52 protein-coding genes and 6 pseudogenes are annotated in these 55011 nt (G+C 70.0%); 34 read left to right on the top strand and 24 right to left on the bottom strand.

What is annotated here, in order from left to right; genetic code table 11:
* Positions 1-3: 3 nt before the first annotated feature.
* Positions 4-108, bottom strand: a pseudogene (locus ACWDO5_RS15005) (IS5/IS1182 family transposase); the annotation flags it as partial.
* Between the two features lie 159 nt (positions 109-267).
* On the opposite strand from ACWDO5_RS15005, the gene ACWDO5_RS15000 reads away from it, so the two are divergent.
* The 3 genes and pseudogenes from ACWDO5_RS15000 to ACWDO5_RS14990 all read left to right on the top strand — a co-directional run.
* Complete coding sequence (locus ACWDO5_RS15000; protein WP_450530702.1) at positions 268-882, top strand: dihydrofolate reductase family protein; 615 nt, start codon at positions 268-270, stop codon at positions 880-882.
* A gap of 139 nt (positions 883-1021) precedes the next feature.
* Positions 1022-1255: pseudogene (locus ACWDO5_RS14995) on the top strand (GIY-YIG nuclease family protein); the annotation flags it as partial.
* Between the two features lie 70 nt (positions 1256-1325).
* Positions 1326-1785, top strand: a pseudogene (locus ACWDO5_RS14990) (IS701 family transposase); the annotation flags it as partial.
* A 205-nt stretch (positions 1786-1990) separates the two neighbouring features.
* On the opposite strand, the gene ACWDO5_RS14985 reads toward ACWDO5_RS14990, so the two are convergent.
* Positions 1991-2473: a MarR family winged helix-turn-helix transcriptional regulator gene (locus ACWDO5_RS14985; RefSeq protein WP_450530701.1), complete on the bottom strand. Its 483-nt coding sequence runs from the start codon at positions 2471-2473 to the stop codon at positions 1991-1993.
* Between the two features lie 85 nt (positions 2474-2558).
* Between ACWDO5_RS14985 and ACWDO5_RS14980 the strand changes: the two genes are divergently transcribed.
* From ACWDO5_RS14980 to ACWDO5_RS14960, 5 genes are all read left to right on the top strand, one after another.
* The gene (locus tag ACWDO5_RS14980) at positions 2559-3206 is read left to right on the top strand and encodes an FMN-dependent NADH-azoreductase (protein ID WP_450530700.1); all 648 of its coding nucleotides are present in this window, start codon (positions 2559-2561) and stop codon (positions 3204-3206) included.
* Between the two features lie 116 nt (positions 3207-3322).
* Positions 3323-4384, top strand: a complete 1062-nt coding sequence (locus ACWDO5_RS14975; RefSeq protein ID WP_450530699.1) for a phosphatase PAP2 family protein — start codon at positions 3323-3325, stop codon at positions 4382-4384.
* A gap of 3 nt (positions 4385-4387) precedes the next feature.
* Positions 4388-5050, top strand: coding sequence for a DedA family protein (locus ACWDO5_RS14970; RefSeq protein WP_450530698.1), 663 nt, complete (start codon positions 4388-4390; stop codon positions 5048-5050).
* A gap of 48 nt (positions 5051-5098) precedes the next feature.
* Positions 5099-5230: a hypothetical protein gene (locus ACWDO5_RS14965; protein WP_450530697.1), complete on the top strand. Its 132-nt coding sequence runs from the start codon at positions 5099-5101 to the stop codon at positions 5228-5230.
* Positions 5231-5446: 216 nt separating this feature from the next.
* A complete protein-coding gene (locus tag ACWDO5_RS14960) occupies positions 5447-5626 on the top strand; it encodes a hypothetical protein (protein ID WP_450530696.1) in 180 nt (59 codons plus the stop codon).
* 268 nt (positions 5627-5894) lie between these two features.
* On the opposite strand, the gene ACWDO5_RS14955 is transcribed toward ACWDO5_RS14960, so the two are convergent.
* Both ACWDO5_RS14955 and ACWDO5_RS14950 read right to left on the bottom strand, forming a co-directional pair.
* The gene (locus ACWDO5_RS14955; protein ID WP_450530695.1) at positions 5895-6476 is read right to left on the bottom strand and encodes a TetR/AcrR family transcriptional regulator; all 582 of its coding nucleotides are present in this window, start codon (positions 6474-6476) and stop codon (positions 5895-5897) included.
* Between the two features lie 4 nt (positions 6477-6480).
* Positions 6481-7920 (bottom strand): MFS transporter, encoded by a 1440-nt coding sequence (locus ACWDO5_RS14950; protein ID WP_450530694.1) that lies wholly within the window; start codon positions 7918-7920, stop codon positions 6481-6483.
* Between the two features lie 239 nt (positions 7921-8159).
* Between ACWDO5_RS14950 and ACWDO5_RS14945 the strand changes: the two genes are divergently transcribed.
* Positions 8160-8579 (top strand): hypothetical protein, encoded by a 420-nt coding sequence (locus ACWDO5_RS14945; RefSeq protein WP_450530693.1) that lies wholly within the window; start codon positions 8160-8162, stop codon positions 8577-8579.
* 51 nt (positions 8580-8630) lie between these two features.
* On the opposite strand, the gene ACWDO5_RS14940 is transcribed toward ACWDO5_RS14945, so the two are convergent.
* Positions 8631-11162: an outer membrane protein assembly factor BamB family protein gene (locus tag ACWDO5_RS14940; RefSeq protein ID WP_450530692.1), complete on the bottom strand. Its 2532-nt coding sequence runs from the start codon at positions 11160-11162 to the stop codon at positions 8631-8633.
* Between the two features lie 505 nt (positions 11163-11667).
* On the opposite strand from ACWDO5_RS14940, the gene ACWDO5_RS14935 reads away from it, so the two are divergent.
* Positions 11668-12177, top strand: a complete 510-nt coding sequence (locus ACWDO5_RS14935; RefSeq protein ID WP_450530691.1) for a hypothetical protein — start codon at positions 11668-11670, stop codon at positions 12175-12177.
* A 393-nt stretch (positions 12178-12570) separates the two neighbouring features.
* Positions 12571-13704, top strand: a complete 1134-nt coding sequence (locus ACWDO5_RS14930) for a hypothetical protein (RefSeq protein ID WP_450530690.1) — start codon at positions 12571-12573, stop codon at positions 13702-13704.
* 530 nt (positions 13705-14234) lie between these two features.
* Here the strand turns inward: ACWDO5_RS14930 and ACWDO5_RS14925 are convergent.
* On the bottom strand, positions 14235-15689 hold the full coding sequence (locus tag ACWDO5_RS14925) for an MFS transporter (RefSeq protein ID WP_450530689.1): 1455 nt from the start codon (positions 15687-15689) through the stop codon (positions 14235-14237).
* Positions 15690-16090: 401 nt separating this feature from the next.
* Positions 16091-17731, bottom strand: a complete 1641-nt coding sequence (locus tag ACWDO5_RS14920; protein WP_450530706.1) for a substrate-binding domain-containing protein — start codon at positions 17729-17731, stop codon at positions 16091-16093.
* Positions 17732-18235: 504 nt separating this feature from the next.
* On the opposite strand from ACWDO5_RS14920, the gene ACWDO5_RS14915 reads away from it, so the two are divergent.
* The 6 genes and pseudogenes from ACWDO5_RS14915 to ACWDO5_RS14890 all read left to right on the top strand — a co-directional run bounded on the left by ACWDO5_RS14915 (position 18236) and on the right by ACWDO5_RS14890 (position 22476).
* The gene (locus tag ACWDO5_RS14915; protein WP_450530688.1) at positions 18236-19849 is read left to right on the top strand and encodes a protein kinase domain-containing protein; all 1614 of its coding nucleotides are present in this window, start codon (positions 18236-18238) and stop codon (positions 19847-19849) included.
* A gap of 40 nt (positions 19850-19889) precedes the next feature.
* Positions 19890-20120 (top strand): CopG family transcriptional regulator, encoded by a 231-nt coding sequence (locus tag ACWDO5_RS14910; RefSeq protein WP_450530687.1) that lies wholly within the window; start codon positions 19890-19892, stop codon positions 20118-20120.
* Positions 20117-20530: a DNA-binding protein gene (locus tag ACWDO5_RS14905; RefSeq protein ID WP_450530686.1), complete on the top strand. Its 414-nt coding sequence runs from the start codon at positions 20117-20119 to the stop codon at positions 20528-20530. Before ACWDO5_RS14910 ends, ACWDO5_RS14905 begins: the two co-directional genes overlap by 4 nt.
* A gap of 150 nt (positions 20531-20680) precedes the next feature.
* A pseudogene (locus tag ACWDO5_RS14900) lies at positions 20681-20888 on the top strand (hypothetical protein).
* An 82-nt stretch (positions 20889-20970) separates the two neighbouring features.
* Positions 20971-21246 carry a hypothetical protein gene (locus tag ACWDO5_RS14895; RefSeq protein ID WP_450530685.1) on the top strand — a complete coding sequence of 92 codons (276 nt, stop codon included), beginning with the start codon at positions 20971-20973 and terminating at the stop codon, positions 21244-21246.
* Between the two features lie 603 nt (positions 21247-21849).
* Positions 21850-22476, top strand: a complete 627-nt coding sequence (locus ACWDO5_RS14890) for a precorrin-8X methylmutase (RefSeq protein WP_450530705.1) — start codon at positions 21850-21852, stop codon at positions 22474-22476.
* Positions 22477-22507: 31 nt separating this feature from the next.
* Here the strand turns inward: ACWDO5_RS14890 and ACWDO5_RS14885 are convergent, their stop codons facing one another.
* The 3 genes from ACWDO5_RS14885 to ku form a co-directional block, all read right to left on the bottom strand.
* Entirely contained in the window at positions 22508-23242 is a 735-nt protein-coding gene (locus ACWDO5_RS14885) for a cobalt-precorrin-6A reductase (RefSeq protein ID WP_450530684.1), read from the bottom strand.
* 10 nt (positions 23243-23252) lie between these two features.
* Positions 23253-24464, bottom strand: a complete 1212-nt coding sequence (gene cbiE / locus ACWDO5_RS14880; protein WP_450530704.1) for a precorrin-6y C5,15-methyltransferase (decarboxylating) subunit CbiE — start codon at positions 24462-24464, stop codon at positions 23253-23255.
* Positions 24465-24696: 232 nt separating this feature from the next.
* On the bottom strand, positions 24697-25761 hold the full coding sequence (ku, locus tag ACWDO5_RS14875) for a non-homologous end joining protein Ku (protein WP_450530683.1): 1065 nt from the start codon (positions 25759-25761) through the stop codon (positions 24697-24699).
* Between the two features lie 49 nt (positions 25762-25810).
* Here ku and ligD point away from each other — a divergent pair, with 49 nt between their 5' ends.
* The 4 genes and pseudogenes from ligD to ACWDO5_RS14855 all read left to right on the top strand — a co-directional run.
* Positions 25811-26716 carry a non-homologous end-joining DNA ligase gene (gene ligD / locus ACWDO5_RS14870; RefSeq protein WP_450530682.1) on the top strand — a complete coding sequence of 302 codons (906 nt, stop codon included), beginning with the start codon at positions 25811-25813 and terminating at the stop codon, positions 26714-26716.
* Positions 26713-27144, top strand: a complete 432-nt coding sequence (locus ACWDO5_RS14865) for a hypothetical protein (RefSeq protein WP_450530681.1) — start codon at positions 26713-26715, stop codon at positions 27142-27144. Before ligD ends, ACWDO5_RS14865 begins: the two co-directional genes overlap by 4 nt.
* Positions 27145-27239: 95 nt before the next feature.
* Complete coding sequence (locus ACWDO5_RS14860) at positions 27240-28142, top strand: ATP-dependent DNA ligase (RefSeq protein ID WP_450530680.1); 903 nt, start codon at positions 27240-27242, stop codon at positions 28140-28142.
* Between the two features lie 83 nt (positions 28143-28225).
* A pseudogene (locus ACWDO5_RS14855) lies at positions 28226-28318 on the top strand (SMI1/KNR4 family protein); the annotation flags it as partial.
* 248 nt (positions 28319-28566) lie between these two features.
* Here the strand turns inward: ACWDO5_RS14855 and ACWDO5_RS14850 are convergent.
* From ACWDO5_RS14850 to ACWDO5_RS14830, 5 genes and pseudogenes are all read right to left on the bottom strand, one after another.
* Positions 28567-29295: pseudogene (locus ACWDO5_RS14850) on the bottom strand (DUF6596 domain-containing protein); the annotation flags it as partial.
* A 130-nt stretch (positions 29296-29425) separates the two neighbouring features.
* Positions 29426-30217, bottom strand: coding sequence for an ABC transporter permease (locus ACWDO5_RS14845; protein ID WP_450530679.1), 792 nt, complete (start codon positions 30215-30217; stop codon positions 29426-29428).
* Positions 30214-31197, bottom strand: coding sequence for an ATP-binding cassette domain-containing protein (locus ACWDO5_RS14840; protein WP_450530678.1), 984 nt, complete (start codon positions 31195-31197; stop codon positions 30214-30216). Before ACWDO5_RS14840 ends, ACWDO5_RS14845 begins: the two co-directional genes overlap by 4 nt.
* An 82-nt stretch (positions 31198-31279) precedes the next feature.
* On the bottom strand, positions 31280-32122 hold the full coding sequence (locus ACWDO5_RS14835) for a DUF4097 family beta strand repeat-containing protein (RefSeq protein ID WP_450530677.1): 843 nt from the start codon (positions 32120-32122) through the stop codon (positions 31280-31282).
* An 83-nt stretch (positions 32123-32205) separates the two neighbouring features.
* On the bottom strand, positions 32206-32724 hold the full coding sequence (locus tag ACWDO5_RS14830) for a toxin-antitoxin system HicB family antitoxin (RefSeq protein ID WP_450530676.1): 519 nt from the start codon (positions 32722-32724) through the stop codon (positions 32206-32208).
* Between the two features lie 126 nt (positions 32725-32850).
* Between ACWDO5_RS14830 and ACWDO5_RS14825 the strand changes: the two genes are divergently transcribed.
* Positions 32851-33108 (top strand): hypothetical protein, encoded by a 258-nt coding sequence (locus tag ACWDO5_RS14825; RefSeq protein WP_450530675.1) that lies wholly within the window; start codon positions 32851-32853, stop codon positions 33106-33108.
* A gap of 10 nt (positions 33109-33118) precedes the next feature.
* On the opposite strand, the gene ACWDO5_RS14820 is transcribed toward ACWDO5_RS14825, so the two are convergent.
* On the bottom strand, positions 33119-33919 hold the full coding sequence (locus ACWDO5_RS14820) for a nuclease-related domain-containing protein (protein WP_450530674.1): 801 nt from the start codon (positions 33917-33919) through the stop codon (positions 33119-33121).
* Positions 33920-34033: 114 nt separating this feature from the next.
* On the opposite strand from ACWDO5_RS14820, the gene ACWDO5_RS14815 reads away from it, so the two are divergent.
* The 6 genes from ACWDO5_RS14815 to ACWDO5_RS14790 all read left to right on the top strand — a co-directional run bounded on the left by ACWDO5_RS14815 (position 34034) and on the right by ACWDO5_RS14790 (position 41156).
* Positions 34034-36358 (top strand): PBS lyase, encoded by a 2325-nt coding sequence (locus tag ACWDO5_RS14815; protein WP_450530673.1) that lies wholly within the window; start codon positions 34034-34036, stop codon positions 36356-36358.
* Positions 36355-36654, top strand: a complete 300-nt coding sequence (locus ACWDO5_RS14810) for a zinc-ribbon domain-containing protein (protein WP_450530672.1) — start codon at positions 36355-36357, stop codon at positions 36652-36654. The genes ACWDO5_RS14815 and ACWDO5_RS14810 overlap by 4 nt, the downstream gene beginning before the upstream one ends.
* Positions 36655-36803: 149 nt before the next feature.
* Positions 36804-38186 carry an FtsW/RodA/SpoVE family cell cycle protein gene (locus tag ACWDO5_RS14805; protein WP_450530671.1) on the top strand — a complete coding sequence of 461 codons (1383 nt, stop codon included), beginning with the start codon at positions 36804-36806 and terminating at the stop codon, positions 38184-38186.
* Entirely contained in the window at positions 38183-39643 is a 1461-nt protein-coding gene (locus ACWDO5_RS14800; protein ID WP_450530670.1) for a peptidoglycan D,D-transpeptidase FtsI family protein, read from the top strand. Before ACWDO5_RS14805 ends, ACWDO5_RS14800 begins: the two co-directional genes overlap by 4 nt.
* A 5-nt stretch (positions 39644-39648) precedes the next feature.
* On the top strand, positions 39649-40698 hold the full coding sequence (locus ACWDO5_RS14795) for an amidase family protein (RefSeq protein ID WP_450530669.1): 1050 nt from the start codon (positions 39649-39651) through the stop codon (positions 40696-40698).
* Positions 40695-41156 carry a DUF3291 domain-containing protein gene (locus ACWDO5_RS14790; RefSeq protein ID WP_450530668.1) on the top strand — a complete coding sequence of 154 codons (462 nt, stop codon included), beginning with the start codon at positions 40695-40697 and terminating at the stop codon, positions 41154-41156. The genes ACWDO5_RS14795 and ACWDO5_RS14790 overlap by 4 nt, the downstream gene beginning before the upstream one ends.
* Before the next feature lie 95 nt (positions 41157-41251).
* Here the strand turns inward: ACWDO5_RS14790 and ACWDO5_RS14785 are convergent, their stop codons facing one another.
* Entirely contained in the window at positions 41252-42388 is a 1137-nt protein-coding gene (locus ACWDO5_RS14785) for a ferritin-like domain-containing protein (protein WP_450530667.1), read from the bottom strand.
* 166 nt (positions 42389-42554) lie between these two features.
* On the opposite strand from ACWDO5_RS14785, the gene ACWDO5_RS14780 reads away from it, so the two are divergent.
* Together ACWDO5_RS14780 and ACWDO5_RS14775 are read left to right on the top strand one after the other, a co-directional pair.
* A complete protein-coding gene (locus ACWDO5_RS14780; RefSeq protein WP_450530666.1) occupies positions 42555-43490 on the top strand; it encodes an AurF N-oxygenase family protein in 936 nt (311 codons plus the stop codon).
* Positions 43491-43519: 29 nt separating this feature from the next.
* The gene (locus ACWDO5_RS14775; RefSeq protein ID WP_450530665.1) at positions 43520-44248 is read left to right on the top strand and encodes a TetR/AcrR family transcriptional regulator; all 729 of its coding nucleotides are present in this window, start codon (positions 43520-43522) and stop codon (positions 44246-44248) included.
* A gap of 186 nt (positions 44249-44434) precedes the next feature.
* Here ACWDO5_RS14775 and ACWDO5_RS14770 read toward each other — a convergent pair whose 3' ends face one another.
* Both ACWDO5_RS14770 and ACWDO5_RS14765 read right to left on the bottom strand, forming a co-directional pair.
* Complete coding sequence (locus ACWDO5_RS14770) at positions 44435-45508, bottom strand: mandelate racemase/muconate lactonizing enzyme family protein (RefSeq protein ID WP_450530664.1); 1074 nt, start codon at positions 45506-45508, stop codon at positions 44435-44437.
* Positions 45509-45550: 42 nt separating this feature from the next.
* Positions 45551-46789, bottom strand: a complete 1239-nt coding sequence (locus ACWDO5_RS14765; protein ID WP_450530663.1) for a hypothetical protein — start codon at positions 46787-46789, stop codon at positions 45551-45553.
* A gap of 124 nt (positions 46790-46913) precedes the next feature.
* Here ACWDO5_RS14765 and ACWDO5_RS14760 point away from each other — a divergent pair, with 124 nt between their 5' ends.
* Genes ACWDO5_RS14760 through ACWDO5_RS14750 form a run of 3 tightly spaced genes read left to right on the top strand, consistent with a single transcriptional unit; the run spans position 46914 to position 49587 of the window.
* Positions 46914-48077, top strand: coding sequence for a DegT/DnrJ/EryC1/StrS family aminotransferase (locus ACWDO5_RS14760; protein ID WP_450530662.1), 1164 nt, complete (start codon positions 46914-46916; stop codon positions 48075-48077).
* Positions 48078-48082: 5 nt separating this feature from the next.
* Positions 48083-48826, top strand: a complete 744-nt coding sequence (locus ACWDO5_RS14755) for an amidohydrolase family protein (RefSeq protein WP_450530661.1) — start codon at positions 48083-48085, stop codon at positions 48824-48826.
* Complete coding sequence (locus ACWDO5_RS14750) at positions 48826-49587, top strand: amidohydrolase family protein (protein ID WP_450530660.1); 762 nt, start codon at positions 48826-48828, stop codon at positions 49585-49587. Before ACWDO5_RS14755 ends, ACWDO5_RS14750 begins: the two co-directional genes overlap by 1 nt.
* 93 nt (positions 49588-49680) lie before the next feature.
* Here ACWDO5_RS14750 and ACWDO5_RS14745 read toward each other — a convergent pair whose 3' ends face one another.
* Positions 49681-50646, bottom strand: a complete 966-nt coding sequence (locus ACWDO5_RS14745) for a dihydrodipicolinate synthase family protein (protein WP_450530659.1) — start codon at positions 50644-50646, stop codon at positions 49681-49683.
* Positions 50647-50727: 81 nt separating this feature from the next.
* Here ACWDO5_RS14745 and ACWDO5_RS14740 point away from each other — a divergent pair, with 81 nt between their 5' ends.
* Positions 50728-51726 carry an LLM class flavin-dependent oxidoreductase gene (locus ACWDO5_RS14740; protein ID WP_450530658.1) on the top strand — a complete coding sequence of 333 codons (999 nt, stop codon included), beginning with the start codon at positions 50728-50730 and terminating at the stop codon, positions 51724-51726.
* Here the strand turns inward: ACWDO5_RS14740 and ACWDO5_RS14735 are convergent.
* Genes ACWDO5_RS14735 through ACWDO5_RS14720 form a run of 4 tightly spaced genes read right to left on the bottom strand, consistent with a single transcriptional unit; the run spans position 51716 to position 54836 of the window.
* Positions 51716-51922, bottom strand: a complete 207-nt coding sequence (locus tag ACWDO5_RS14735) for a hypothetical protein (RefSeq protein ID WP_450530657.1) — start codon at positions 51920-51922, stop codon at positions 51716-51718. The two genes, ACWDO5_RS14740 and ACWDO5_RS14735, sit on opposite strands and share 11 nt — an antisense overlap.
* A 15-nt stretch (positions 51923-51937) precedes the next feature.
* Positions 51938-52741: a carbohydrate ABC transporter permease gene (locus ACWDO5_RS14730; protein WP_450530656.1), complete on the bottom strand. Its 804-nt coding sequence runs from the start codon at positions 52739-52741 to the stop codon at positions 51938-51940.
* Positions 52741-53697 carry a carbohydrate ABC transporter permease gene (locus ACWDO5_RS14725; RefSeq protein WP_450530655.1) on the bottom strand — a complete coding sequence of 319 codons (957 nt, stop codon included), beginning with the start codon at positions 53695-53697 and terminating at the stop codon, positions 52741-52743. The genes ACWDO5_RS14730 and ACWDO5_RS14725 overlap by 1 nt, the downstream gene beginning before the upstream one ends.
* Positions 53694-54836 (bottom strand): ABC transporter substrate-binding protein, encoded by a 1143-nt coding sequence (locus ACWDO5_RS14720; protein WP_450530654.1) that lies wholly within the window; start codon positions 54834-54836, stop codon positions 53694-53696. The genes ACWDO5_RS14725 and ACWDO5_RS14720 overlap by 4 nt, the downstream gene beginning before the upstream one ends.
* Between the last annotated feature and the right edge of the window lie 175 nt (positions 54837-55011).

Genomic DNA, 55011 nt, shown 5'->3' with positions numbered 1-55011 from the left:
CGTGTTGGGAGGGCGCCCGCCGGCGCTGCCGCGTCGCAGGCGGTGTCCGGCCTGGTCGCGCTTCTCCGGGATGGTTTGTGGGATCTGCCGACGCCGCGGGTGGGCCCGATGTGATGATCAAGGTCCTGGTAGAGCGTCTCGCCGCTGGTCCCCGCCCGCCTCTGGCGGGCGGGGACTGTCGCGTGTCGCGGGGAATGTCGAATGCGCCGGTTCCCGATCGACGTGAGAGTAAAGGCAGCACATCCCAGGACTTCAGGAGCACCCATCGTGACCGTAACCGCGGATATGGCCATCTCCCTCGACGGCTACGTCGCCGGCACCAACGTCTCCCCTGACAACCCGGGAGGCGACGGCGCCGAGCCGCTCTTCGAGTGGATCCACAACCTGGCGAGCTGGCGGCAGCGCCAGGGCATGACCGGCGGGGAGGAGAACCGCGACTCCGAGCTGATGCGCGAGTGGTTCGATGCCACCGGAGCGGTGGTCATGGGTCGGATGATGTACGACACGGGCGAGGAGTTCTGGGGCGACAACCCGCCGTTCCGGGCCCCGGTCTTCGTGCTCACCCACCGCCCCGGGCCGGCCCTGGTCAAGGAGGGCGGCACCACCTTCACCTTCGTCACCGACGGCATCCACAGCGCCCTCGACCAGGCAAAGGCCGCCGCTGGGGACAGGAACGTCGACATCGCAGGCGGGGCGAGCACGGTGCAGCAGTACCTCAGGGAGGGACTCATCGACGAACTGCAGCTGCACGTGGTGCCCGCGCTCCTCGGAGAGGGACTGCGGCTCTTCGAGGGACCGGGCGCCGGGCGGCGGAACCTCGAGACGGTCAGGGTGGTCGACACGCCCCTCGCCACCCACCTCAAGTACCGCTTCGTGAAGTGACCCGGCACAGACAAAGCCCGGCCCCGGCAGCCCGCTACTGCTGCCGGGACCGAGGGCTTTCGGCGGTCTAGGGTGTGCCCATGCCGATGGCCCAACCGTTCGGCAGGCCACCGCCGACTTACTGTCCGCGCCTCACCCCTTGAGCGCCGCGGCCGCTGCGCTGCCCGCGGCCCCGGGTCTGTACGCCTGGTGGGCGCCGCCCGAGGTCCTGGCCTCCTTCCCCGGGCCGGTCAACTCGGGCGATGCCGGAAGGCGACTGCTCTACCCGGGCAAGGCCAGTCGACTGCGATCCCGAATCGCCTCGAACCACCTGAGGGACTCCGGACGCTCCACCCTGCGCCGCGCCCTCGCCGGACTCCTCATGCCCACCGAGGGCTACCGCACCACCTGGACCGACCGCGTCGTCCTGATCCCCGAGGACGAACAGCGCCTCACGCACGCTGTCGGCCCAGCCCGGCGACGCGGTAACGGTGGCCGAGCCGTACTGCAGACCGGGCGTCCGCCGGTGCCGAAGTACCCAGACCGGCCGCAGTCGGTGAAGCAGCTGGTCATCGCGGCGGGCCGGAAGATCGCACGGCCGGTCCAGTGGCGGGAGGGCTCCCGGCCCGGCACGGGCCGCTCCGGCCGCAAGCGCATGTACTCCCGCTTCGTGGCCTTGCGGATCCGGCCCGCCGGACACGAGATCCGGCAGACCACCGACAGCCCGGAACTCCCGGAGTGCCGGCTGCTGGCAGGGTGACCCTCCGGCGAGGCCGAGCCGGTCCAGTTCTGGCTGTCCGACCTGCCCGCCGACACACCGATCACCACGCTGGTCCGCCTCGCCAGGCTCCGCTGGCGCATTGAGCACGACTACCAGGAGAGATGAAGCAGGGCCTGGGCCTGGATCACTTCGAGGGCCGGACGGATGGACTGTTCGAGGTTGAGCCGGTCGAAAGAAGCAGCCGCAGGGCCGTCCGGCGACGGTGGACAAGACGTTTCGGGCGTTCGACCCTGATCAGGTCCTGTTGCTGCCGCCGTCGCTGAACGACTGGCTGCCCCAGGAGCACCCGGCCGGTTCGTCGCCGACCTGGTCGACGAGGTACTCGACCCCGGACCAGCCAGTTACCCGTTACCGAGACACGCTCCTAGTAGCCCAGGCCTCGGTGCAGCTTCCGGTTACCTCACCGTTCGCCGCCTGCTGGAGCAGGCTGTACAGGGCCTCGCGCTGTGCTTCGTCGAGTGCGGCGAGCACCTCGTTCTCGGCCGCGGCGAGCGCGCACTCGGCTTTGCCGAGCAGTTCGAGGCCGGTTGCGGTGATCTCCACGACGTGGCGGCGGCGGTCCTGGGGGGAGCGCCGCCGTTCGATCAGCTGCTCGGCCTCCAGGTCGTTGAGCAGTCCGACGACATTGGTCCCGTCCATCATCAGCGTGGAGGACAGTGCCTGCTGTGTGCTGCCACCCCGATCCCTCAGCACCGTGAGAGCCACCAGGTGGCGTGGGCGGAGCCCGAGCTGCGCCAGCACCGATTCCCCCCGCAGGCGCATCCGCCGCGCAAGGTGATCGAGCAAGGCAGCCGAGCGGTGCACCGGCTGGTTGGCGGGGGAAGAAGCCATGCCCTTCAGTCTACCCGAGCCAATGCATTACCTGTGTGTTATAAATGGCTTGCCTTACACAAACGACCTGTCAAGGATTAACAAAATGGCTCATCTGCTGCACATCGACTCAAGCATTCAGGGCGATCGTTCCGTCAGTCGCAAACTCAGCGCCCGGGCAGCCGACGCCTGGCGCGCGGCACATCCCGGCGGCAGCGTCACCTACCGTGACCTGGGCAGCGACCCGCAGCCGCACCTCACTGAGGCGACCCTCCTGGCGCGGAGGCTGCCGCCCGAGCAGCACACCCCGGTCCAGGCCGCGTCGTGGGCGCTGACCGTGGAACTGGTCAACGAGGTGAAGGAAGCCGACACGGTCCTGCTGGGAATGCCGCTCTACAACTACGCCGCGCCCAGCAGCGTGAAGTGCTGGGTCGACCATCTCCTCGCCCCCGGGCTGTCGGTCGACACTGAGACGCAGACCGGTTTGCTCGGAGGCCGGGAGTTCATCGTGCTCGCCTCACGCGGGGGCGGTTACAACGAGGGGGCGCCCCGCGCAGGCTGGGACCACGCGGAGGCGTGGCTCCCGCATGGCGTGGCGGGGATGGGTCTGGAGCCGCGCTTCATCACGGCCCAACTCACCCTCGCCGAGGTGGTGCCCGCCATGGCCGAGCTGATCCCCCTTGCAAAGGAGAGCCTGGCGGCAGCCGAGCGAGAGATCGACGCTCTCTGGTCTCCGGTGTCCGCCGTGGTCTGACCCCAACCCCCGCCGCCCGGACCAGGCCCGCCCCGCCTTCCGCCGCGCAACCGTGATGCGTGACCGACCGGCAGGGCGGAGGCAGGCGGCCGGCCCGGAAGCACGGGAGGCCCTCGATGAGTGGCATGACGCCCGGCGCCCACCACGCCGAACACCTGCTGTACGACGTGGTCTCCGGCCGGCCGCCGTGCCGCCCGCACCACGACCCGGCACGGCTCCCGCCCGGCGCCTTCGCCCGGGGCAGGACAGCACGGCAACTGCTCCTGCAGACGGCCGTCGTCGTCGCAGCCGCGCTCACCTGCTTCGGAATACGGAGACTCACCGAAGGCGCCCCGAACGTCGCGCTGCGAAACGCCGACCTCGCGCCATCGGCCGAACGGTTCCTGCATCTCGACTGGGAGACCACGTTGCAGAATCCGCTGATCGACGACCACGCCATCACGCAGGTGCTCAACTGGATCTACATCTTCGGCCACTGGCCGGTCATCGCCCTGACCATGGTGTGGCTGCTCTCCCGCCACCACCAGGTCTATATACGGATCGCCGCGGCGATGCTGCTGTCCGGCGCGATCGGCCTGGTCCTCTTCGCGGCCTCCCCGCTCGCCCCGCCCCGGCCGGCCGGACTGGGTCTGACTGACACGGTGACCCTGCAGTCCGACGCGTACCGCGGCCTGCAGCCCACCGCCTTCGTCAATCAGTACGCGGCAATGCCCGGCCTCCACGTGGGCTGGAACCTGCTGATCACGCTCGCGGTCCTCGCAGCCGCGCACAAAGTGCGGGTCCGTGTCGTGGCGGTGGCCCTCACGCTGTCCATGGACGCCGCGGTCGTGCTGACCGCCAATCACTACATGCTCGACGCGATCGCGGGTGCGGCCCTGGCAGCCGTGAGCTGGTATGCCGCCGGGCGCCTGCAGGCCAGGAGGGCGAGCCCGGCCGCCCCCGATGCGGCCGCGGCTCGGACCGGGCACGTGCGGCCCGCCACGTCCGGGAGCGCCGCCGCACCGGCCCGCCTCCGCAGTCTCCCGCTGCTGTCCTCGCCCCAGCCGACACCTGAGCCGGGGCTGGTGCCGGTGCCCGGGCAGGGGCCGGCACCCGCCGACCAGCCGGCCACCGCCCGGCGGTTGCGGCCCGCGGCAGCCCCCGAATCGCAGCCGGCGCCGCTGCGCCCGGCGGGCTGACCCGTGATCCCCACCGACATCATCCAGGCCGCCGGCCTGTGGACATACGTCCTGGTGTTCACCATCACCGCCGCTGAGACCAGCGCCTTCATCGGCCTGCTCCTTCCCGGCGAAACCCTCATCCTGCTCGCCGCAGCCCTGGCCGGCCGCGGCGACCTCGACCCGGCCCTGCTGACCGCCGCCGTAATCGGCGGCGGCATCACCGGCGACAGCCTCGGCTACGCCATCGGCCACTGGTACGAGCACCGCCCCAGCGCCGAGCGGCTACACCACCGGATCCAGCCTGGAGGCCGGATCGACCACGCCCGCGACTTCCTGCTGCGTCGTGGCGGACCCGCCGTCTTCACCGGCCGGTTCATCGGCTTCGTACGATCCTTCCTGCCCTTCGCCGCCGGAGCCGTAGGCATGCCCTTCCGCCGGTTCTTCCTCTACAGCTCCACGGCCTCGGCCACCTGGGGAACGGGGAACGTGCTCGCCGGATACTTCCTCGGCGCCTCCGCCGAGCGGCTGCTGCGCACGGCCGGTGTCGCCGGGGCGCTCGCCGCCACCGCCGCGGTCCTGGCCATGATCCTCGTCGTACGGATCCGACACCTCCGAGCCCGGCCCCCGCTGCGACACCACCGCCGGGGCCGACATCGGCGCCTCACCCGGCCCATGTCTCAGTAACCGGCAACCCGGTGCGTTTCGTGATCATTCATACGGGATGATCAGGGTATGCGTGGTGGGGATGGACTGTTCGAGGTCGAGCCGGTCGAAAAGAAGCAGCCGCAGGGCCATCCGGCTGCGGTGGACAAGACGTTTCGGGCGTTCGACCCTGATCAGGTCCTGTTGCTGCCGCCGTCGTGAACGATGGCTCCCGCAGGACCACCTGGCCCGGCTCGTTGCCGCGATGCAGCGATTCGTCGCGCCGCTATGTATAGGACGGGATGGCACTCGTCCAGCCTCTCATTCGACGAACCGCTCCGCGATCAAGTGAGTGAACGAGTACGCGGCGGTGATCGCCGACATCGATCGGGTTTTCTCGGCGCGGTACCTGTCTACTTTGATGAGGACTTCGGACCGATGAGTGGCGCCAAGGACATCGTCCGGTCCGACAACATCGGCGTGGCTGCGGACCTGTTGAGGAGGTACGAGGAGGTAGGCGTCAGCCATGTGATCTTCTCATTGGAGTCCTCCAACCTCGATCGGCTGCGGGAGACGACGGAGGACATCGCGTCTCGTGTTCGCCCGGCAGTGGAGTGACCTGGTGTCTCTACAGCGACTGCGACTCGTCCGGACTTCCATGCACGTTGCCGCACTTCAGGCAAGCACACCAAGCACGGAAAGAACGTGCAGGTCATGCCGTCCCTTCGGCCCCCAGCCGTGGGCTTGGCCTGCGCTGCCCGTGCGATGCACGACATCCGCGCGGCCGCGCACACGACATCGTTGACGCCCTGGCCGCGGCCGCCCCACTGCCCTGAGCAGACCTGAAGTCGGGCGCAACCCGCCGACTCGTCTGCCGCGTTGCCGGTCAGGTGCTGAGCGCTTTCAGCATCAGCCCGCTGTAGCGGCGCCAGACGGCCGGATCGCGGATATCCATGGCGACGAGCTGACGGGCGTAGCCGCCGAAAAGGACCTGGAAGTCCTCGAGGGTGACCTCCGGACGGAGGTTGCCCTGCTCTCTCGCGGCGTTCACCAGTGCCTCGAGCTCGGTCAGGATGTTGCGGTTATGTGCCTCGATGCTCGCGGGGACGATGTCCGCCAGTACCCGATCGCCGGCGAGCCGCTCTGCCAGGTCGCCCATGAGGGTGGTGAGCGCCCGGTAGGCATCGGGCTCCGCCAGCGCCTGCGCGATCCGGTGCTCCATCCACCGCAGTTGGTATTCGGCGACGGCCTCGATCAGGTCGGCCTTCGTCGCGTAGCTGCGGTAGACCGTGGCCTTCCCCACCCCCGCGCGCCTCGCGACCTCCGGCATCGTGGCCGCCAGACCGCGCTCGGCGAAGACCTCCAGCGCCGAAGTGATGATCTTCTCGTGGTTGCGGCGGGCGTCGGCACGCCGTGCGGACCAGTCGTCGTCGAGAGACGCGGGCGGGGTGGGCTGTGGCTGCGACATGCGGTCAGTCTCCCTGACGTGCCCCACCGCTGGTCACCGCAATGGACGTGGCGACGCTCTCCCCTGGCTCCGTCTGATCGGCACCGGCGCGGGGAATCAAGAGGGCCGCAGCTCCTGCGACGGCAGCCGCGACCGCCCCGATGGCGAATGCCTGGGTGAAGGCGTGATCGGCGGGAAGCAGCGTCCCGGCCGTGACGCTGCCGGCCAGGAGCGTGGCGGCCACCTGCGAACCGATGGACGAACCGAGCGAACGGATCAGGGCGTTCACTCCGGTCGCCTGCCCTGTCATGGAGGGCGGGACCGCGCCCACGATCAGGTTGGGCATAGCCGCCATTGCCAGACCGATACCGGCGAAGACGACCATGGAGTAGATCACGATGGTGGTGACGGAGCCGTGTTGGGCGGCCAGCAGTCCCAGACCGCCCGCGGCGATCAGTGCGCCGAGGGCGAGCGGGACCTTACCGCCGACCTTCGTCGAAAGCTTCCCGGACAGCGGCCCGGCCAGGAGCATCAGCAGGCAGGCCGGCAGGAGCAGCAGGCCCGCTTGGGTCGCGTCCATACCGAAGCCGTAGCCGGACGCCCTGGGGGTCTCCGCGATCTGCGGGATGAGGACGAAGGCTCCGAACATGGCGAAGCCGGCCAGCAAAGTGGTGATGTTGGTGGCGAGCACCGCCGGGCGGCCGAGCACCGAAATATCCACCAGCGGCTCGCGGACGCGCCGTTCGAACAGGCCGAAGAGCACCAGGATTATGAGACCGGCGGCGATGAGGCCCAGGACGCGGGCGTCGCCCCAGCCCCAGTCAGCGGTCTTGGTGAGGGCGATCAGCGGAGCTGTCACACCGACGGCCAGCAGCACGGCACCGACGTAGTCGACCTTGCCTGTGACGTGGTTGTTGTTGGCGGGCAGGGTCCGTACGCCCAGGATCGCCAGTCCGGCCATGATCGCGCCGGACCAGAAGATCCAGTGGTACGAGGTGTGGTCGATCATTAGACCGCCCAGCAGCAGACCCGCTCCGGCGCCGATACCGGCGATCGCCGAGATCAGCCCGAGCGCACCCGGCCTGCGGTTCGGCGGGAAGTCATCGCTGATGATGCCAAAGCAGAGCGGGAAGATGCCGCCGCCGGCCCCCTGGAGCACGCGGGCCACGACGACGAGCCAGATGTTGCCGACCACAGCGGCCATCACGGCGCCGGCGCCGAAGAGCAGCAGCGCGATGAGCAGCATACGGCGTTTGCCGAACATGTCACCGAGCCGACCCAGCACGGGCGTCAGGATCGCTGCCGCCACCAGGTAGCCCGTCAGTACCCAGGTCACGCTCGCAGAACTGGCATGCAGCGCCTTCGCCATCCCGGTCATGGCCGGGACCACAGCCGTCTGGGCGAGCGCATAGGCCGTGGCCGCCAGCGCCAGGACCACAAGTGAGCCCTTTGGGGGGCTATTCACGTCGACACTCATCTCGTATCTCTCCACTCACAAAGAACAACCGGACCCACGGGTCCACTTGCCCCAGAGTAGCCCCAACCGGTCCCATGGGTCCACTTACGCGACAAGGTCCCGCGCCCATCGAGAAGCCGTTGTCTTTCCGGAGGTGATCGGTGGGTTTCCGCTGGTCAGGCATGAACTCCATGGCATCGAGGCAGAGTCGGACCGTCGCGTTGGTCGGGATGACACGGAGGTGGCCGGTGACGTCGGTCATGGGTTTGCTGGAAGCGCGGGAGAGGGCTGCGCAGGTGCGGGTGGAAGAGCTGCGTGAGGATGTGGAGCGGGTGCTGACCGATCTGCGGGCAGCCGAGGCGGTGTTGGAGCGACGGGTCGTTGCACGAGTGGAGCCGGCCGAGGCACTGGCCGGGACGGAGTCGGAGTACCGGTCCGTCGCATACGCCGAGGCCGCACGGCTCGGCGCCCCGGACGCGGTCCATGTCGCAGACCGCTGGCACATCTGGAGGAACCTCGTCGCGGCCGTCGAGACGGTCATCCAGCACCGCGCTCTGCTCCGCAAGCCGGAGGAGGCCGGTCCGGTTCGCTCCGTTGCGCACTCTGGGCCGCTTACGCATGCGCTCGGGCTACGGGCGCTGCTGCCGGACTTCCGCGGAAAGAACTGATGGGTCCTGCGGGCGCGATGATCACGCCCGCAGGACCCCGGTCGTGGTCGCTCAGCTACGGAAGCCGTACACGTTGCCGTCGTAGGCGCCGACCATCACGAGGTTGCCGGACACCGCCGCGGAAGAGTTGACCCAGGTGCCGATCGCGTGCGTCCAGACGACCTTGCCGGTACGCAGGTCCAGGGCGGAGAACTTTCCGTCCTTGGCGCCCGCGTACACCGTGTCGCCGCTGATCACCGGTGACGATTCGACCGCCCCGCCGGTGGTGGTTGTCCACAGGCGGCGGCCGGTGGCGGCGTCGAAGCCGGCGATCCCCTGGGCGCCGATCGGCGAGACAACGACGGAGCCGGAAACCGCAGGGGTACCGCGGCCTTCGTTGTACCCGGGGTCGGCGTCCTTCCACAGGACATTGCCGGTGGCGAGGTCCAGGGCCTCGAGCTTGCCCTGGCCCTGCAGATACACCCGGCCAGCGGAAACGGCCGGGGCCGAGCGGTACCGCGCCGCGATGGTGGGGTAGTGACGCCACCGCTCGGTACCGGTGGCCCGGTCGATCGCGGTCACGTAACGACCGTCCCCGGTGAACAGCACCAGGTCACCGGCGATGGTCGGCGCGCCGGGCCGGTCCGTACTGCCGTAGCCGTCGGTCGCGGGAGTGAAGTTCCAGCGCTGCTTGCCGGTACGCGCGTCCAGGGCGAGCATGTTCGTGCCGCCCCAGATGGTGCAGCAGGTGTTGGTCGAGACGCTCTGGTAGACGACTCCGTCGGCGACGACGGGGCCGGCGAACGCCCATGCGCGCTGTACGCCGTCCTGGCCGACACCGTTGCGGACCTGCCACACCACGTGTCCGGTGCGGGCGTCGAGCGCGAGCACGGTGCCGCGGACGGTGCTGGCGTAGACGAGCCCGCCCGCGACCGTGGGGGTGGCGTCCACGGGTGCGTCGGTCGTCTGACGCCACCGCTGCCGGCCGGTGACCGAGTCGATCGCGGCGATGCCGTTGTGTGCGGTGCCGTCCTCGTCACGCACGCCGACGTACGCGACGCCGTCGGCTACCACGGGCGACGAGCTCAGGATGGCGCCGCCGCTGTGGTAGACCCAGGCGAGGTTCAACGGGGCGGAGACAGTGGTCTGCACCTGCCCGGTGTGCTGGTTGTCCCCTTGCAGGGTTGGCCAGTTGGTGTCGGCGTGCGGGCGTACGGCGGGTGTGGTGGCCACGGTGAAGGTGCTGGTGGTGGACCACGTCTTTCCGGCGGTGTCGGTCATCACGGCCTCGAGGCGGTGCGATCCGGGCCGTAGGGTCAGGCCGTCCTCGTCGGTCCAGGACCAGCGGCTTACCGGACGCAGCCGGTGCCAGTCGCCGCCGTCGACGCGGTACGCCACCCGGGCGGGTGGGGTCGAGGTGTCGTAGGCATTGATGAGCACCGGCGAAGCCTGGCGGGGCACGGTGGTGCCGGGTGCGGGGTTGACGACCGTGAGTTGCCGGTGCCGGTCGAACGCGGTGAACGGCGTGGCGATGGTGCCGTCGCCGGTGCCGACGATCCGCCGGAAGCCTTCGGGGCTGCCCTCCTGCGGGTCCGTTGCCGGCGAGGTGACGATCTGTCGCCCGCCGGGGAAGGTCGAGGGGTCCACGTCGTTGCCGTGCACGTGCCCGGACAGGACGATCTTGACGTTGTGCTTGCGCAGCAGCTCGACCAGCGGGGTCTGGTTCGGCTCGGTGAGTCCGCCGCTGAACGGCACATGCGCCGCCGCGACCAGCTCACGGCCCGGGTCGACCTGGGCGAGGTCGCGCCGCAGCCATTCCAGCTGGTCGGCTTCCTTCTGGCCGCGGTAGTTGTCGAGCATCACGATGTGCATATTGCGGTAGTCGAACGAGTACCACTCCGGTCCCTGGAAGTGGCGGTAGTTATCGATCGCTTCCGCGTACGTTGCCTGCGGGGTCGGGTACTTGAGCTCGTGGTTGCCCGGCGAGGTCCAGATCGGGTACTTGGAGGACGCCGCGGCCGACTGGTAGTTCTCGAACTCCGTCGGCGTGGCATTGTAGGTCAGGTCACCGGACAGCAGGATGAAGTCCGGCTCGGGGGCGAGCGCGTTCAGCTGCTGGAACTGGCCCGTTGCCCGCTCGGCCGACGAGGGGTCATAGACGTGCACGTCGGTGAGGTTGACGAAGTTGGGCTCGCCCTTGGCGGTCTTCGGGTCGGGCAGCAGTCCGAAGTCGGCGTTGGCGTGCGCCCCGGCGGCCAGCCGGCCGAGATCGCGGTAGAACTGCGGGGTGCGCGCCGCCGATACCGGCAGCCCGTATCCGGACGGCAGCGTCACCGCGACGAGGTCGGAAAGCCGCCGGTCAACCTGCAGCGCGAGTGTGTAGCTGCCGTCGGCACGAGTACGCGCGACCTGCAGGCCGTCGGAGACCACAACCCCGCCGAGCCCAGGTTCACCTGGGTCGCGGGTGCCGTCTCTATCGCGGTCCACCCAGACCGTGCCGGTAACCGTAGCCGTATCGGCTGCTGGTGCCGCCTGGGCAACGACGGGCAGCGGTACGAGCAGTGCGGCCGCGGTGGCCACTGCCCACTGCCGGATTGCGAACATTTCTCTCCCATCCGTTGCGCTACGACAGCGCACTCTTCGGATCGGAGTTGAGCCAAGGGATCCGAACTGGCTGGAATATGTCGTCGATCCGAATGCCTTGTGGACGCTCACGTAACGTGCTGCCAGAACTGGGCGCGGCGGATGCGCCGGTCGATTGGCTCGGGACTCCCGGCGGGCGTTCTTGTCGGGGCAGAGCACCTGGCGAATCTCTCTACGGCGGAGAGGGGCTCTGTGTAACGAACCTCGTGGACGGGCTGTAACCCGGGCCCGTCTCAGTTTCCGTCTCATTCACGACCGTACAGAACCGTCCACCGCGGTACGGCGAGACTGGTAGGGCGCCGGCGACGAACCGGCATGCACGCCGCTGAACGGCACCGGAAGATCGCCAGCGACCCACCAACAGACTTGGAAAGCGGGCGACTTCCGCCGTCTCTCTATCGGTCGGGCCCCCGAGCCTCCGGGATGGGGCACCGAGGCCACGAGGGTCACCGCGGTAATATCCAGGGTGCCCATTCCCTGGAGATCCAGCGCCGAAGCGTTCGCCCAGACACTGAGACACCGTGGGGTCGAGCCCGACGCCGTACGCAACGTCGACGCCGCATGGGATGCCTTCGGCGAGTTTCTCCAGATCGAGATCGAAGGGATCGAGCGGCCCGAGAACGACGGCGACGGCTTCATCGCCGAATGGGGCAGGTGGGACTGGAACGACGACCAGCCTGCGCTGTCTTTCGGGCGACTGCTCGCGGTCAACGACGCCGGCGACCGTGCCGATCCCTACTGGCAGCCGGAGTACTGGAAGGTGGAGCTGCAACTCATCTTCAAAGAGGACCCGGCATGGGCTGATCTCGACAGCATCGGCTCTCAGGACACCGGGTTCGACTACGACGAGATCGGCGCCCCCAGGACTGCCGCACTCGGAGAGATACGCCGCTTCATCGAGTCCTACCCCCAGCTGGCAGCCATGTGGCGAGCCGAACCCACCCGCAGCGACTTGATGCTTGACCGAGCCGGGTAGGCCCCCGCGCCCGATACAGCAACCGCAGCAACCGTCACCGCAGCCGCGTGCCACAGCCGTGCCAGATGCAGGGGTCAGCCAGGGAGGTCGAGGCACGCAGTGCCGGGCCCCGCGAACGCCCCCTCGAACTGGACGTCGACCGACTCGCAGTCCAGGTGCTCGGGCAGTCAGCCGCCACAGGCGTGTGCCGAACAGGGTGCTGGCGTTGCCGGTGCGGCCCCATGTCACCCCGTTCGGCAGGGTGCCGCCGTTGCCGGGCTGCGGCGGAACCGCCCAATGGCTGACGTCTTGTCACGAGCCATTCGTTCCTCCGCCGTCCGGCAGCCGGGGCATGGCCACTTATGATCCGAACCCTAGAACTCGCCATGATCAGCCGGCTCTAGGAGTCTTGTCATGTCCTCCGATCGACAGACCACCCGCCGTACCCTTCTGCGCATGCTCGGCGTCACAGCGGCAGCCGCAGCGACCCCGCTGGCGGCCCTTCCCGCCTGGGCCGCTACTGACTCCGCGACGTCGACGCCGGCCACCGATCCCATCCGCGATGAAATCGTCAAACTACCCATCGTCTTTGGGGGCGCCGACTTCCCCGAGGTCGTCAACGGCTCCTACCAGGGCCCCAACCTGGTCGAGGCAAGCGGCATCGTCGCCAGCCGACGCTATCCCGGCGTCCTGTGGATCATCCGCGACGGCTACCCGTTCGACCAACCCGAACCGGTCCGATCGCGGTACCGCAACGCCCTGTACGCGATCAGTTTCAATCCAGGAACCGGACAACTGCGGCGCTGGCCCGCCGATGTACCGTCCACCTACTGCGACGGCTACCTGCGCTACGTCCCGATGCACGACCTGGACGGCAGCGTGCCACGGATGGTGTCCGAGGACATCGCACTCGTCCCTTCCATGGGCAACGCACCCGACACCCTGTGGTGCGGGGACATTGGCAACAACAACTACGGTCGCCATCCCGGGCGGCTGTGGCGGTGCTCGGAACCAAATCCCTACACCGACCCCGATGTGACCCTGGACGGCCTTCTGACGTACTGGACAAACCCCGACCACAGCGCTCCACAGGCCAACTGCGAGTCGCTGCTCGCCCTCGACGGGTCGCTCTACCTGATCATCAAGGGCATACCTGACGGCACCGGGCTCGCCGTCGGCCAGGTGCTCCGGCTGCCGCAGCAACTCGGGGTAACGGTCGACGCGGTGCCGGTCGCCCAGCTGCAACCACCAGCCGGTGTCGCCTGGCACCCCAGCGCCGCCGACCTCGACCGTGGCTCACTGCTCGTCAGCACAGGCACCCAGTGGATCCGCTACGAGGCGCACCACACCCTGACCGGAGACGCACTCATCCAAGCACTCGCCGCCCAACCGCCAGTCGCCTACGGATTCTGGAATCCCGATGGCACGCAAAGCGGTAACGAAGGCATCGCCTGGCTACGGACCGGCGCGCGCCGCGGGTTCATGGGAGCCGCTGAACCAGGCGTCCTGCGCTGGTGGCCCGGCGACCGCACTGTTGCGGCTCGCTGATTCTGGCTCTGGCGCGGACTTCGTGAGTCCCGATGCGGACGGTTACTGACGCTCTCCGTTTCAACCGTCCAGCGCGCGCGGGCCAGTGCAAGCCCATGCCGGACTCAGCAACAACCTTCTCTGCGGATTTCTCCGTCCAAGGACGAGCACCGTAGTCTCATCCACTGCCATTCGTGTAGCGGGCTGGAATGGGGGTGGGACGGTCTTTTGCCGGGCCGTCTCACGAACGTGTGTGCGGCCGGTCGGCTGCCTGGCCAGCATCACAGCAAAGCGCCCTCCCAGGCCGTGGTGGGGCCGTAGGAGGGCGCTCAGTGGTGACCAATGCTGACAACCTGCGACAGCTCAGCCGCTCGTCAGCGGGTTGATCGGCAACTTAGTCGCAGGTCACGGCTGTTGGCCGTCAGTTGTCGCTGTTGCCGGCTCGGTCCCCGGCGGACCCAGTTCTTCGCGACTCAGGCAGCTGTTCGCAGCGACCGACTATCGGAGTCGCTGCGAGCCGCTTTCCTCGTCCAGGCAGGTCCTGGACGCTGTCAGCAGCGACGGGTCTGGTATGGCACGGGGGCGGGTTCCGGTTCGGGCGGTGTCGGGCACCGGCTCAAGGCGACGAGGAAGGTCAGCACGATTCCGCCTGCCACGACGAAGAGGGTGGTGCTGATCCCGTCGGCGGTGGCAATTCGAAGCTGTTCACCGGAGAGGCCATCGAGGCCGGCAGTCGCTACCAGGACGAGGATGGCGAGGCCGACAGCTGCGCCCGCGCCTGAGCCGGTGGCGGCAATGCCGGAGGCGATGCCTTGTTGTCGGTCGGAGATTCCGGTGGCGGCGGCGATGAACATGGTGGTGAAGACCACCCCGTCGCCGATGCTGAGCACCACGAGGCCGGGGACGAGTTCGATGTATGTGCCGTTCGGCGAGATCGCAAGGCCGAGTGCGACCGCACCGAGCGCACCGACGGCGAGGGCTGCGGCCAACGTGCGCCTGAGACCGAACCGCGTCACGAGCTGGCCTGCGGTTGTCGAACCGGCCACCACCACTGCCGTGGGGATGAGGAAGCCGGCGCCGGTCTGCAAAGCGTCGTAGCCCAGAATGTCCTGGAAGTAAATGGACAGGAAGTAGAGCACGGAGCCGAAGGTCGCCATGAACATGAACGCGATGACGACGCCGGTGATCAGGTTGGGGTTGGAGAGCAGCCGGGGTGGCATGAGCGGGTCGTAGCTGCGCCGCTCGATGATGACGAAAGCTCCGATCAGCAGTAGGCCCGCCGTTGCGCCAACCAGGATGCCCGGCGAAAGCCAGCCCAATCCGGGGCCTTGCACGAGGGCGAACACGATGAGTGTGATACCGAGAGTGACGCTGAGCGCACCGGGTAGGTCGAACTTGCGGCCTTTTTCGCGTTCACCGTCCCGGGGGATCAATACGAAAGCAAGCAGCAGCGCAGGGCCGGCCAGGGCGACGTTGACGAGGAAGACCGCTTCCCAGCCGAACGCCTGCGTCAGAAGACCGCCGAGCAGCACACCGATGACGAGTCCTGCCGCGCCTGCCCCTCCCCAGATTCCCAATGCGCGGTTGCGGGCGCGGCCTTCGACGAAGGTGGTGCTGATGAGCGCCAGGGTGGTGGGGAAGACGAGGGCTCCGCCGAGACCTTGGAATGCGCGGGCGGCGAGGAGCATTCCGGGGCCGGTCGCCAGTCCTCCCGCGAACGCTGCCCCGGCATAGAGTGCGAGGCCGGTGGCCAGGATGCGGCGTCGTCCGAGCAGGTCGGCGGCACGCCCGCCGAACAGTAGGAAGCCGGCCGAGGCTACTGCATAAGCGCTGATGACCGACTGGAGCGTCTGCGCGGAATAGCCAAGGTCGCGTGCGATGTCGGGGAGTGCCACGACCACGATGTACTGGTCGAGCGAAACGATCAGCATGGCGAAGGACAGGAGCGCCAGCATCGCTGTCTCACGGTTCCAACCGAGGCTGCCGGGCGCAGATGATGTCTCCATGGGGCGCACGGCAGCACTCCTGATGATCGGTCAAGGCTGCGCTTACGGCCTGCCGGGAGGAAGTCCATCTGATTCGGGGCGCGCGGGCCTCGCCGAGAAGGACGGTTGCCAAGACCCTATACGGCTCGCCCTCACCAATCCCGTCAACGACCCACGCTCGTCAGACGGCGCTCACGCGCCCCGGTCTTCGAAGCCATCTCACTTGGCAAGTCTGCGGGTAGCAGATCAGGGTGCAAGCGATGCTGACGAAGGCTAGGAAAAAGTCGGCCAACGGACCAGCGTGATCAACCCGCTGACCTGCGAAAGTGCCAGACATCAAGAGCCGGACCCAGTCCCACTGGGTCCGGCTCTTTGTCGTTCGCCATCACTGATTGCGCGTGAGTGGCGTGCGAGTCTTCAGATCAGAGGAAACGCTTGAGCCACTTGATGATTTCCTGCCGTCCCTCGGCCGTCTCCTGGTGAGCGACGTCGTAACGCAGCAGTTTCCAGCGCTCAGGATGTCCGAGGCGTGCGTACACCTCGTCGAGTTCCCGCTCGATCTTGTCCAGCCCTTCGGCGGGCGTCAGCGGGTCGAGCCGACCGGCGAGGCCGAGGTGCGCACGCGGCGCGATAAGCGAGTTGATCTGCGCGGTCGTGAAGTGGTTGAGCAGGTCGGGCACGTAGTAGTACAGGCCGTGCAGTGAAAGGTTCTTCTGCGCCAGCAAGGTGTGGGCATCCGTGAGGCAACAGATGTCGACCGTGACCTTCACGCGCTCGTCAAGCGCGGCCAGATACCAGGCCGCCGTGCTGCCCATCGAGATCCCGAGAGTGCCGAGGCGATCGGGGTCCACATCGCGTCTGGCAGCCAGGAAGTCGAGCGCACGGATGCTGTCGTAGACCATCATTCCCCACAGCACCTGCCCCTCCCACAGCATCGCCTTGAACATGTCGTTCTCCGACGTGTGGCTCCGCTCGCCGAACACCCAGGTGTCGATGCAGAGCGCGACGTACCCCAGATCTGTCAACTCCTTGGCGTACGGCACGGGCTGCAAGTAGCTGCGACCGTTGACGAACTCCTCCTTCCCGATCTTGTAACCCCCGCCGTGCGAGTGGTTGAAGAGAATTCCGGGGGCACGGCCGTGGCTCACCTTTGGACGAGCGAGATAGGCAGGCACGTTCTCGATACCGTTGAGGTCGAGGTCCCACGTTTCCAGGATGTAGCCGTCGCGCTCTGTTTCGCTGCGCTTCTTGCCGCTGATCGGCCGTCTGCGTGACGGCAGGTTGCCGAGCAGCCCGTAGAGTTCCAGCCGCCGGGCAGCGGGACCGGCGAGCTTCCTGGGGCTTTTCGCGGCGGCCGCCGGAGCCCCGGCCAGCGTGGTCGCCGCGGCGGCGCCGGCGATGCCAGTACTGGCGAGCAGTGTACGGCGGGTCAGGTTCCTTGCCATTGAGTGTCCTTTCAGGACGTCGGGGACGGTTTGGTTCCTGTGCGAGGCCTTCCGGCAGCAGCTAGCTGCCGTCGCCGGTCGTAGCAATCTGGCGACTCTTCGTGATGCCGTCACCCATCGCCGGCGACGACGCCCATACCAAAGACTTGGGCCCACGAGGATGCGCTGGTTCACACGGCTGCCGGCGAGCCGTTCAAGCAACAGCCGTGCGCCCAGCCGTCTCAGTTCGGCTCGGAAGACCTCGACGGTGGACAGCGACGGGTGAGTAAGCCCGCCAGCGTGAGTGTTGCCATTCCCGACGACCGCCACGTCGTCGGGGACGTCGATCCGGCGCAGGTACTCCTGAACCAACTGGACCGAGGTCACCTCGTTTGCGTTCCAGGAGCTGACGGATTCATTGACGCTGAGATTGACGACATCCTCGGAGAGACTGGGCCGGGGCTTCGGCCTCGGGCCGGCGGCGCTGGACTGGGTGGGGGCGATCGTGGCGGTGATCAGGTTGTCTTCACGATCACGTTCCTGTTCTCTTCTGGGTGCGGACGCGGATCGCGGTCCGAGCGCTTCGTGTATCGGCGATCGGCATTGTGTGACCGTAGAAAGGGAACATTCGTTGGTCATCACGGCCGGATTAAGCGCGAGTTAAAGTGGCGGGCGTGGTCGTAGCCCATGGCGAGCGGGGTGGGCTCGGTGAAGGGCAGTCCGAGCAGCTCGACGCCGACTGGCATGCCGTCGGGAAGCGCTCCTGCCTTCGTCCCGCTCCGGCCCGGCCGCTGGCCGCACGCCAACGGCGAAGGGGCTGATGAGGGATGAACCGGCCGCGGCGTGATCGGCGGCGTCCAGTTCCTGCTGTGCTGAAACCGGACGCCGCCGCCGGCTGTTACGGGTTGCCCAGCGCCTGGCCAACCTCGGCCAGGCGGTCCACGTAGACCTGCGCCATCCGGCCGTCCTTGCTCGGGCCGACGTTGCACGGGTACTGGTAGCCCTGGTCCCGCTGGTGACCGGAGCCTGACGCGTCCTTTCTGCCCCGACTTGATCAGGAGAAAGCTTCAACTGGCAGAATTACAGTTCTGAGATGATCGATCAGCCGGTGCTGTACGCGGTGCGCAAAGGGGAACGGTACTGATGAGCGGGGATGACACGGGAAGCACGGACGTGGAGCAGTCCGTGGGAGCCGGGCGCTACATACTGCGCGGGCTGCTCGGCCAGGGCGGCATGGCGTCGGTATATCTGGCGCACGACACAGTGCTCGAACGGCTGGTAGCGGTCAAGGCGCTGCACTCCGACCTCAGCAGGGAGCCGATGTTCCGCGAGCGGTTCCGCCGCGAGGCGCGGGCCGTGGCCAAGCTGAACCACGTGAACATCGTGTCCGTCCATGACTCCGGCGAGGACACGATCGACGGTGCGGTGGTGCCGTACATCGTGATGGAGTACGTGGAGGGCAAGCCCCTGCGGTCGGTACTCAAAGAGGATCAGGCCCGGTTCGGCGCGATGCCGGCCGAGAAGGCACTGAAGATCACCAGCGCCGTGCTGGCCGCGCTCGCCGAGAGCCACAGCATGGGCCTGGTGCACCGGGACATCAAGCCGAGCAACATCATGCTGACCAACCGCGGCGTGGTGAAGGTGATGGACTTCGGCATCGCTCGGGCCGTCCAGTCCGACGCCACCTCGGTGACACGGACCGGCGCGGTCGTCGGTACTCCCCAGTACCTCGCACCGGAACAGGCGCTGGGACAGGGCGCCGATGAGCGGTCCGATCTCTATTCGGTGGGCTGCACGCTCTTCGAGTTGCTGGCCGGGGTGCCGCCGTTCACCGCGGATTCGGCACTGGCGGTCGTGTACCAGCACGTCCAGGAAATCCCCCCTGCGCCCTCGGAGTTCAACCAGGCGGTGCCGTCGGCACTGGACTCGCTGGTCGCGCGGTCGCTGTCGAAAGATCCCGCGGAGCGCTTCCCGACGGCGGACGCGATGCGGGAGGAGACGGAACGGATCGCGGCCGACGAGTTCGGTGGCGTGACGACGCCGCTGATCACCGGCGAGGCGCCGGGCAAGCGAGCCGACGGTGAAGAGGGCGATTCCGCGGCCCTCGTGCCGGTCGACAACGGGGCGCCGGACCCGCCCGCGCCGGACAACCCGTCCGCCGACCATGGGCGGTCGGCCCCGCCGACCGGCACCCGGCGGTACACGATGCCTCTGACGCCCGTCGCTCGTCAGAGCGGCGGTGGGCTGAGAAGGCGGGCCCTCCCGATCGGATCGGCGGCCGCCGCCGCGGCAGCCATCGCCCTGCTGGCCGTTATCGCCATGAACACGGCAAGCAACGCCAACAAAGCCGGCGCCGACGAGGCCGGACGTACCGGCGCCTCGACCGCGTCCGCTTCGGGTCCGTCCGCTGCGGCCCCTCCCGCGACCGGCTCGGGTCCGGCCGCGTCCAAAACGGCCACGGGGCCCTCCCCGTCCACCGGCCAGACAGACCCCGGCCGCACCGTCCGCACATCGACGTGCACCAATACGACCGGCGCGAACGAGGACACGGACATCTTCCCCGACTTCACCCTGAAGGACATCAACTCGGTGGAGACCTGCATGAAGACAGCGGGCTGGGACTACCAGATCCTAGACCGGAACGAGCAACTTCACAGCAAGGGCACGGTGTTGTCCACGAACCCCGCGTCCGGCAGCGACTTCGACCCGGAGGGCGACAAGATCACGGTCACGGTGTCCACCGGCGGGAGCGGCTGAGGTCGGTGGACGCGTCGCCGACCCGAACCCCTCGATCACTATGCCCCGCGACATCGCCGAGGCCGCCCGAGCCCGCAGCGGCCCCTCCGGTCTGTCCGCGTACGTTGCCGCGGCCGTCGCCCGCCAGATCGAGCGGGACAACCTGAACGAGCTCATCGCAGTCGCCGAGGCCGAACACGGACCGATCACCGAGGAAGAGATCCAGGCCAAGCGCGAGCAGCTCCAGCGCGCCCGCGAGCAGCAGCGGTCCGGTGGAGCGGACACCGCGTGACGCGATCTCCCGCAGTACCGGGCGGCACCCTGGTCCTCGACAGCGAAGGGCTGGCGAAGGCTGTGCTACGCGATCGCGACGTCACCGGATGGCTCGCCCTGGCCCGGGCGGACGACATGCGTGTGATCATCAGCGCGGCCACCCTCGTCGCAGTGGTCCGCCCAAGGATCAAACGCCCGGCCCTCGAATGGACCCTCTCCCGGATCGTCGTCGAGCCGGTCACGGAACCCATCGCCCAGCACGCCGCGGCTCTCCTCGCCGACGCCGGCCTGCATGGACACAAGTACGCCATCGACGCCATGCTCTGCGCCACAGCCCTCGCAGCCGCCGGACCCGTGACCGCGCTCACCTCCGACGCCGAGGACCTCACCGCCCTGTGCCGCGACCGCATCACCCTCATCAAGATCTGACACCCTCGAGGGCGGCAGTCGTGGCCCCGTGGGCTATTCCTGGTCCACTACGCTCCGTAGTCATGGAGGACGGCATCCGCCGTGCCCGTACTGCCGCCCTGAAACCGATCTCGGCGTGCTGTGACCGGCCACGCGACGCACCCTGGACACATGGCCGCACCTCCACCAGTGATCTACCCGCCGTCGCCGGCGGGCGAACGACGCGTGCGGGTGGATGGCGAGATCCTCGGCCTGGCCCACAGCCTGCGCGACGTGACCGGGTTCCTGCGACGCGCGGCTGGAGGACATCGACGAGACCGCGATGGAAACGTCCGCGCTCATCGAATGGCGAGGCGGAGGGCCCCACATCTGGAGGTGAGCTCATGAAGCTCCGCAAGGTGACAGCCGGGTGGGGGGAACCACTCCAGCCGCCACCGGGCTACTTCGGCCCCGGAGGGAGCATGCCTGATGAGGCGCAGCGACGCCTCATCCTCGACTGGGCGGTGAGCCAGCGGATCGCGAGCGGATGGCGCGTGGAATCCCGCTCGGAGACCCAGGCGGTGCTGGTCCGTGGTCAGCCGGTGAACCATGTGCTGCACGCCGTCCTCAGCCTCGTGACCTGCTTTCTGTGGGCCATAGTGTGGGTCATTCGCATGGCGACGAACCGGGTCGAGCGGGTCGCCCTGACCGTCGATGCGCAGGGGCACGTCGTCGCTGTGCACGCTCCGGTTTCGTAGGCCGGCACGCCCTGCTCGTCCGTTCGCATCCCACCGATCCCGATCGGAGCGACGCCTACTTGTGGCTCGGGCCCGGGCCGTACGGCGGATTGGTCAGGGCGCCGTACGGGCCGGGCCGTACTGGGGCGGGTCAGGCCGTGGGCATCAGGACGCGGGGGGCTCCTTCGTCGGGTGGAGGAGGGACGATCGCCTGTGGGCGGGGCGTGGGCGGTCAGCGGCCTGTTGGGCCGACCGCCGTTGCGGTAGGGGGGCGGCTTGTCCAGGGGATCCGGATCGTCCCGGGACAAGTCGGCGTAAGAGCCGTGCAGGCTGTGTTCGTTGGGCAGCTCGGGTTGACCTGGCGACTCGGGTTCGCCGGGCGACTCAGGAAGGAGTCGGCCTCTCGGGAAGTCCCTCCAGCCTCCACTCCTCCGGCGGCGGATACGGCCGCCTGGCAGAGCAGTAGGACCGCGAGCAACAGGGTGCACAGTGCGGCGCGTGCGTCCGCTGCGGCGGCCTCTACGAGAAGTCAGCGGGGGGAGTTGCGGGGTGCCGGGCCGCGTATGCTCGCCGCCATGCCGGCCGCGCCGGCCGTGACGCGTTGACGAGATGAGCGAGAGCACAGTGTTCGAGTACGAGAAGGACGGCGCGGCGATCTACCGCCAGTCCTTTGCCACCATCCGCGCGGAAGCGGATCTCGCGGGGCTGCCCGCCGATGTCAGCCGGGTCGCGGTCCGGATGATTCACGCCTGCGGCATGGTCGACCTGGTACGCGACCTCTCGTTCACCCCGGACGTGGTGGCCCGCGCCCGCGCGGCGCTGCGCGCCGGCGCGCCCGTCCTGTGCGATGTCTCCATGGTCGCCAGTGGGGTGACCCGCAAGCGGCTGCCCGCGGACAACGACGTGGTGTGCACGCTGTCCGACCCGTCGGTCCCGGGCCTCGCGGCCGAGCTCGGCACCACTCGTAGCGCCGCCGCCCTGGAGCTGTGGCGCGACCGCATGGAGGGCGCGGTGGTGGCCGTCGGCAACGCGCCCACGGCTCTCTTCCGACTGCTGGAGATGATCGAGGAGGGCGCCCCGCGTCCGGCGGCGGTCATCGGAGTGCCGGTCGGCTTCGTCGGGGCGGCCGAGTCCAAGGACGCGCTTGCCGAACACCCCTCGGGCCTTGATCACTTGGTGGTGCGCGGACGCCGGGGCGGCAGCGCCATGGCCGCGGCCGCGGTCAACGCTCTTGCGAGCGAGGAAGAGTGAGAGGAAGAGAGAGCGGGCCTGGGCGTCGCCGTTATCCGGAGAACTGACGCAGCCAGGCAGCCGCCTCGTCCACGGTGAGCGCCACCGGGACACCGTCCGGGACCGGCGGTCGCCGGACCACCACCACCGGCAGTCCGGCCTCGCGGGCGGCGGTGAGCTTGGCGGCAGTGGCGGCCCCGCCGCTGTCCTTGGTGACCAGGACGTCGATGCGGTGGCGGCGCAGCAGTTCACGCTCGCTGTCGAGCGTGAAGGGGCCCCGGTCCAGCAGCACCTCCGTCCGGGACGGCAGCGGCGGCTGTGGGGCGTCCACCGACCGCATGAGGAACCAGAGTTCGTCGAGGCCCGCGAAGGCGGCGAGGCCCATCCGGCCGGTGGTAAGGAAGACCCGCCGGCCGAGAGCGGGAAGCATCCCGGCGGCCTGTTCCAGGGAGCCGACGATGCGCCAGTCGTCGCCCTCGCCCGCCACCCAGCCGGGCCTGCGCAGGGCCAGCAGGGGAAGATGGGCCGTGCCGGCGGCCGACGCCGCGTTGAAGCTGATCGTCCCCGCGAAGGGATGGGTGGCGTCGACGAGCGCGTCCACCCGGTGTGCCCGCAGCCACTGCGCCAGGCCCTCGGCCCCGCCGAACCCGCCGATGCGGACTTCGCCCGCGGGCAGCCTGGGGCCGGCGACGCGTCCGGCGAGCGAGGTGGTGACCCGCGCGGCTGGATGCAGGGACTCGGCGAGGCGGCGGGCCTCCGTGGTCCCACCGAGTATCAGTACGTGCATCGGGCGCCGGTCATCGTTCGTCTCCCGACTTGGTGACAGCCCACTGCGTCACGGGCATGGCCTGCCGCCAGCCGGTGAAGCCCCCCACCGGCACGGCGTGCGCCATCGCGAGCCGTACCAACTCGCCGCCCCGGCGCCGGTACCAGTCGGCCAGCAGCGCCTCGGACTCCAGCGTCACGGTGTTGGCGACCAGCCGCCCGCCCCAAGGCAGCGCCTCCCAGCACGCTTCGAGCAGTCCCGGCGCGGTCAGCCCGCCACCGACGAACACCGCGTCCGGCGTGGCCAGTCCGGCGAGCGCCTCGGGCGCGGTGCCGGTGACGACCCGCAGCCCCGGCACCCCGAGCCGGTCCGCGTTGTGGGAGATGCGCTCGGCCCGGGCCGGGTCACGCTCGACCGTGACGGCCCGGCAGGAGGGGTGCGTACGCATCCACTCGACGGCGACGGAGCCTGACCCGCCGCCGATGTCCCACAGCAGTTCGCCGGGTGCGGGGGCGAGCACGCCGAGCGTGGCGGCCCGCACATGGCGCTTGGTGAGCTGCCCGTCGTGTTCGTACGCCACGTCCGGCAGCCCCGGTACGGCGCCGAGGCGCAGAGCGCCCAGGGCGCGGCGGCAGTCGATGGCGATGACGTTCAGCGGATCGCCGGGCGGCAGGTCCCACGCGTCGGCCGTCCCTTCCGCCCGCTGTTCGCGCTCCCCGCCCAGCTGTTCCAGCACTCGTATCCGGCTGGGTCCGAACCCGTACCCGCGCAGGAAGGCCGCGACGTCGGCGGGCGTCGCGCCCCCGGCGCTGAGGACAAGCAGCCGCCGCCCGTCGTGCAGCGCTGCGCCGAGCCGCGCGGTGGGCCTGCCGACGAGCGTCACGACCTCGGTGTCCTCCAGCGGCCAGCCCAGGCGCGCGCAGGCGTACGACACCGAGGACGGGTGCGGCAGTACTCGCGGCACACCGGCGCCCAGCACTTCGGTGAGCGCCCGCCCGATCCCGTAGAACATGGGATCGCCGCTGGCCAGCACGGCGACTTGGCGCCCGGCGTGGGCCGCGAGCAGCCCGGGCACCGCGGGCCGCAGCGGGGACGGCCAGGCCACCCGCTCACCCGCGCAGGCGGGCGGCAGCAACTCCAGCTGGCGCGGCCCCCCGACGAGGACCTCGGCGTCGAGGAGCGCCTGCTGCGAGGCGGCGGGAATTCCGTCCCAGCCGTCTGCTCCGATCCCTACGACGGTCACGGCCGGTGTGCTGGGGGACGCGGAACTCACGGTCGGACACCTCGGGAACGGAGAAAGGAACGAAGGCGCACTCTACTGGGCGGCCGTTTCGTCCATCCGCGCTGGTGACGAGTCGCAGCGACGGCGTCCGGTCAGGCGCCGGTGGGGCCGCTGGAGGCCGCCTCAGCCCGAGGCGCGAGGGGCGAGGCGCGAGGCGCGAGCTGTCCGCGGCGCGCAGGCGGGCAGCTCGCCCTCACGCGGAGGCGCGCTTCTTCGGGGTCGCCTTCTTGGCCGCGGCCTTCTTCGTGGTCTTCTTCGCCGCGGTGGACTTCGTGGCCGTTGACTTCGTGGCCGTGGACCTGCTCGTCGACGACTTGCTCGCCGTCGTCTTCTTCGCGCTCGCCGCCGTCTTCTTCGCCGTCTGCGCGGTGGACTGCTTCGCGCCCGTACCTTCACCGCCCGTCGATTTCGGCGAAGCCGCCGCCCGCTTGCGCCCCTTGATCGAGGTGACCTCGGCGACCTCCTCGCCCTCCTCCCCGCGCGCCTCCTTCGCCGCCTGAACGCTCTTCTCCAGCGCGGCCATCAGGTCGATGACCTTGCCGCCCGCGCGCTCCGCCGGCGTGGTCTCGGGAGCCACCTCGCGGCCCTCCACCTTCGCGGCGATCATCGCCTCCACCGCCGCCCGGTAGTCGTCGTGCAGCGAATTCAGGTCGACCTCGCCGAGCGTGTCCATCAGAGCGTCGGCCAGGTCGAGTTCCGCCTCCCGGACCGTCACCTCGGTGTCCGGGGCCGCCTCCCGCGGCGAGCGGATCTCGTCCGGCCACAGCAGCCCGTGCATGGCGACCACATCCTCGACGACGCGCAGCATGCCGAGGCGCTCCCGGCCGCGCAGCGCGAACTTGGCGACGGCGACCTTCTGGCTCCGCTTGAGCGCCTCGCGCAGCAGCGTGTACGGCTTGGCGGCCGGGACGCCGTTGGGGGACAGGTAGTACGCCGCGTCCATCTGAAGGGGATCGATCCGCTCCGCCGGCACGAACGCGACGATCTCGATCGTCTTCGCCGTGGGCAGCGGCAGGGCCGCGAGATCCTCATCGGTGATCGGGATGATCGATCCGTCCGCGTCCTCGTACCCCTTGCCGATCTCGGAGGCCGACACTTCCTTGTCCTCCAGCTCGCAGACCTTGCGGTAGCGGATCCGGCCACCGTCGACGGTGTGGATCTGCCGGAAGGAGATCGAGTGGTTCTCGGTGGCGTTCACCAGCTTGATCGGAATGCTGACCAGACCGAAGGAGATCGCGCCGTTCCATATGGATCGCACGTTTCCTCCCTTTCATCCGAAATTCCGAGATTCGTGGGATTCTCATCGTATGACGCCGATCACAAAGGTGGAGGGGCGGCGCCTGGCGCTCAGCAATCTGGAGAAGGTCATCTACCCCGCCACCGGGACCACCAAGGGCGAGATCCTGCACTACTACGCCACCACGGCCGATGCGATCCTCGCCCATCTCCACAACCGTCCGCTGTCCTTCCTGCGGTACCCGGACGGGCCCGACGGCCAGCTGTTCTTCACCAAGAACCCGCCGCCGGGAACGCCCGGCTGGGTCCGGACCGTCGCCGTCCCCCGTTCGGAGGACAAGAACGCCCGGCAGGTCGTCGTACAGGACCTCGCGTCGCTGATGTGGGCGGCGAATCTGGTCGTGGAGTTCCATACGCCGCAGTGGCAGGCGGACGCACCGGCGGTGGCCGACCGCATGGTCTTCGACCTCGATCCGGGCGCCCCCGCGACGATCGTCGAGTGCTGTTCCGTCGCGCTCTGGCTGCGCGAGCGGCTCGCGGCCGACGGACTGCACGCGTATGCCAAGACCTCGGGCTCCAAGGGGCTGCATGTCCTCGTCCCGGTGGAGCCGACCCCCTCCGAGAAGGTGTCGGCGTACGCCAAGAGCCTCGCCGTCGAGGGCGACGCCGCGCTGCCCGGCCTGATCCTGCACCGGATGAAGCGCTCTCTGCGGCCGGGCAAGGTCTTCGTCGACCACAGTCAGAACGCCGCCGCGAAGACCACCGCCGCCCCCTACACCCTGCGCGCCCGCACCGAGCCGACCGTCTCGACGCCCGTCACCTGGGAGGAGATCGAGGCGCACCAGAACCTCGTCTTCCGGATCGGCGACATCGCGCCACGGCTCGACCGGCACGGGGATCTGCTCGGCCCGCTCATCAATCCCAACCGGGCCGGGCGGCTGCCGGCCGGGCCGCTGCCGGCCGGGCCGCTGCCATGAACGCCCCCAGGCCGCCCCTGAAGGTCGCACTCGCCGAATCGGTGAGCGTCCTGCCGCGCGGCCGTGGTCTCTCTTCGAGCGGCGTCGCATTCCTGCGGGTACGCCGATCCTGCTCGTCTGTCCTGCATCCAAGCAAACCGAAGCTGGATGCCGCGGAGATCATCCACGCACTGCTGGAGCTGAACCGGCCGTTGGCCGAGCGGGCCGGCATTGCTCCAGTTCCACTGTTCCTGAGAGCGGCGTTACCTGAGGCCCGCCGCAAGCTCCGTACGAGCCGCCAGGAGTGTCGTCAGCTCCAGGACCAGGTCGACGCGGCGGCCACGGTGATCACGGCTCTGCTGGCGGAGAACGCCGTCCTTCGCGAACAGCTCGCCAAGCGATCAGCCGTCGTCATCCCCCTCGACCGCGCACACGCCGCCCGCGAATGAGGCTCACGTGACTGTTGAGGCTGTCCCAGTGACAGGCCAACGAGGACAGCGAGCCTCTCCCTACCCTGAGGGTCACGCGGGTTGAACCTGGCTGCATGGATCAGAGCTCGCCGAGAGTAGCCCTTCGACCACCAGTCGACGTCATGCGCCCCCGGCCGGCGGACGAGATCCCCGAGCATGGCAGCACACCTGGGGGCTTTCAGTACTCCCTCAAGCTCGATGGATTCCGGGCCCTCGCCTTCATCCTCGATGGCGGAAGGGTCTTGTTGCAGTCACGCTCACGAAGGGACCTCTCCAGAGAATTCCCCGAGATTGCCGCATACCTGCGAGATCACTTGCCACCCGGAATCGTGTTGGACGGTGAATTGTGCGCCTACCGCGAGGGGCAATTGAGCTTCACCGACCTGCTCCGGTCCCACAGTGATCGCGAGCGGTTGGGAGTCCCGGTGTCCTACATCGCGTTCGACATCCTCGCTGTCCCGGGCCGGGACGTCAGGGCCCTGCCCCTGAGGGACCGGTGGGAGCTGCTCGGAGCGGCGCTGCGGGACGTCGACCCACCCCTTCAGCGTGTGCTGGCAACGCTGGACGAGGAAACAGCCCACGCCTGGTTTCGCGACATGAGAGCCGTGGGCGTCGAAGGGATCGTAGCGAAAGCACTGAACTCGCCCTATCGGGCAGGAGGAACCTGGGCCTGGAGGAAGATCCGGCATTCCGATACGCGGGACGGCGCGCTACTCGGCGTTTTCGGCCCGGTGGAGCGACCGCGGGCACTTCTTGTCCAGCTTCCCGATGATCGAACCGTGAAGACGTCGCCTCGCTTGACCCCGATGCAGTCACGGCAGGTTGGCGAGCTGGTACGCGGTCGCTTGGGAGAGCTGACGGACCACCCGGACCACGGGCCCGTGCGGATACTCACCGAGCCTCTCCTCGTTGAACTGCGCCAGGCGGCCGGACGCCACGAGACCGCCCGTTTCGTACGCGTACGGCCCGATGGGTGAGCATCGGCTTCGTCGACCTTCACGAATGGCGGAACGTTGCGAGGGACGAGAGAAGAGTTCACACGGACTCCCGCACAGCCCGCCTGCGGCGCAAACTGGCCCAGATCCCGTTCCAGCCGCTGCGCAGTCACTCCTTCGGCGAAGAACGCCACACATTCCAACTCAGCCCCCGGCTCACCCTCGTAGATGAGCCTGGGTGAGCCGCTTTTCAGGCAGCCGAACCGTCGCAGATGGGTCACCTTCACCGGGCACTTCAGCGGGCGGGTCTATTGAGACACCACGCCTCCAGCGCGCATGTCGTCGCCGCTAAGCTCCCCGCCGGCAACGCGTCGTGCAGCTGGTCTCGACCCGCCTACTCACTTTGAGGCGACCGCTCTGGCCACGGGCCGCGCCAAGTGCCGCGGGAAAATCCGAGCGCGACCCGTCAGCGACACCGGCGGGCGTTGAGCCGGGCGGCCTGGCGCGTCAGGTGGTCGCGCTCGGCGAGGTTGGGTGCCTTTTGGGCCGCCTCGGCGTACAGCCGTGCCGCCGTCGCCAGGTCGCCGTCGCGCTCGTGGAGGTACGCCGCCACCGCGGCGTGGCGGGGCAGTGAGTCGTCCAGCGCCACGAGCGCCGCCAGGCCGGCGCGCGGTCCGTCGGCCTCGCCGACGGCCACCGCGCGGTTGAGCCGGACGACCGGGCTGTCGGTCAGGCGCGCGAGCTCGTCGTACCACTCGACGATCTGCACCCAGTCAGTCTCCTCGGCGGTGGGCGCGTCAGCGTGGAGTGCCGCGACGGCGGCCTGGGCCTGGAACTCGCCCAGCCGGTCGCGGGCGAGGGCCGCCTGCAGGATCTCGACGCCCTCGGCGATCGACTCAGTGTCCCACCGGCCGCGGTCCTGCTCGGCGAGCGGCACCAGGCTGCCGTCGGGCGCGGTCCGGGCGGCGCGCCGGGCGTGGTGGAGCAGCATGAGGGCGAGCAGCCCCGCCACCTCGGGGTGGTCGATCGCGGCCGCGAGCTGCCGGGTGAGCCGGATGGCCTCGGCGGCGAGGTCGACGTCGCCGGAGTAGCCCTCGTTGAAGACCAAGCAGAGGACGCGCAGCACGGTGGCGACGTCGCCGGGCTGGTTGAACCGCACGCCGGAGACGGTGCGCTTGGCCCGGCTGATGCGGCGGCGCGGGCCCGGCAGGCGGCGGAGAACGCCGACGGGGCGGCGTACGCCGACGCGGTGTCGGAGTACGCCGCCCTGGAGTGGGACGAACTGCGGGCCGCGGCCCTCAAGCTGCTGACCGGTCCATCTCCCGCTACCTCGGGTCGCGGTTGAACAGCGACTTGGACCAGAAGTAGCCGAGCACGGCCAGCCCCAGGCACCAAACGACGGCCAGCCACCCGTTGTGGCCGATCTCGCTGCCCAGCAGCAGCCCGCGCAGGGTCTCGATGGCCGGGGTGAACGGCTGGTACTCGGCGATCGGCTGGAACCAGCCCGGCATCGCGTCGACCGGCACGAAGGCGCTGGAGAGGAGCGGCAGGACCATCAGCGGCAGGGCGTTGTTGCTGGCCGCCTCGACGTTCGGGCTGGACAGGCCCATCCCGACCGCGATCCAGGTGAGCGCCAGGGCGACGAGCGTCAACAGCCCCAACGCCAAGATCCACTCCAGGGCGGTGGCATCCGTGGCCCGGAACCCTATGGCCACCGCGACGGCCCCGACGAGGACCACGCTCATCACGCACTGCAGCACGCTGCCGACGACGTGCCCGATGAGCACCGACCCGCGGTGGATCGCCATCGTACGGAAGCGGGCGACGATGCCCTCGGTCATATCCGTGGCGACGGACACCGCGCTGCCGATCGTGGTGCCGCCGATGGTCAGCAGCAGGATGCCCGGGACGAGATACGCGATGTACTCGGACCGGTCCGCCCCGCCGTCCCCGATGCCGGCGCTCATCACATCGCCGAAGATGTAGACGAAGAGCAGCAGCAGCATGACCGGCGTGAGCAGCAAATTCAGCGTCAGGGACGGGTAGCGCCGCGCGTGCAGCAGATTCCGCCGCAGCATCGTGGACGAGTCGCGCACGGCGAGGGAGAGGGAGCTCATCGGACATCCTCCTTGGGCTGGCTGGGCACGCTGGAGCCGGTCAGGGCGAAGAACACGTCGTCGAGGTCGGGGGTGTGCACGGTCAGCTCGTCCGCCTCGATGCCGGCCGAGTCCAGCCAGTCGAGGATGGAGCGCAGCTCGCGCTGGCTGCCGTTGCTGGGGATCTGCAGCGCGAGCGCCTCGTCGTCCCTGGTGACGTCGCGCAGCGCGATGGCGGCGCTCTGGTACGTGGACGGGTCGGAGAAGCGGAGTCGCACGTGTCCGCCGGGGATGAGCCGCTTCAGCTCGTCGGCGCTCCCCTCGGCGGCGATCTTGCCGTCGTTCAGCACCGCGATACGGTCGGCGAGCTCGTCGGCCTCCTCCAGGTACTGGGTGGTGAGGAAGACGGTGACGCCGTCGGAGACGAGCTCGCGGATGATCTGCCACATGTTGTGGCGGCTGCGCGGGTCGAGGCCGGTGGTCGGCTCGTCGAGGAAGATGATCCGCGGGTTGCCGACGAGGGTCATGGCGATGTCGAGGCGGCGCTTCATGCCGCCGGAGTAGCTCTGGGCGGGCTTCTTGGCGGCGTCGACGAGGTCGAACCGCTCCAGCAGCTCGGCGGTGACCCGCCGCCCCTCGCGCTTGGACAGGTGGTGCAGGTCCGCCATGAGGAGCATGTTCTCCTCGCCGGTGATCAGCCCGTCGACGGCGGAGAACTGCCCGGTGACGCCGATCGCGGCACGCACCCCGTCCGGTGACGTGGCGACGTCGTGGCCCGCAACCTGGGCCTGCCCGCCGTCGGCCGCGATGAGCGTGGACAGGATCTTCACGGCGGTGGTCTTGCCGGCGCCGTTCGGCCCGAGCAGCGCGAACACGGACCCGGCCGGGATGCGCAGGTCGATGCCGTCGAGGACGGTCTTGTCGCCGTACGACTTGCGCAGACCGACGGTGGAGACGGCGGCCGGCGACGGGCGACCGTCGCCCTGTCTGGATGTGGGCATGACAGAAGTAGGCATGGGGCCCTCCCATTCGAAGGCTGAAGTGGCTGGGGGAGTGAGTGAGTTGAGGCCGGTTCTTCTGGGGTCAGGCCTTGGCGCGGCGGACGTCGATGTTGCCGTGCCGGGTGCGGGCGCGGACCTTGACGGTGTCCTCGGTCTTCTCCGGGGGCTCGGACGCGGTGAGCGTGTTGCGCACCTGTCCGGAGCCCGAGCTGACGTCGAGCCAGGCGGCCGTGCCCTCGCGGACGCCGACCTCGATGGCGCCGTAGGAGGTCTCCAACTGGACGGTGCCGCGGGCCACGTCGTCCACGCGCAGGGTGCCGTGGGCGGTGGTGGCGGTGACCGAGTCCTCGGCGCGCCGGATCTCGATGTCGCCGTTGGCGCCGCTCACCCGCAGCTCGCCGGTCGCGGCGCCGACGGTCGTGGTGCCGTGCGAGTTCTTCAGGACGGCGGGGCCGTCGACGAGGCCGACGCGCAGGCTGCCGGAGCTGGTGGTGATCTCGGCCATGCCCTCGACCCGGTCCACGGTGATCGAGCCGTGTGACGCGGTCAGCTGCAGCGGGCCGGTCGTGTCGAGGCGGACGTCGCCGGACGAGGTCTTCACGCGGACCTCGCCGAGCCGACCCTCGCCGAGCACCTGGGCCCAGGCGCCGGTCATGTCGATGCGCGAGCCCGTGGGCAGTTCGACCGTCACGTCGACGGTGCCGGTGCGGCCGAACAGATTGGGCTTGGGCGTCCTGACGGTCAGTACGCCGCTCGCGTACGTGACCTCGGCCTGGTCGGCCGCCCGTACGTCCTGGTCCCGCTTCGGGTCGCGGGGCCGCACCTCGACGACGGTGTCGAGGCGGTCGCCCGCGGTGAACTGGATGGAACCGGCCTCCACGTGCGCCGTGGCCGAGATCGGTTCGGGAGTGTCGAAAGATGGCATGGCTGTCCCGTCCTCTTGGGTCTTCAGGACGTCCCCGCTGGTGGGACGTGGTGTGGGTGAAGTGGTGCGGGGCGGGGGCGCGGCTAGCGCACCCAGCCCGTGAAGCTCTGTCCGATGGTCTGGGTCTTCTCCGTCGTACGCGGCCGGGTGCCGCCGTCGACCGCGGCCGACACGGCGCGCACCAGCCACGCGTTGACCGACAGGCCCTCGCGGGTCGCGGCCTCCTCGGCGCGGGCCTTGAGGTGGGCCGGCAGGCGCAGGTTGACGCGGGCGGTGCCGCCCTCGTCGCCGTCGGCCGGGGCCGGGGTCTTGAGCGGTTCGACGGGCGCGGCCGGCTCCGCGGGGGCGCCGCCGTCGGTGGGCGGCAGTGTCACCACGAAGTCGGGGTCGAGCCCGCGCAGCCGTACGTCGACCGAGCCGGGGGCGAGTTCGCGGGTGATCTCGTCCGTCGCGGCGGAGAGCACATTGAGCATGGTCAGCCGGGTCGCCGACTCCAGGGGAGCGGTGAGCCTCTCTGCCAGCTCGCGGGCTTCGTCGCCGCCGGCTTCGGCGGCCACCGCGAGTTCGCGGCGGAGGGTGTCGACATACGGAGTGAGGTCCATGACGCCATCATGGCACCACAATGGCTCCACGCGCAAGCCGTGAGGTGACATCTCTGGGTCGGTAGCTGACGTAACCACCCTGACCTGCGACAACACACTGGCGCCTACCTGAGTGATTGTGGCGCCATGCGTGCTCATGTGCTCTTGGGAGTGTGGAATGGCGCCGGGCGGCGCCGGATGGTGCCAAGCCGTGCCACCCGACGTCCCGCGCTGGCCGGCCGGACGAGCACCGGGACGGGGACGGCGATGGCGGTCGGCGTGGGCGAGGTCGAGTACCGGGCCGTGGAGCCGGGGCTGACGGCCGAGGTGGAGCAGGGCACGACGCGGCACACCGTGACCACTGTGCTGCGGCTGCGGCTGCGGCTACCCGAGGATCACGATTAGCAGGGCCGAATCACACGCGCAGCCAGGTGCGGCGGTCGCGCGCCGCCGCGTACAGCGCCTCGATGTCCGCGGGCTTCAGTACACCGCCGAGCCTGGCCAGCGCGGGCACGTCGTCCTCCCGCAGAATCCGTACGTCCGCCTGCGCGCGCAGCACATCCAGCCGCGCCGCCCCCACGACGGCGAGGACCGGGCGCACCGCCGCTGTCAGCGCGAGGGTCGCCCGCTCGGCCCGGCGGCGGGTCAGCCGCAGCAGCGGGCCCGGCACGCCGCGTCCCGCCCGCACCATCGGGTCGGCGATCCGCACCCGCCGCCGGCGGGCCGCCAGGGTGTGCACGGCCAGCACTCCGCCCGGGCCGACGGCCAGATGGTCGATACGGTCGGCGCCCGGCAGCGGCACCGAGTGAATGATCCGCCAGCCCGCGCCCTCCAGCCGGTCGAGGGTGTCGCCGAGCAGCTGCTGGGCGGCGAGTTCCGCGGGGCGCGGGTCCTGCCGGAGGCGGCGTCCGGCGGGGAGGTGGTCCAGCTCGGCATGGAGCGCCTCGCCGGGGCGGTTGGGGGCGAGGTCGTCGTCCGGGTGCAGGGACAGCCTGACGAGATCGGCGGAGGTGGGCACGGGCGGCGGCCCGACGGAGACCTCGCCGGTCAGATACGGGGCGAGGGCGGCCAGCGCATCGGCGCGGTGGCGTTCGGAGACCAGGCTGACGCGGCCGCTGTCCCTGTCGTACCAGGCGACGTTGCGGCCGTCCGGGAGGCTGACGTACAGCCGGTCCCGGCCCTGTCTGCGTGCCGGTGTGACGCGCAGTCCCTTCATGCCACCACCCCTCGACCATGGGAACAGCCGCGGGGCCTTCGGGGCAATAACCCCGCGATGTCGGAGCGGTGGTGCACACTCTCCCCAAGCGCAAGTTCTTGGGAGGGGGCGAGCGTGTTCGGGGGGATCGACGAGGTCGACTGGGCATCACTCGCGCACGCCTATGGGCCGGCGGACGATGTACCTCACATGCTGCTCGGACTCGCGTCCGCGGATCCCGCCGAGCGCGAGACGGCGCTCGACGGGATGTACGGAGCGGTGCACCACCAGGGCGATGTGTACGACTCGACGCTCGCCTGCATTCCCTTCCTCTTCGAGCTCGCGGAGAATCCCGCGGTCCAGGACCGGGGCGGCATCGTCGAGCTGCTGACCAGCATCGGCGGCATCGATCTGGACGGCGACGACGAACTGGACCCGGAGGACGAGGAGTTCGAGTACGCCGCGAACTACGCGATGGCCTCGTCCGCCGTGACCGCGGGCGCGGACGTCTTCCTCGCGCTGGTCGACGACGAGGACCGCGACTTGCGGCTCGCGGCTCCGCTCGCGCTCGCCACGCTGCACGACGATCCCGAGGTGGTGCTCGGACTGCTGCGGGAGCGGCTCGGCATCGAGCCGGACGCGGAGGTGCGGTTCGCCTGCGTGGAGGCCGCGGGCCGGATCGCGCTGCGCCACCGGCGGCTGGCGCCCGATGTGGTGGAGTGGCTCACCGGGCTGACCCGGGCGCCGCGCCGCCCAGGGCTGCGGCTGGCCGCACTCGCGCAGCTCGCCCGCTGCGCGCCGGACGCGCTGCCCGCCGATGTCGTGCCGGGAGTGACGGGACTGCTGCGAGAACTGCGCGCCGAGCCGGTGGCGGCAAGCCCGGTGGCCGAGTCGGTCGGCCCCGGCACGGAGTCGGCGGCCCCCGCCCCGGAGTCGGTCAGCCCCGGCGGCGAGCCCGCAGCACCCGCCCCGGAACCGGCGGGCCCCTGCGCGGAGTCGGTCGGCTCCCGCGCCGAGCCCACGCCGCCCGTCGCGGAACCCACGACACCCACCGTCGAACCCGCAGCACCCGTCGCCCGGCCGGCGGCACCCGCCACCGAGCGCGCGACACCCGCCCCGGAACCCGTGTCCGAGCGGCCGTCGACGCCCACCCTCCTCGGCCGGCTGCGCGAGATGCACGAGGCGGACCGGGCCGGCCGCGCCGCCCCCTGGGCGGCGGATCTGCTGCGTACGCTCCACTCCGGACTCGGCGACCGCGTCGACGACCGGATCGACCTGCTCGCCGACCAGTTGTGCAGCCCCGACTGGGGGCAGCGGATCGATGCCGTACGGATGAGCAGCGGGCTGCTGCGGACCTGGCGGGGTGCGTACGACGAGCTGGTCAGCCTGATCGGGGAGCAGCTCGCCGACCCGGAGATACGGCTGGCGGACGCGGCCGCGGCCGCGCTCGGGGAGCTGTTCGGCCTCGCCGCCCCCGCCGCGGACGCGCTGGCGGACCGGGTCGCCGCGGACCCCGGGGCCTGGGTGCGCGAATGGGAGAGCGGGCCGCCCACGCTCGGCAGCGCGCTCGCCGCGCTGGCCCGGGCGGGCGACCGGCGCGCGGTGCCGGTGCTCGCGCGGACGCTGGAGCTGCCCGAGGCGCCGCACGATCTGGGCTATGCGCTGGACCATCTGGGCGCGGCCGCGGCGTCGCTCGCGCCCGCGCTGCGCCGCCGGCTCGGCGAGATCGAGCTGGACGAGCGGCTCTACGACCGGGCCGGGCCGCTGCTGTACGGGCTCACGGCGCTGCGAGCCGCCGATGCGGTGCCCGAAGTGCTGCGGGTGCTGCGGGGCGCGCCCGACTGCCGCAGGGAGTGGGTGGCCGAGTCGGCGCTGCGGGCGCTCACGGCCTTCGGGCCCGGCGCGCGGGAGGCCGTTCCGGAGCTGCGGGCGCTCCTGCGCTGCGTGGGCGTCGGCTCCGGCTTCCCGGCGTCCCTCGCGGCGCGGACGGCCAGGGCGCTGTGGGCGATCGAGGGTGACGCCGAGCCCGTACTGCCGGTGCTGCGCGCGGCGCTGTCCGGCGCGGACTCCGGGGCCCGGCGGTCGGCGGCGACGGCGCTCGGCGCGCTGGGGGCGGCGGGCGAGGAGGCCGCCGGGGCGCTGGGGGACCTGCTGGGGGCGGCCGAGCCGTGGACCCGGGTGGACGCGGCGATCGCGCTGTGGCGGGTGACGGGCGATCATGGGCTGGCATGGCCGGTGCTGCTGGCAGCATGGGAGGGGCTGCCGAACACCCGGGTCCCGATCGCCGGGTGTCTGGCGGAGCTGAGGGCCGAGGGCGCGGAGCGGATCCTGCGCGACGAGCTCGCGGCCGTACGCCGTCACAACGCGATCGACGGCGGGTTCGGCAGCCATGACATCTTTACGGATGAGAAGCTGCTGGCCCTGTGCCGGCGGGCACTGACGAGGGAGAGAACAGCATGATCATCTTCGGCACCAAGGGCTACCTCTACCAGCTGGCGATACTCACGCTGGTGTGCGGGAGCTGCGGCAATCCCTCCGCGCACACGCTCAGGAAGCGCGTCACGAAGTTCACGCTGTTCTTCGTGCCACTGTTCCCGTTCTCCACGAAGTACGCGACGCAGTGCACGTTCTGCGGCATGGAGCAGCAGGTGACCAAGGAGCAGGCGGAGCAGCTGCAGCTCCAGGGCGCGGGCGGGCCGGGCGGTCAGGCGTACGGGCAGCCGCAGCAGCCCGGCCGGCAGCCCCACCAGTACTGACAGAACCTCGAGCCCGAGTTCGCGCCGCCTGCGGTACGCCGCGCTGCCGACGGCGCTGAACCGCCCACGCCCTGACGGTCCGTCGGCTCTTCTTCGGCGCACTATGCCATAAGGGGACATAAGGCTTGCGTCTTGCTACGTTGCGTGGCATGACCGCAACGACGGCGAGGGACGCTCCTCCGCCCGAACTACGCCTCCCCAAACGGCGCGGCGTCGAGCTCTCGCTCCTCGTCTGCGCCGTTCTCACGTGCGTCTACGGCTACGTCGATGTCGGCCTGACGAAGAACAGCGCGGTTCCGCCGGACGCCATGCGCTACGGAGCAGGCCTCGGCGTACTGGCCCTCCTCGCGCATCTCGCCGTGCGCTTCCGTGCCCCCTACGCCGACCCGCTACTGCTGCCCATCGCGGTCCTCCTCAACGGCCTCGGCCTGGTGCTCATCTACCGTCTCGACCTGGAGACCCCGCACGACAAGGCCGCACCCGCCCAGCTGATCTGGTCCACCCTCGGTGTCGCGCTGTTCATCGTGGCCGTCGCCATCCTGCGCGACCACCGGGTCCTGCAGCGCTACGCGTATCTCTCGGTCGTCGCCGCCCTCGTCCTGATGATCGTGCCGATCTTCTTCCCCGCCGTGAACGGCGCCAAGATCTGGATCCGGATCGGCGGACTCTCCTTCCAGCCGGGCGAGTTCGCCAAGATTCTGCTCGCCGTCTTCTTCGCCGCGTATCTCGCGGCCAACCGCAACGCCCTGGCCTACACCGGCCGCCAGATCTGGCGGCTCCAGCTGCCCACCGGCCGGGTGCTCGGCCCGATCGTCGCGATCTGGCTGCTCAGCGTCGTCGTACTGGTCCTCGAACGCGACCTCGGCACCTCGCTGCTCTTCTTCGGACTCTTCGTGATCATGCTGTACGTGGCGACCGGCCGGACCGGCTGGATCGCCGTCGGCCTGCTGCTCGCGGCGGCCGGCGCGTTCGCCGTCGGCACCCTCGAACCACACGTCCACAGCCGGGTCGAGGACTGGCTCGACCCATTCGCCACCATCAAGGCGGGCCAGGGCCCCAGCCAGGTCGCCCAGTCGCTCTTCGCCTTCGCCGCCGGCGGGATGCTCGGCGCGGGCCTCGGTCTCGGTCACTCCATCCTCATCGGCTTCGCCGCCAAGTCGGACTTCATCCTCGCCACCGCGGGCGAGGAGCTCGGCCTGGTGGGGCTGACCGCGATCTTCATGCTGTACGCGCTGATGGTGGCGCGCGGCTACCGCGCCGGGCTCGCGCTGCGCGACCCCTTCGGACGACTGCTCGCCGTCGGGCTCGCCTCGATCATCGCCCTCCAGGTGTTCGTCATCGCGGGCGGCGTGATGGGCCTGATCCCGCTGACCGGAATGGCGATGCCCTTCCTCGCCCAGGGCGGTTCGTCCGTCGTCACCAACTGGATCATCGTGGCGCTGCTCGTCAGGATCAGCGACTCGGCCCGCGCGCCCCACCCCGACGTGGTCGATACGGGCGTCATCGCCCCGGTCCTGGAGGGCGAACGGTGATCCCCTACATCCGGCGCGCCGCCGCTCTGTGTCTGCTGCTCCTGGTCGCGCTGCTGCTCAACGCCGCCCGCGTGCAGATCATCGAATCCCCGTCGCTCGACAAGAACCCGGCCAACCGGCGTCTGGCCATTGCCCGTTACGACGAGCCGCGCGGCGACATCCTGGTCGGCGGCAAGCCCGTCACCGACTCCAAGGACAGCGGCCAGCAACTGCGCTACGAACGCACATACACCCAGGGCCCGCTGTACGCGCCCGTCACCGGCTATGCCTCGCAGACGTACGGCACCTCCCTCATCGAGAACGCCGAGGACGGCGTCCTGACCGGCACGGACACCATGCTCGCGCCGCTGCCCTTCTGGAACGACATCAGCCGCATCCAGCAGCCCGGCGGCGATGTCGTCACCACCATCAAGCCCTCGATGCAGCGCGCCGCGTTCGACGGGCTCGGCGGCAAGCGGGGCGCGGTCGCCGCGCTCGAACCGTCGACCGGGAAGATCCTGGCACTGGTCAGCAGCCCTTCGTACGACCCCGGGCTGCTCTCCGGTACCGGACCGCCGGTCAAGACCGAGTGGGCGAGGCTCAATGCCTCGGGCAGCCGGCCGATGCTCAACCGGGCCATCCGGCAGACGTATCCGCCCGGCTCCGCCTTCAAGATCGTGACGGCGGCGGCCGCGCTGGAAGCGGGTGTGGTCACGGACGTCGACGCGCCGTCCGGCGCGCCCGATCCGTATGTCCTGCCCGGCACCAGAACGACGCTCCCCAACGCGACGGACGGCTGCGGCAACGCCTCGCTCGCGTACGCCATCCAGTGGTCCTGCAACACCGTGATGGCACATCTCGGGGTGAAGGTCGGCCTGGCCGGAATGCTGGACACGGTGGGCAGGTTCGGCTTCAACGACCGCAGGCTGCGGATCCCCTCGGTCGTCGCCGTGTCCAACTTCGACCGCCATATGACCGTTGATCAGCTGGCGCTCTCCTCGATCGGGCAGTTCGACACCACGGCGACGCCGCTGCAGATGGCGATGGTCTCGGCCGCGGTCGCCAACGGCGGGGATCTCAAACGCCCCTACCTGGTGAACCGGGTGACCAGGTCTGACGGCGACACGGTCGCGCGGAACTACCCGCAGTCGTACCAGCAGGCGATGAACCCCGCGACCGCGCAGCAACTCCAGCGGATGATGGTCCGGGCCGTCGAGGAGGGCACCGGTGAGAACGCCGCGATCGAGGGGGCGACCGTGGGCGGCAAGACCGGTACGGCGCAGCACGGCTTCGACAACTCCGGTCGGCCCTACGCCTGGTTCATCTCCTGGGCGCAGGCGGCCGACGCGGGCCGGCCGGCGGTCGCGGTCGCCGTGGTCATCGAGGAGGACGTGTCGGCCGACCGCGGCGAGATCAGTGGCGGCGGCAGCGCGGCTCCGATCGCGCGCGCGGTGATGGAGGCGGCGCTGCGAGACTGACCCGTATGAAGGTGGAGGAGGCCCTGGAGCGGATCGCGCAGCTCGACCCTGAGCTGTGCGCGTTCATCGAGGTGTGGGGCGAAGCGACTGAGGCACGCGAGGTGTCGCCCGAATTCCCCCTTGCCGGGCTGCCGTTCGCGGTGAAGGGGCCCTTGGGTATCCGCTCGTACGCGGCCCGGCGTTTGATCGCGACGGGCGCGGTGCCGGTCGGCTCGACGGCGGTGCCGGGCCCGGGCACGTACTGGCAGACCTGGGGTCTCGGCGCGCACGGCCGCACGGTCAACCCCTGGCGCCCGGACCGTACACCGGGCGGCTCGTCGGCCGGTTCGGCCGTGGCGGTCGCGGCGGGGATGGTGGGCCTGGCCACCGGCAGCGACGGGGCGGGGTCGGTGCGCATCCCGGCGGCCTGGTGCGGGGTGTTCGGCCTGAAGACGACGAACGGCCTGCTGCCGTCGCCCGACCGGACCGGCCTGGCGTCGGCGGGGGTGCTGACGCGTACGGCGGCGGACGCGCGGGCGTATCTGCGCTGCGTCCTTGACGGGTACGCGGATGCGCGGCTGCCGTTCCCGGTACGGGCGCGCTGGTCGCCCGACCTGGGTTTCGCGCGGACGGACCCGGAAGTGGAGTCCGTCGCGCGGGCGGCGGTGGAGCGACTGGTCTCGGCCGGAGTCGTACGCCTCGACGAGCGGCCGTTCGCGCTGCTCGACCCGGTGGACGCCTGGCAGGCGGTGCGGCGCGGGGAGCCTTCGGCGGGGTCGGCGGTGCGCACGGAGAACGACCGCCGTCTCGGCGCGCTCTTCGCGGAGGCGGAGCTGCTCCTCACCCCGGCCACCCCGAACCGCCCGCACGGCCACGACGGCCCGGGCGAGCTCTACTCCACCGCCCTGACCTGGGCGTTCAACCTCAGCGGCCACCCGGCGGCAAGCATCCCGGCCGGCTTCACGAGCGACGGCTGCCCGGCCGGCCTGCAACTGGTCGCGGCGCGCGGCGCGGACATCTCGCTCCTCGAAATGGCGGTGGCCTGCGAGCGGCACACGATTATGGTGCGCCCATGACCACGGCCTACGAGCTCGCCCAAGTGAACATAGCCCGGCTCAAATTCCCGCTGGACTCCCCGGAGTTGAAGGACTTCGTCGACGGCCTGGACCCGGTGAACGCCGTCGCGGACGCGGCGGACGGCTTCATCTGGCGGTTGCAGAGCGAGACCGGCAATGCCACGGATGTGCCGGTCCTGGGGGACGAGTGGCTGATCGTGAACATGTCGGTGTGGCGGGACACCAACGCCTTGGCCGCGTTCATGTACCAGGGACAGCACCGGGAGCTGCTGGGGCGGCGCTACGAGTGGTTCGAGCGTGTCCAGGACGTCATGACCACGCTGTGGTGGGTGGAGCGGGGCCACCGCCCGACGGTCCAGGAAGCGGAAGAACGCCTGCTCCACGTACGTGAACACGGCCCGACGCCACGGGCGTTCACGCTGCGGACGAGCTTCCCGCCGCCGACGGCGCAGCAGTGATCAGCCCGGCTGCTACCCGCGGCGGTTGACGGCGGTGAGGTCGATGTCGAGGGGGAACGGAAGGTCCACCTTGAGCTGCTTGTGGTGGATGCCGGTTAGGGCATAGGGCACGCAGAGCTCACCCCCGCCGCCTGCGCGCCCTCCGCGATCGCCTCCTCCACCTCCGTGGCCCGCGCCTGCTCCTCCGTCGCGAAGCGTTCGCGGTCGAGCTGCTCGGCGATCTCCTCGTCCTGGGACATCAGGAGGTCGAGGTTGGCGTCACCCATCTCGAAGACGCCCATGTCCAGATACGCCTTCTGCATGCGCTCGCCCCACAGCCCGATGTCCTTGACGCACGGCACGATCCGGCTGAACAGCAGCTTCCGGAACAGCTGCAGGAATTCGGACTGCTCGGAGAGCTCCGCCGCCTCGGCCTTGGGGATGCCGAAGTTCTCCAGCACCTCGACTCCGCTGAGCCGGTCGCGCATCAAGTAGCAGCCCTCGATGACGAAATCCTCGCGCTCGCGCAGCTCCGCGTCGCTGAGCTCCTTGTAGTAGTCGCGCAGCGCCATCCGCCCGAACGCGACATGCCGGGCCTCGTCCTGCATGACGTAGGCGAGGATCTGCTTCGGCAGCGGTTTGTCCGTCGTGTCCCGGAGCAGGCCGAACGCGGCGAGCGCGAGCCCTTCGATGAGGACCTGCATACCCAGGTACGGCATGTCCCAGCGGGAGTCGCGCAGCGTGTCGCCGAGCAGCCCCTGGAGATTGTCGTTGATCGGATAGAGCATCCCGATCTTCTCGTGCAGGAAGCGGCTGTAGATCTCCGCGTGGCGGGCCTCGTCCATCGTCTGGGTGGCGGAGTAGAACTTCGCGTCCAGATCGGGCACCGACTCCACGATCCGCGCCGCGCACACCATCGCGCCCTGCTCGCCGTGCAGGAACTGGCTGAACTGCCAGGAGGTGTAGTGCCTGCGCAGCTCCCCCTTGTCCTTCTCGGTCAGCTTCGGCCAGTGGCGCGAGCCGTAGAGCGTGAGCGCCTCGTCCGGGGTACCCAGCGGGTCGTACGGATCGACCTGTTGGTCCCAGTCGATGCGCTTGACGCCGTCCCACTGCTTGTCCTTGCCCTTCTGGTACAGGGCGAGCAGTCGGTCGCGGCCGTCTTCGTACTCCCAGCTGAAGCAGGCCGCGCCGGAGGCCGGGACCTGCCAGTGGAGGCTTTCCGGGGCGTGCGTGTAGCGGTCGTGTGTCGACACTGACGGCTCCTTCGCCTTATATCCCATATCACTACGGCCAGTTGGCAGGCTCACACGTTGGTAGACGTCCAGTCAACAAGTCGCGCGCAAGGGATTGACGGCCTTGCTGACAGGAAGTCTCATAAAGGTTGACGTTGCTCACCCCACCCGCGAGGTGCCCTCAGCCATGACGACAGTGACCGAACGCGACGTGCAGCTGCTCCGCGACGCACTCGGCCCGCTCCGGGACCGGGAGCAGGTCGCCCAGCGCCTCCTCGAGTCCTCCGCCAAGCACTCCTTCGACCCGGACAAGGAGCTCGACTGGGACTCCCCGTTCGAGGAGGGCAAGTGGTTCTGGCCGCCGGAGCTGCTCTCCCTCTACGACACCCCGCTGTGGTACAAGATGTCCGAGGAACAGCGGCTGGAGCTGGCCAGGCACGAGGCCGCGTCGCTCGCCTCGCTGGGCATCTGGTTCGAGATCATCCTGATGCAGCTGCTGGTCAGGCACATCTACGGCAAGTCCGTGACCAGCAGCCATGTGCGGTACGCGCTCACCGAGATCGCGGACGAGTGCCGGCACTCCATGATGTTCGCCCGGTTGATCCAGAAGGGCGGGGCGCCGGCGTATCCCGTACCGCGGCTCTACCACAATCTGGCGCGCGTCCTGAAGACCGTCTCGACCACACCCGGTTCGTTCGCGGCGACGCTGCTCGGCGAGGAGATCCTCGACTGGATGCAGCGCCTCACCTTCCCGGACGAGCGCGTCCAGACCCTGGTGCGCGGCGTCACCCGCATCCATGTGGTGGAGGAGGCGCGCCATGTGCGGTACGCGCGCGAGGAGTTGCGTCGGCAGATGGTGACAGCGCCGCGCTGGGAGCAGGAGTTCACACGCCTCAGCTGCGGGCAGGCGGCACGGGTCTTCTCGGTCTGCTTCGTGAATCCGCAGGTGTACACGGACGTCGGCCTCGACCGGCGCGAGGCGGTTGCCCAGGTGAAGGCGAGCGGCCACCGCCGCGAGGTGATGCAGTCGGGCGCGAAGCGGCTGACGGACTTCCTCGACGACATCGGCGTCCTGCGGGGCCCGGGCCGCAGGCTCTGGAAGAGCTCCGGTCTCCTCGCGTAATCCAAGAACGGGGCGGTTACGCTGCGAGCATGACCAGTCCCACTCCAGCGACCCGTGCGTACCGACGGCTCAGCGTCGAGGAGCGCCGCAGGCAGCTCCTCGACGCCGCGCTCACGCTCTTCGCGCACCGGCCGCCGGACGAGGTCTCCCTCGACGACGTCGCCGAGGCGGCCGGGGTCTCCCGACCCCTCGTCTACCGCTACTTCCCCGGGGGCAAGCAGCAGTTGTACGAGACGGCTCTCCGCTCCGCCGCCGACCAGCTGGAACTGTGCTTCACCGAGCCGCCCACGGGACCGCCCACCGAGCGGGTCTCCCGGGTCCTCGACCGCTATCTCGTCTTCGTCGACGAGCACGACGCCGGGTTCAGCGCGCTGCTTCGCGGTGGCAGCGTCGCCGAGACCTCCCGTACGACGGCGATCGTCGACGAGGTGCGGCGGGCCGCGGCCGAGCAGATCCTCGTCCACATCGGCGTGTCCCGGCCGGGACCGCGGCTGCGGATGATGGTGCGCACCTGGATCGCGGCCGTCGAGGCGGCGTCGCTGATCTGGCTGGACGAGGAGAAGCAGCCGTCGGCGGACGAGCTGCGGGACTGGCTGGTCGACTATCTGATCGCACTGCTCGCGGCGACGGCGGCGAGCGACGAGGAGACAGCGGAGGCGGTCAGGCAACTGGTGGGGCTGGAGCGGGCGGCGGGTCCGGTGGGGGTGCTGGCGCGGCGGGTGGGGCCGGTGGTGGGGGACGCGGCGGGCCTGCGGTAGCGGGCGTCGGGCTGGGGGTTGCGCCTGCGGCGGCGCCCCGCCCCTTCCCGAACTGGGGCTCCGCCCCAGACCCCGGTACGCCCTTCGGGCGTGTCCTCAATCGCCGGACGGGCTCCATTGGAGCCCCGCCGGCGATTGAGGCGCGGGGTCGGGGTGGAGCCCCAGCCGTGCCCGCGGCCGCGCGAGCTACAGGTCGTGGCCCAGGCCCGGTCCCACCGGCACGTCCACCCACCCCGTGTCCGCCGCCGCGAACGCCGTCGGGGCCAGCGGTTCCGTATGCACCAGCAGTGGACCCACCAGGTCCGCCGGGACCGTGGCATGCGGCAGGGCGGCCGCCAGATGGGCCGCGGCCAGGGTGGCGACGCCCAGTTCCGGCATGGTGCCGATCTTCACGGCGAGGCCTGCCGACTCGGCGAGCGCGGCGATCTGCCGGGCCCGGTGCAGCCCACCCACCTTGAGGATCTTGATGTTGAGGACATCGGCCGCCCCTCGGCGGACGATCTCCAGGGCGTCGTGCAGCGAGTGCAGGCTCTCGTCGGCCATGACGCGCGGGCCGCCGAGGCTGCGCAGCGCGGCCATGCCGGTCAAGTCCCAGCGGGGCAAGGGCTGTTCAACCAGGTCGAGCCCGGCGTCGGCGAGCCGGCCGACGGTCCGGCCCGCGATGCCGGGGTCGTAGCCCTCGTTCGCGTCGAGGCTGAGCTCCACAAAGTCCGGCACGGCACTGCGCACGGAACGGACCAGTCGCACATCCCGGTCCGGGTCCTCACCCCCCTTCACCTTGATGTGGGTGAAGCCGCGTGCGGCGTACGCGGCCGCCTCCTCGACCATCTCCTCGACCGTTCCGAGACCGACCACCCAGGTGGTGGGGACACGCGGGCGGACACAGCCGCCGAGCAGCAGGTGCACGGGCCAGCCCGCCGCCCGCGCCGCCACATCGTGCAGCGCGATGTCCAGCGCCGCCTTGGCCAACCGCTGGCCGCGGATGGCGGCGTCCATGGCGGCGTGCGCTCCCGCCAGGTCGCGGGCGTCGCGGCCGATCAGCGCGGGGGCGGCGTGCTCGGTGAGCGCCGCCTCAAGGCCGGCGAGGGTCTCGCCGGTGTACGCGGTCATCGGGGAGGCCTCGCCGAAGCCGGAATCGCCGTCTGCCGTGCGTACTTCGACGACCAGGCTGATGAGTTCGGGGCTGTTGCCGCTGCTGATGACGAAGGGTCGCCGGTAGGGGGCCCTGACAACGCGGGTGTGAACCGAGACGATCTTCAAGCACGGCTCCTTCAAGTTACGGCCCGGACCGTAAGGGCGGGCTTAGAGGCGTACGCGGTAGACGATCGGCGGGCGGCCGGTCTGGCCCAGCTGCCGGCTGCCCGTCGGTACGGCCACCCCCGCCCGCTCCAGGCGCTTGAGGATGCGGCGGGCCGTACGCTGCTGGACGGCAAGGTGCTCCGCCACGCGGTGCGCGGTGATGCCCTCGTCCTCCTCCTGAGCGGCCAGTTCACGCAGCCGGTCCAGCGTCTTGGGGTTCAGTCCGACGCGGCGGGCGAGCGTGACCGTGCTCTCCGGCCCGGCCGCCGCCGCGGACAGCGAGGACCCGGAGCGTTCCGCGTCGATCACGATGTCGACGTCGTCGGTCATCGAGACGACGCCGGCCACCGGGCCCACCGAGCGGGCCCGGTTGACCGCGCGCCTGGCCAGCGATTCGGCCTCCGCGGCGGTGCGGCCGAGGCCGAAGCCCACATGAGCGGTGCCGTGCCGGGCAGCGAGGTCGTCGAGGAAGGGGAGGCGGGTGAACTGCTTGCTCACCTCCTCCAGGACGCCCCGGGTGGTGACGACCAGCCGCTGCCCGTCCGCCAGATCGGCGAGGCTGCCACCCAGCACTCGCAGATCCGCGGCCAGTTCACCGTCGGCCGCCGGAAGATCGATGATGCCGAGGGCGACCTGGGCGTCTCCGCTGTGCTGTCCCGCGGTGGCGAGCACAAGGGCCTGGAGCGTGGAGCGTATGGAGTGCCGGGACGGCGCGAGACGTACGGCGTGCATCTCGTGGTCGAGGAGATGGAAGGCCGAGCCGAGGCAGATGAGGGCCACCCGGGTCTGCTTCCTGTCCCGCGCGGCGAGATGGAACTCCGCCAGGTCCCGCGAGGTCAGCCCGGGCCGGTAGGGCAGTACATGCACATGCTCGGTGGGCAGCTTGGCCTCGGTGAGCGTCTCCATCACCTCGCTGCGGCGCAGCGTGTCGATGGAGATACGGGAGACGTCGTGGCCGAGGCGGAGCAGTTCGACCAGGGCACGCAGCAGGGTCGCGCCGCTGTAAGGCACATACATCGCGGGCCGGTCGACGATTCCGGCAGCGGTGGCGAGCGTGTGCGGCACAACGCCGGTGAAGAGCAGCGCGTCCACCTCGGCCTGCGTCCTGTCGACCACGTCGAGGGTCTCGTCCTCGTGCCGGTACGGGAAGGGCACCAGCCGGTCCGCCCCGGCCGAGCCGCCGACCGCGACCACCTTGTGCACGAGGTCCTCGGGACCGATGACGCCGACCGTGAGAGCCATCGGCCGGTCTCCGTTCTTCTGGAGTGGTTCTGAGGTACTTCTGGACGGGGTTGACGCCCGGCAACCGCGGCTTTAATTTCGGCCCAGGCCATAACCGCATGCTTGCGGAGAGGATAGTGCCCCGATGCCCGAACGGGAAATGCCGCTGCCAGACGTTCTCGGCCCGCGCGGCCGCACCTTCGGCGAGGAGGAACGGGCCGCGGTGCTGCGCGTCCTGGACTCCGCGGTGCTGTGCAGCGCCTTCGGCAGTGAAGCACGTTCCCTTGAAGCCGAGATGACGCGGTTGTACTCCAGCGGGTCCCGCGAGACCCTCGAGTCCCGCGGGGAAACGGTCGCCTGCAGTTCGGGTACGGCCGCGCTGCATCTGGCGGTCGCGGCGGCCGGGGTGGGCCCGGGCGACGAGGTGATCACCACGCCGCTCTCGGATTTCGGCACAGTGGCGCCGGTCGTCGCGCAGGGCGGCCGGGTGGTGTTCGCCGACGTACGCCCCACGGACGGGAATCTCGACCCCGGCGCCGTCGAGGCGGCGCTCACCCCGCGCACCAAGGCCGTCATCGCCGTGCATCTCTTCGGCGCCGCCGCCGACATCGACGCGCTGCGTGCCATCTGCGACCGGCACGGACTTGTGCTCATCGAGGACTGCGCGCAGGCCTGGCTCGGCGAGGACAGCACCGGCCGGCTGCTCGGCACGGTCGGGGACATCGCCTGCTTCAGCCTTCAGCAGTACAAGCACATCACCGCGGGCGACGGCGGCCTCGCGCTCACCGACGACCCCAAGCTCGCCCGCCATATGCGGCTGTTCATGGACAAGGGCTGGGACCGCACGGAGGGCCGGATCCACCGCGAGATGGGCCTCAACTACCGGATGACCGAGCTCACCGCGGCGGTGGCCCGCGCCCAGCTCGCCAAGGTGGCTGACGTCGTACGCGTGCGCCGGGAGCGGGCAGGCCAGCTCGTCGCCGCGCTCGCCGGGCTCGACCGGGTCACCGTCCCCGAGCCGCTGCCGGGCCACGCGTGGTGGCTCTTCCCAATGCTCGTCGACGACAACTCCCGCTGGGCGAAGGACCTTGAGGCCGAGGGCGTCCCCACCATGCCGGGCTATCTCGAACGTCCGCTGTACGCCAATCCCGCCCTGCCGGGGTACCCGCCGGGGCTGTGTCCGCAGGCGGAGCAGCTGATCGGCCGGACCCTGCTCGCCCTCCCCTGGAACGAGGGATACACCGAGGCGGACGTGGAGCACATCGCCCGCGCGATCCGCACCGTCCACGACCGGGCCTGCGCACGGTGACCGCGGTGAGCCCCTACGACTGGCTGCGGACCGCTCCCGAGGAGCTCATCGGCTGGGACGTCGACGTGCTGTACGGCCCGTGGCCCAGGCACCACGCCGACATCGGCCTCGCCGAGGTCAGGGCCCGCCTCGCCCGCTCCCCCGTCTCCAGGGCGCTGGCCATGTCGACGCGGGGAGCGCTCTTCGACGACACCGCGGGCAACATCCGTACGGTCAAGGACCTCGCCGACTGCCCCGAGCTGCTGCCGGTCGGCACCGTGGATCTGCGGGACGCGCTCGCCGCCGATGAGCGTCTTGACGCCCTGGACGCGGAAGGGGTGCGCTTCTTGCGGCTGTTCACCCAGCAGCAGGACGTGGAACCGGACTTCCCCGGCTACCGGCATGTGATCGGGCAGGCCGTCGCCCGCGGTCTTGTCCTCCTGCACGACGGGGACCCGCGCCACTACGGGCCGGTGCTCGCCGGCCGCGGCGCGGATGTCGTCTTCCTCGACGTGCACTCGTATGTGCTGGCCGACTTCCTGCTGCTCGCCCGGAGCGAACCAGGGTTCCGGGCCACCACCCGGCTGCTCTCCGCCCCCGACGCGATCGAGCGGGTCGTCGACACGGCCGGCGCGCGCCATCTGGTCTTCGGCTCGCGCACCCCCTTCATGGACATCTCCCCGCAGACGCTGCGGCTGCGCTACGCGGACATCGGAGAGACCGAACGCGCGGCGATCGCGGGCGGGAACGTCGAGGAGCTGCTGGGCTGATGCCGATCATCGATGTACATGCGCATGTGGGCCCCTGGCCGTTCCACATGGACACCGGCGACGCGGCGTTCAACATCAGCCTGATGGACAAGTACGGCATCGATCTGCAGTTCGTGTCGGCCGCCGAGGCGGTGGTGTACGACGCCGTGGCGGGCAATGCCGCGCTGCGCGAGGTGCTGGCCGTGCACCCGCGGCTGCTCGGCTACGCCGTGGTGAACCCGAACCGCATCGAGGAGAGCGCCGAGGATCTGCGACGCTGTCTGGACACCGGCCGGTTCGTCGGCGCGAAGATCCACACCCACTACCCGGGGCGGCTCATCGGCACCCGGGAAATGGCCGAGGCCTTCGACCTTGTCGACGAGGCGGGGGTGCCGCTGCTGCTGCACACCTGGGGCCCCGAGGTCGCGCTGCTGCCCGAACTGCTGGAGAGCCGGCCGCGGCTGCGGATCATCATGGGCCACGCGGGCGGCGACGCCTGGCGCGAGGCCGCGCACGCGGCGGCGGCGTGCGACCGGCTCTACCTCGAACACTGCCGTACGGTCGCGGACGCCGGCCGGATCGACTACGCGCGCGCGGCGGGAGTCCCGGTGGAGCGGCTGCTGTTCGGGACGGACGCGACGCTGATCGACCCGTCGGTGTCGCTGGGGGTGATCCGGGATGCGGGCTTTACGGACGGGGAGCGGGAGGGGGTGCTGTGGCGCAACGCAGCAGGGCTGTTCGGCCTGGAGGGGGTTCTTCCCCCACCCCGCCCCTTCCCGTAACCGGGGCTGCGCCCCGGAGCCCCGAATTTCAGCCCCGCCGGCGATTGAGGCGCGGGGTCCGGGGCGGAGCCCCGGTTCAGGCGGCCCCCCGGGTCAGGCCTCGTCCGCCTCCTTCGACAGCTCCTCCAGGCATTCGACCACGGCCTGCCGCTCCCCCACCGGCAACCCCGGCCCGTACGGATCACACGCCGCCGACTCCGGAAGCAGCCCCTCCCACACCGCCGCCCACAGCATCCGCTGCACGTACCCCTCGATGGGCGCCAGGAACGTCGCCTCCGCGAACCGGTCCAAGCGGCCCGACGCGCGCACGAAACCGGCGTGGTCGCCCGACCGCCAGGCGTCCAGCACCGCGCTCGTCAGGCCGACCCGCGCCGCCGCGATACCCACCAGCGCCGAGTCCGCGCCCCACATCAGGGACGGGCCGAACATCCGGTCCTCACCGGTGACCACCAGCTTTCCGCTCTCCCCGGCCGCGCGGATCGCGTCCTGGCACGCCATCGCCCGGTCCAGGGTGGCGAGTTTGATCCCCGCGGCCGACGGCAGCGTCAGTAGCCGGCGGATCAGCGCCGGCGGATACGGATAGCCGCCCGCCTCGCCGTGCAGGAAGAAGCCGAGCACGGGCAGCCCGCTCTCGGCGGCAACGCTCTCGTGCAGCCGTACGGCCTCGTCGTCGTCCCCGTCGAGCTGCGCGAGCGGATAGACCATGACCGCGTCCGCACCGCCCTCCGCCGCCTGCACGGCCATGGCGACCGTGGCGAACACGGCCTCCTGCGTGGTCCTGGGGCGAACCGATCGTGGCACCCCCACGCCGGCCACGATCGGCCCTTCGACCGCCTCTCGCCAGATGCTCAGCACCTGCTGACGGTCGGGTTCGGAGAGATGAAGACCGCGGCCCGTGTGGGCCCATACCGCGACGCCGCCGATCCGCGCGGCCGCGATCCGCTCCGCGTAGCCGCGCAGCGCGTCCAGGTCCACGACTCCCCCGGGATCCATGGGGGTGGCCACCGCGGGCAGTACGGCACCGCGCAGCCTGCGCACCAGGCTCTCCGTCGCAGACATGAGCGATCTCTCCCGTCTGTTGCGGTCGTTGCCGACACGCTAGCCTTTACGGCCCGGACCGTAAAGGAAAGGCCAGCGAGAATGCCCAAGCGCCCCATGCGTCTCGGCCTGTACGTCAATCTCTACGCGGACAAGGCCGACCGGCCCCGGCTCGCCGACGCGGTGGAGCAGGTACTTCTGGCCGAACAGGCCGGATTCGACTGGGTGGTGCTCGGCGAACGGCATCTGCACCGGCCCGGATACCACGAGGCCCTCACCTCTTTGGCGTATCTCGCCGCGCGCACCGAGCGGATCGGACTCGCGACGGCCGGGCTGATCGCGCCCGTCTACCAGCCGGTGTGGCTGGCCGAGACCCTCGCCCACATCGACGTGCTGTCAGGCGGGCGGCTCACGGCGGGATTCGTACTGGGTTACCGGCCCGAGGAGTTCACGCTGTACGGCACCCAGCCGCGCGAGCGCGTGTCGCGCTTCGAGGAGTGCCTGGAGCTTGTCACCCGGCTGTGGACGGAGGACGAGGTCACCCACCGCGGCCGCTGGACCTCGGTGGACGAGGCCTTCCTGTCGCCGCGTCCGGTGCAGTCGCCGCGCCCCCGGATCTGGAACGGCGGGCGGGTGCCGGCGGCTCTGGAGCGTACGGCCCGGATGTGCGACGGCTGGACGACCTCCTTCAACGAACTCGACTCCGAACTCCCGGAAAAGATCGCGGAGTACCGCTCCTACCCGCACGGCGCGGCAAGTCTGGGCGCGGAGGTCATCGTCTGCCGCGAGGGCTATGCCGCGCCCTCCTCGCAGCAGGCCCGCTCCGCCCTGGAGGCGCCGCTGCGCGGTCTGTACGACGCCTACGGCGACTGGAAGCGCACCTCCGCCGATGCCGCGCGCTACGCGCAGCAGTGGGACGACATCGAGGCGCGCTCCGTGATCGGCTCGGTGGATCAGTGCGTCCAGCGTCTGGGGGCGTACGGCGAGATGGGCGCCGACGGTGTGGTGCTGCGTATCCAGCCGCCGGGCATGCCGCAGACGGACGCCCTGAGCGCGATCGAGGCGTTCGGGTCCGAGGTGCTGCCGCGTCTCAACGGCTGAACGCGCGCTGCCGGAAACCCTGCTGGCCCAGGAGCGCGGCGCGGGCGATGTCCGCCATGGCTGCGTCGTCGGCCATCAGCATCGGCTGGCGCACCCAGACGACCGTGTCCTCGGCCGCCTCCGCGACGGGACACGGACCCATCCGCGCGGCGTACGGGGCGAGCGACATGTCGAGGCCCTCCACCTCGTCCAGCACCCGGCGGAGTGACGGTCATGTCTTGAGGCCGGTGGTGGCGATCGAGTCCGTCAGATACCGCTGCAGCAGTCCGAAGACGAGCAGACAGGGGATCACTGTGATGGTCGCCCCGGCCATGATCTGGTTGACCGCGACGTTCTCGCCTTCGAGGGTGGCGAGGCCGACCGTGAGCGTGCGCATCTCGGAGGACTGGCCGATGACGAGCGGCCACAGGAAGTCGTTCCAGTGCCAGAGGAAGACGAAGACGCCGAGGGTCGCCAGGACCGGCCGGATCAGCGGGATGACGACGGTGGTGTAGATGCGCCACTCCGAGGCTCCGTCGATCTTCGCGGCCTCGAAGAGTTCGTCGGGCAGCTGCTGGATGAACTGCCGCATGAGGAAGACCGCCTGGGAGTTGGCGAGCGTGGGCACGATCATTCCCCAGTACGTGTCCACGCCGCCCAGCTCCGAGACGAGGATGTAGTAGGGGATGAGGGTGGCCTGGAACGGCACCATCAGGGTCGCCAGGAACGACCAGAACAGCACCTCGCGGCCCGGGAACCGCTTCTTCGCGAAGGCGTATCCGGCCATGGACGAGAACAGCAGGATGAGCGCGACGGAGACCACCGAGTAGATCAGTGAGTTGACCGCCCAGCGCATGATGTCCGCGCTGCCGAGGACGTCGGAGAAGTTCTGCCAGGTGGCCCGGGTCAGGTCGAACGCGCCCGGCAGCGTCTGCCCGCCGGGCGGCGCGAAGGCGACGAGCACCATCACCACGAAGGGGATGACGGTCACGAGCGCCACGAGGACGAGCAGGACGGGCAGTCGCAGCCGCGCCATCAGTCCGCCTCCCTTCCGATGAGCCGTCGCTGGATGAGCGAGAAGATCAGTACGACGAGGAAGAGCACCAGGCCGATCGCGCTCGCGTAGCCGAAATCGAAGAACTTGAAACCGGAGTCGTAGAGGAAGTAGACGAGCGAGTAGCTGGAGCGCACGGGTCCGCCGGCCGTCATCACGTACATCTGGTCGAAGACCTGGAAGGAGCCGATGGCCTCGATGACGAGGACGAAGAACAGCACCGGCCGCAGCAGCGGAAGAGTCACCCAGCGCAGCCGCTGCCAGCCGTTCGCCCCGTCGATGGTGGCCGCCTCGATGACGTGCTGCGGGATCGACTGGAGTCCGGCCAGCAGGATCAGCATCGAGTAGCCGAAGCCCTTCCACGCGGAGGTGACCGCGATCGAGGGCAGGACGAGGTGCTCGTTGCCGAGGAAGTCAACGGGGCCGGGGCCGAGGGAGATGAGGCCGAGCGCGGCATTGAGCAGGCCGTCCTCGACCTCGTAGATCCATTTCCAGATGACGGCGGCCAGCACGATGCTGGTGACGTACGGCAGGAAGAACACCCCGCGGAAGAACCCACGCGCCCAGACGGTGCGGTGCAGCAGCAGGGCCGTGCCCAGGGAGAGCAGGACGGTCAGCGGCACGAAGAACGCGGTGTACAGGGCGGTGACGCCCAGGCTGGACCAGAACAGGTCGTCGTCGAGGAGACGGGTGTAGTTCTCGGCCCCGATGAACTGCCATTCGCCGTTCAGCCGGTAGTCGGTGACCGAGAGGAACGCCGCGCCGAGGGTCGGTCCGAAGCGGAAGACGATGAACAGCAGCAGCATCGGGGCCACGAAGACGAGCCCGACGCGGGCCTCGCGCCGTCGTACGGCCCTGTTGAAAGAGCTCCTGCCGGGCGGGGCCTTGCGGGGAGGGGCCCCGCCCGGGGAGGTCTTGGTCAGGGACGTCTGGCTCAACGCTGCCGCGCCAGGAGGTCGTCGGCCTGCTGGGCCGCCGCGTCGAGGGCTTCCTTGGGGCTCTTCTTACCGGTCAGCGCGGCCTGGATTTCGGGCGCGATCAGTGACATCAGCTGGCGTGCGGTGGGGTTGGGCTCACCGGGGTAGGCGTTGGCGAGCGCCTCCTGGAACTCCTTGGCGTGCGGGGCGTCGCTCGGCACCGTGACGTCCGTACGCGGCGAGAGGAAGCCGCTGGCCTTGCCCATGCTCTGGAGCTGTTCCGGCTTCGTCATGAAGGCGAGGAACTTCTCCGACCCGGAGACGTTCTTGGACTTGGCGTTGATGCCGAGCCCGCCGGGGATGCCGAAGGTCACCTGCTTGGCCCCGGTGAGCGGCGGACCGACGACGACGTTCTCCGCGCCCCAGGCCTGGGCCGCGGTCGCGGCGTCCGCCGGGGTGTTGGAGAAGCCCATCGCCGCCTGCTGCTTGCCGAGCGCCTGGTCGGCGATGACGTTGGAGTTGGTCAGGGCGGACTTGGGGATCGCGCCGGCTTTGTACAGGTCGGTGACGAAGGTGAGGGCCGCGACGCCCTCGGGCCCGTTGAAGGCGACTTTCTTGCCGCCGTCGGCGAAGACCTTGCCGCCCGCCTGCCAGAGCAGCGGATAGAAGTTGAGGTTCAGTGTCGCTTCGTTGCCCGCGGAGTAGTCGAGGGCCGCGGCGCCCGCCTGCTTCAGTTTGGGGGCGGCCGCTTTGATCTCGTCCCAGGTGGCCGGGGGCTTGGTGATGCCCGCCTGGTCCAGCAGCTTCTTGTTGTAGAGCGTGGTGGTGACGGTGTGGTAGATCGGCGCCGCGTAGACCTTGCCGTCCCGCTTCATGGCTTCGAGGGCGGCCGGCAGGAACTTGTCCTCGGTGCCCCCCAGCGCCCCGTCGACCGGCCTGATGGCTCCATTGCTCAGATACTGCGGGATCTGGTCGGGGCCGAGCAGCACGACGTCCGGGCCCTTGCCGCTGCTGAACGCGGTGGCGAGCTTCTCGTCGCGGTTCTCCCACGGCTGCTGCTCCACGGTGAGCTGCACGCCGGGCTCGGCCTTGGCGAAGTCCTTCTCGATCTGCGTCCAGTAGGCGGAGTTGGCCTGGGGGTCGGCGATCACCGGGTACATCCAGACGGTGACCTTCTTCGACCCCGAGCTGCTGTCGCCGCCGCACCCGGCGATCAGGGCGGCGAGCGTGAACAGCGCGAGTGGACGACATCGGCGAGAGCGCGTACCCGTACCGGGAGATCGAGTACGCGTACACCTACGGCCAACCGCCCGCCGACTCGCTCGCCTCCAGCTT

The sequence above is a fragment of the Streptomyces sp. NPDC000880 genome, assembly GCF_053599675.1.
This window is presented reverse-complemented; position numbering and strand designations above follow the sequence as displayed.

Coding starts and splice junctions, on each gene's coding strand:
- ACWDO5_RS14765 (WP_450530663.1), bottom strand. CDS start 46,789: ATGGCTCTCACGGTCGGCGTCATCGGTCCCGAGGACCTCGTGCACAAG.
- ACWDO5_RS14930 (WP_450530690.1), top strand. CDS start 12,571: ATGTCCTCCGATCGACAGACCACCCGCCGTACCCTTCTGCGCATGCTC.
- ACWDO5_RS14960 (WP_450530696.1), top strand. CDS start 5,447: ATGAGTGGCGCCAAGGACATCGTCCGGTCCGACAACATCGGCGTGGCT.
- ACWDO5_RS14745 (WP_450530659.1), bottom strand. CDS start 50,646: ATGTCTGCGACGGAGAGCCTGGTGCGCAGGCTGCGCGGTGCCGTACTG.
- ACWDO5_RS14730 (WP_450530656.1), bottom strand. CDS start 52,741: ATGGCGCGGCTGCGACTGCCCGTCCTGCTCGTCCTCGTGGCGCTCGTG.
- ACWDO5_RS14760 (WP_450530662.1), top strand. CDS start 46,914: ATGCCCGAACGGGAAATGCCGCTGCCAGACGTTCTCGGCCCGCGCGGC.
- ACWDO5_RS14810 (WP_450530672.1), top strand. CDS start 36,355: ATGATCATCTTCGGCACCAAGGGCTACCTCTACCAGCTGGCGATACTC.
- ACWDO5_RS14920 (WP_450530706.1), bottom strand. CDS start 17,731: ATGACCAACGAATGTTCCCTTTCTACGGTCACACAATGCCGATCGCCG.
- ACWDO5_RS14790 (WP_450530668.1), top strand. CDS start 40,695: ATGACCACGGCCTACGAGCTCGCCCAAGTGAACATAGCCCGGCTCAAA.
- ACWDO5_RS14860 (WP_450530680.1), top strand. CDS start 27,240: ATGGATCAGAGCTCGCCGAGAGTAGCCCTTCGACCACCAGTCGACGTC.
- ACWDO5_RS14775 (WP_450530665.1), top strand. CDS start 43,520: ATGACCAGTCCCACTCCAGCGACCCGTGCGTACCGACGGCTCAGCGTC.
- ACWDO5_RS14830 (WP_450530676.1), bottom strand. CDS start 32,724: ATGGACCTCACTCCGTATGTCGACACCCTCCGCCGCGAACTCGCGGTG.
- ACWDO5_RS14925 (WP_450530689.1), bottom strand. CDS start 15,689: ATGGAGACATCATCTGCGCCCGGCAGCCTCGGTTGGAACCGTGAGACA.
- ACWDO5_RS14795 (WP_450530669.1), top strand. CDS start 39,649: ATGAAGGTGGAGGAGGCCCTGGAGCGGATCGCGCAGCTCGACCCTGAG.
- ACWDO5_RS14720 (WP_450530654.1), bottom strand. CDS start 54,836: ATGTACCCGGTGATCGCCGACCCCCAGGCCAACTCCGCCTACTGGACG.
- ACWDO5_RS14820 (WP_450530674.1), bottom strand. CDS start 33,919: ATGAAGGGACTGCGCGTCACACCGGCACGCAGACAGGGCCGGGACCGG.
- ACWDO5_RS14955 (WP_450530695.1), bottom strand. CDS start 6,476: ATGTCGCAGCCACAGCCCACCCCGCCCGCGTCTCTCGACGACGACTGG.
- ACWDO5_RS14895 (WP_450530685.1), top strand. CDS start 20,971: ATGCCTGATGAGGCGCAGCGACGCCTCATCCTCGACTGGGCGGTGAGC.
- ACWDO5_RS14865 (WP_450530681.1), top strand. CDS start 26,713: ATGAACGCCCCCAGGCCGCCCCTGAAGGTCGCACTCGCCGAATCGGTG.
- ACWDO5_RS14835 (WP_450530677.1), bottom strand. CDS start 32,122: ATGCCATCTTTCGACACTCCCGAACCGATCTCGGCCACGGCGCACGTG.
- ACWDO5_RS14840 (WP_450530678.1), bottom strand. CDS start 31,197: ATGCCCACATCCAGACAGGGCGACGGTCGCCCGTCGCCGGCCGCCGTC.
- ACWDO5_RS14915 (WP_450530688.1), top strand. CDS start 18,236: ATGAGCGGGGATGACACGGGAAGCACGGACGTGGAGCAGTCCGTGGGA.
- ACWDO5_RS14965 (WP_450530697.1), top strand. CDS start 5,099: ATGCGTGGTGGGGATGGACTGTTCGAGGTCGAGCCGGTCGAAAAGAAG.
- ACWDO5_RS14975 (WP_450530699.1), top strand. CDS start 3,323: ATGAGTGGCATGACGCCCGGCGCCCACCACGCCGAACACCTGCTGTAC.
- ACWDO5_RS14740 (WP_450530658.1), top strand. CDS start 50,728: ATGCCCAAGCGCCCCATGCGTCTCGGCCTGTACGTCAATCTCTACGCG.
- ACWDO5_RS14805 (WP_450530671.1), top strand. CDS start 36,804: ATGACCGCAACGACGGCGAGGGACGCTCCTCCGCCCGAACTACGCCTC.
- ACWDO5_RS14910 (WP_450530687.1), top strand. CDS start 19,890: ATGCCCCGCGACATCGCCGAGGCCGCCCGAGCCCGCAGCGGCCCCTCC.
- ACWDO5_RS14940 (WP_450530692.1), bottom strand. CDS start 11,162: ATGTTCGCAATCCGGCAGTGGGCAGTGGCCACCGCGGCCGCACTGCTC.
- ACWDO5_RS14985 (WP_450530701.1), bottom strand. CDS start 2,473: ATGGCTTCTTCCCCCGCCAACCAGCCGGTGCACCGCTCGGCTGCCTTG.
- ACWDO5_RS14885 (WP_450530684.1), bottom strand. CDS start 23,242: ATGCACGTACTGATACTCGGTGGGACCACGGAGGCCCGCCGCCTCGCC.
- ACWDO5_RS14845 (WP_450530679.1), bottom strand. CDS start 30,217: ATGAGCTCCCTCTCCCTCGCCGTGCGCGACTCGTCCACGATGCTGCGG.
- ACWDO5_RS14980 (WP_450530700.1), top strand. CDS start 2,559: ATGGCTCATCTGCTGCACATCGACTCAAGCATTCAGGGCGATCGTTCC.
- ACWDO5_RS14750 (WP_450530660.1), top strand. CDS start 48,826: ATGCCGATCATCGATGTACATGCGCATGTGGGCCCCTGGCCGTTCCAC.
- ACWDO5_RS14825 (WP_450530675.1), top strand. CDS start 32,851: ATGCGTGCTCATGTGCTCTTGGGAGTGTGGAATGGCGCCGGGCGGCGC.
- ACWDO5_RS14780 (WP_450530666.1), top strand. CDS start 42,555: ATGACGACAGTGACCGAACGCGACGTGCAGCTGCTCCGCGACGCACTC.
- ligD (WP_450530682.1), top strand. CDS start 25,811: ATGACGCCGATCACAAAGGTGGAGGGGCGGCGCCTGGCGCTCAGCAAT.